A 57671-nucleotide genomic window follows, 5' to 3' on the forward strand; every position below is an offset into this window, starting at 1 on the left:
ACATCATCTTGTCTGTCTTCTAAACAGCGTGAGGCCTAAGCACTCACACTTATCGGTAATCTGTTTGTTAAAGAGCATTGCTGCGGAAGCAGCGAAGAACAGAACTATACAGAACCTCGTAATTCGTGTCAAATCTTGTTAGGATTTTTTTTACTTATTTTTGTAATCTTGTTGTTTGTAATGGAAATTTATATTTTTGAATTTTGTTTTAAAAATCACACACCGAAATTTCCCCACCTGATCCATCGCCCGAATTGCTAAAATGGCTTTTGTTTTTTCTTAATATAAGGCCGTCTGAAAATGAGCAAATCCGCCGTTTCCCCTATGATGCAGCAATATTTGGGCATTAAAGCCGATCATTCGGACAAGTTGGTTTTTTACCGCATGGGCGATTTTTACGAGTTGTTTTTTGACGACGCGGTGGAAGCAGCCAAGCTGCTGGACATTACTTTGACCACGCGCGGCCAGATGGACGGCGAGGCAATCAAGATGGCGGGTGTGCCTTATCACGCGGCCGAACAGTATTTGGCGCGATTGGTGAAGTTGGGGAAAAGTGTGGCGATTTGTGAGCAGGTGGGCGAAGTCGGCGCGGGCAAGGGGCCGGTGGAGCGCAAGGTGGTGCGGATTGTTACACCGGGAACCCTGACGGATTCGGCTTTGCTGGAAGATAAGGAAACAAACCGGATTGCGGCAGTTTGCATACGAAAAAAACGTTTGGGGATTGCTTGGGCATCGCTGCAAAGCGGCGAGTTTAAGGTCAGAATGACGACGCCGGACAAGTTGGCCGACGAGTTGGCACGTTTGCAGGCAGCAGAAATCCTTGTGCCGGATGATAAATCCGCTCTCAATATCGGTCTGCCACAAGCAAATGTTACGCGGCTGCATGATTGGCAGTTTGATGCAGACAGTGGTTTTGACTTGATTACACGCTATTTCGGCTGCCAGGACCTGCGCGGATTTGGTTTGGAAATGGATGATCATGCGCCCGCTATCGGAGCTGCCGGCGCACTGTTGAATTATATTAAGCTGACCCAGTCGCAACTGCCCCGCCATTTGGACGGCTTAAGTTTGGAAAGCGAACAGCAATATATCGGGATGGATGCGGCTACGCGGCGGAATTTGGAGATTACGCAGACTTTGGGCGGCAAGAAGTCGCCCACGTTGTTTTCGGTACTCGACCGCTGTGCCACACATATGGGCAGCCGCCTGCTGGCTTTATGGCTGCATCATCCTTTGCGCAACAGAAGCCATATCCGCGCACGGCAGCAGGCGGTGGCTGCTTTGTTTGGTAACAACGATGACATTACAGGCCGCCTGAAAGGCATTGCGGACATCGAACGGATTGCGGCACGGATTGCGGTCGGTTCGGCACGGCCGCGCGATTTGAGCGGTTTGCGCGACAGTCTGTTTGCTTTGGCACAGATTAAACTGCCTTCTTCGCCTTTACTGGATACGTTGCAAGGCATTTTTCCGGAAGGTGTGGCGGTGGCCGAACGATTGGCGGCGGCGGTTTTGCCCGAGCCTTCTGTTTGGCTTCGGGACGGCGGGGTAATCAATCACGGGTTTTCAGCCGAGTTGGACGAGTTGCGTCATATTCAAAATCACGGCGACGAGTTTTTACTGGCTTTGGAAGCGCGCGAACGGGAACGCACGGGTTTGTCCACTTTGAAGGTGGAGTTCAACCGCGTGCACGGTTTTTATATCGAGTTGTCCAAGGTTCAGGCGGAACAGGCGCCTGCCGATTACCAACGCCGCCAGACGCTGAAAAATGTCGAGCGTTTCATTACGCCCGAATTGAAGGTTTTTGAAGATAAGGTGCTGACGGCGCAGGAGCAGGCTTTGTCTTTAGAAAAAAAATTGTACGAAGGCCTGATACGCGAGTTGCAGGACACACTTCCGCTATTACAGAAGGCAGCCAAAGCCGCCGCAACATTAGATGTGTTGTGCTGTTTTGCCGCCACGGCGGAAGAGGCCAACTATGTCTACCCGGAATTTGCGGATTATCCGGTGATTGAGATTTCGGACGGACGGCATCCGGTTGTCGAACAGCAAGTGCAGCGTTTTACGGCCAATCATACGCGCTTGGACGACAAACACCGCCTGATGCTGCTCACGGGCCCGAATATGGGCGGCAAATCGACTTATATGCGGCAGGTCGCGCTGATTGTCCTGATGGCGCACACAGGCAGTTTTATTCCGGCTTCGGCGGCGAAAATCGGCCCTATCGATCAGATTTTCACCCGTATCGGGGCATCGGACGATTTGGCATCAAACCGTTCGACTTTTATGGTGGAAATGAGTGAGACGGCTTATATTTTGAATCACGCCACACCGCAGTCGCTGGTTTTGATGGACGAAGTGGGGCGTGGCACATCCACTTTCGACGGCTTGGCATTGGCACATGCAGTAGCGGAACATTTGCTGTTGAAAAACGGTTCGTTCGCTTTGTTTGCCACGCATTATTTTGAGCTGACTGCCCTGCCCGAACGTTACCCGGCAGCGGTAAACATGCATTTGAGCGCGTTGGAACAGGGGCAGGATATTGTTTTCCTGCACCACATCGAAGCGGGACCCGCCAGTAAGAGTTACGGCATCGCGGTGGCCAAACTCGCCGGACTGCCCGCACGGGCATTGAAGGCGGCACAAAAGTATTTAGAAAATTTGGAAAGTCAGGCCGCCGAACAAAGGCCGCAGTTGGATTTTTTCGGCTCCGCGCCTTTTGAACCGGACTTTGCCGATGATTCAGCACAAGACGACGAAAGGCCGTCTGAAAAATCATCCGCATTGTTTGCCGAGCTGGATAGTATCCACCCCGACGAGATATCCCCGCGCGAAGCCTTGGACGCACTGTATCATTTGAAGCAATTGGCGGATGGGGAAATTTAGTGTCAAGAAAAATTGTTGAAGATATAATCGCACCGTTGTTTTTAGACAAGGCCGTTTGAAATTTATTTGGATTTCAGACGGCCTGTCCTGTTAAACCGAATTAAAGGAACTTATGATGTCCGTTAAACCTTTGCTGCTTTGCCTGCTGTTGTCCGCCCCCGCCGCCTTCGCCGGCGGCCTGTCCTGCCGAGAAAGCCCGAAACCCACGGGCAATCCCGAAATCGACTCCATCGTTACCCGCTACGAATGCCGCTACGCCGGTTCGCTGAAACAGGCCTACGCCGCCTTTATGAAGCAAGGTTATGACGGCAAAGCGCCTTATCCGAAGACGATTCCCGCCGTCTTGCCGAAAAAAAGCCTGACACTGCGCGGGAGAAATACGGAAGACTGCGGCAATACGGTGAATGAGCAGCCCGAAACTTTGGAATGGTCGTTCAAGCTGCGTTATCAAAATGCTAACCGGGTCGATATGAAATACCGCAAAGTGGATTGCGGCTCGGGCGTTTCCTCCGATACGGAGTTTGTGAAAAGCGGTAAAAGGGTTTTAATCGTCCACAAGTATTACCATTCGTGAACGGGATGGCAGTTTGGAGCAGAAAAACAGGCCGTCTGAAATCCGAAACGGGTTTTCAGACGACCTTATTAACAACCCAACCAACAACAATCAAACATCATAAGTCGTCGAAGCCGTATCGCCTCCGGTACCCGTCCAATTGGTATGGAAAAATTCGCCGCGCGGTTTGTCGGTGCGTTCGTAAGTGTGCGCGCCAAAATAATCGCGTTGCGCCTGCAACAGATTGGCCGGCAGGCGTGCCGTGGTGTAGCCGTCTAAAAAAGTCAGCGCGGAAGTCATACAGGGCATGGGCAGGCCGCATTCGATGGCCTTGGCCGCCACTTTGCGCCAAGACGGCAGCGCGGTTTGCAGGATATTTTTGAAATAAGGGTCGCTGCCCAAGAAAACCAAATCAGGATCGGCTTCATAAGCGTCACGGATATTGCCCAAGAACGCGCTGCGGATGATGCAGCCTTCGCGCCAAAGCAGGGCAGTGTTGCCGTAGTTCAGTTCCCAGCCGTTGGCCTCGCCCGCTTCGCGTATCAGCATAAAGCCTTGGGCGTAAGAAATAATTTTGGATGCCAGCAAGGCCAGACGGAAGGCTTCCAGCCATTCTGCACGGTCGCCCGCCACTGTTTCAACGGTATGGCCGAACAATGCGGCGGCAGTTTCACGCTGCTGCTTAAAGGCGGAAACGCAGCGGGCGAAAACAGCTTCGGAAATCAAAGTCAGCGGAATGCCCAAATCCAAAGCGTTGATGCCCGTCCATTTGCCGGTGCCTTTTTGCCCTGCGGTATCGAGAATCTTGTCCACCAGCGGCAAGCCGTCTGAATCTTTATAGGCAAGGATGTCGGCAGTAATCTCAATCAGATAACTGTTCAGCTCGGTTTTATTCCATGCGGCAAAAGTCTGCTGCATTTCGTCGGCACTCATGCCCAAGCCGTCTTTCATAAACTGATAGGCTTCGCAGATCAGCTGCATATCGCCGTATTCGATGCCGTTGTGCACCATTTTGACAAAATGCCCCGCACCGTCGCGGCCGACCCAGTCGCAACAGGGCTCGCCTTGCGGGGTTTTGGCGGAAATGGCCTGCAAAATGGGTTTGACAAACGGCCAGGCTTCTTCGCTGCCGCCGGGCATAATCGACGGGCCGTTGCGCGCGCCTTCTTCGCCACCGGATACGCCCGCACCGATAAAGCGTATGCCTTTGGCGGCCAGTTCGTGCGTACGGCGGGTGGAATCGGGGAAATTCGCATTGCCGCCGTCGATGATGATGTCGCCTTCTTCAAGGTGTGGCAACAATTGGGCGATAAAGTCGTCCACTACTGTTCCAGCCCGAACCATCAACATGATTTTTCGTGGTTTTTCCAGTTTTTCCACCAAATCGGGAATGCTGTACGCACCGATGATATTCGTGTTTTTTGCCGCGCCGTTGAGAAAATCGTCCACTTTGGAAACGGTGCGGTTGTAGGCCACTACTTTGAAGCCTTTGTCGTTCATGTTGAGTATCAGGTTTTGTCCCATTACGGCCAAACCAATTACGCCGATGTCGCCTTTCATCAGGTATCCTTCAAAATTCGGTTTGAAAATGGCGTAACTTTACCCGATTGCTGCTGTTCCTGCTATGATTTTTGGTTGTTCGCTTTGATTTTTATACTGTTTTTATGAAGCTTTATAACAAAGTCCTATTTTTACGGTTTTGTTTGCCGTTATTTGTACGTTAATATGCCTTTATATAAACAGATTGTTTTGTTGAACCGTTAAATTTTCTGTGGATAAGCTGTTTTATATTTTCTCTTTCAAATAATTAGGCCGTCTGAAAAGCTGTCGGCAACCATCCTGTTTACGCAGAGATGATTGTGGGCTATTTTCAGACGGCCTCTGTTTTCTGTGGATAAACCGGATTTTTCCCCGTTTTTCATGCTGCTTGTCCGTTTATTTGGAAGAATGAGGGTGGAATCAGGCTGTCGTCGGGAAATTCCACCCACTGATAGGCGGTTTCGTCAGCCAATACTGCCCGCAACAGGGCATTATTGATGGCATGACCGGATTTGTAACCTTCAAACGCGCCGATAATCGGATGGCCGACGATATATAAATCGCCGATGGCATCAAGGATTTTATGGCGCACGAATTCGTCGGGATAGCGCAGCCCTTCGGGATTCAGCACGTCGTTGTCGTCGATAACGATGGCGTTGGACAGATTGCCGCCCAAACCCAAATTATGCGACCGCATCATTTCCACTTCCTGCATGAAACCGAAGGTGCGGGCACGGGCGATTTCGTCCACATACGATTGGCCGGTAAAGTCGATTTCGAAAGTCGGCGGGCTGCAATTGAATACGGGATGGTCGAATTCGATGGTCAGCGTTACCTTAAAGCCGTTGTGCGGAGTGAATTTCACCCATTTGCCGTCGGCCTTTACTTCCACCGGTTTGATGATTTTCAAGAAACGCTTTTGCGCCTTCTGATCGATAATGCCGGCATCTTGCAGAAGGTAGAGGAAAGGCAGGCTGGAGCCGTCCATAATCGGAATTTCCGGCGCACTGAGCTCGATTAAGACATTGTCCACGCCGTAGGCCGCAAGGGCGGACATGATGTGTTCGATGGTGCCGACCCGCACGCCTTGTTCGGTTACGATGGTGGACGAAAGACGGGTGTCGTTGATTAGATAGGGCGACAAACGGATGATTTCGCCTTGTTCGCCCGATAAATCGCTGCGGCGGAACATGATGCCTTCGTTTTCTTTTGCCGGATGCAGGGTCAATATCACCCGTTCGCCGGAATGCAGGCCGACGCCTGTCGCGCTGACCGATTTTGCCAAAGTTCTCTGCCGCATATCGCTTCCTTTCCAATCCTAATCATGCCACGTCATCATACGGTAAAAATACGATATCGGCAGCAGGTATTCCATAAATTTTCCCAATCTTTCAGACGGCCTCAGTCTGATGTGGACAACCGCTGCCGAAAAATATCCGCAATCTGGTTTTGTCCACAGATATGGAGGCCGTCTGAAAAAATATCCACAGTATTCAAAAAAGAAAAATTAGCGTTATCCACCTAGTTAAAATTAACATAATGATATGAAATAAATAAATAATTTTTGTTATCCACAATAAATTTCAGCATTCATCGATATCATCAATTTATATTTTCATATTATTTGGTATCTTTTTACGACAAATCGGCAAAAAATAACAGGTAATCTTAGGTAGTCCGTGCCGAATGTGATAAAACGGACCGGCGATATTTCTTTACATCAAAATATTGAAGACAAGGAGTGAGACATGGCTATTAAAGTGGCAATCAACGGTTTCGGACGCATCGGCAGACTGGCTTTGCGCGTTATCAGCGAAACACCGGGCATCGAAGTGGCGGCAATCAATGACCTGACACCGGCAGACATGCTGCTGCACCTGTTCAAATACGACAGCACACAAGGCAGATTTGGCGGAAAAGCGGAATTGAAAAACGGAAATATCGCGGTAAACGGCAAGGAAATCAAAGTATTTTCCAATCCAAATCCCGAAGAACTGCCGTGGGGCGAACTCGGCATAGACGTGGTTTTGGAATGCACAGGATTTTTTGCCAAAAAAGAAAAAGCGCAGGCCCATATCCGGGCGGGCGCGAAGAAGGTAATGATTTCAGCCCCAGGCGGCAATGATGTCAAAACCGTCGTTTTCGGCGTAAACCATCAGATTTTGGACGGCAGCGAAGAAGTGGTTTCCGCCGCTTCCTGTACCACCAACTGCCTGGCGCCGATGGCCGACGTATTGCAACGTGAATTCGGCGTGGTTCAGGGTTTTATGACCACCGTTCATGCCTACACCGGCGACCAGAATACTTTGGACGCGCCGCATCGGAAAAACGATTTCCGACGCGCCCGCGCCGCCGCTTTGAACATTGTGCCGAATACGACCGGTGCGGCCAAAGCCATCGGCCTGGTGATTCCGGAGCTGGCAGGCAAACTCGACGGCTCGGCGCAGCGCGTACCCGTCGCCACCGGCTCGCTGACTGAATTGGTTTCTGTCTTGTCGCGCGAAGTAACGGTTGAGGAAATCAATGCCGCGATGAAGGCTGCCGAAAGCGAAGCCTTTGCCTACACGGAAGATCCGATTGTATCTTCCGACGTTATCGGTTTGCAGGCCGGTTCGCTGTTCGATGCCACGCAAACCCGCGTTATCGGCAGCGGAAATAATCAGTTGGTGAAGACCGTATCGTGGTACGACAATGAAATGTCTTACACCTGCCAGCTTATCCGTACATTGGTTTATTGGGCGGGTTTGAACGCCTAATCCGGTGTCAGTGATTGTTTGGGCCGTCTGAAAAAGGTTTTCAGACGGCCTTTTGGTTTTCTGCGACAGGGATCAGGCTGTCTGAAAGACAAATACGGCAGGCAGTGTTTCGGGTACAATGCCGCCGACCTAAAAAACGGAGAATGCAATGAATCAAACCGAGCAACAGCCGAATGTGGACAACGAAGAAATCGACAAATTCAGCCGCCTGGCCGACAAATGGTGGGATAAAGAGAGCGAATTCAAGCCGCTGCACGACATTAACCCCATCCGTTTGGACTATATCGACCGCTTTGCCGGTTTGGCGGGCAAGAAAGTGCTGGATGTCGGCTGCGGCGGCGGCATCTTGAGCGAAAGCATGGCCGACCGAGGTGCGGCGGAGGTCTTGGGTATCGATTTGGCGGAAAAATCGCTGCAAACCGCCGAAAACCACGCAAAAATGAGGCAGTTGGACAATATTGCCTACCGCTGCGTCAGCGTGGAAGATTTGGCGACCGAAACCCCTCAGGCTTACGACGTCGTTACCTGCATGGAAATGATGGAGCATGTGCCCGATCCTGCCGCCATCATCCGCTCTTGCGCCCGGCTGGCCAAACCGGGCGGCATGGTGTTTTTTTCCACCATCAACCGTAACCCGAAATCTTATCTGCATGCCATTTTGGGGGCGGAATATATTTTGAAGCTGGTGCCCAAAGGTACGCACGACTGGCAGAAGTTCATCACGCCCGCCGAATTGGCGCGTATGTGCCGCCAAGCCGGGCTGGATATTGCCGACAGCAAGGGTTTGACTTACAACCCGCTGCTGAAACATTATTTGCTCAGCGATAAAGTAGATGTTAATTATATGGTTGCCTGCCGGTTGGCGTAGTTTGAAACCTTTTCTTCCGAATGGATTTGAGGCCGTCTGAAAATATCGTTTCAGACGGCCTCAAATTCAAATTGCTTCGATTGGTTTGATTTGAATGATGGCGGCGGTTTGCCCTTCAATCCTAAATTTTACTTCCCAGCCGGCAATTTCCATCACATAAATCCGTTCGGCGATGTCTTGATAGGCCGGGCGCGGGTCTTGGGCGACGGATTGTTCAATCAGGGTTTTCAGGCCGTCTGAAAGGCCGTCCGCCTCAGTCTGCCAAACAATATCCAGCAACGGAGGGGATTCGGTCGCAAAACCAGCAGCCGCGTCGGGGCGGGCTTCGACAAAGGGTATGTAAGGCTTGATGTCGATAACCGGCGTACCGTCCAGCAAATCTGCGCCGCTGCAGCGGATTTTCACGCCGCCGCTGCCGCATTCTATTCCTTCCAGTTTCAACAACGATAAGCCGAGATGGTTGGGACGATGCGGGCTGCGGGTGGCAAACACGCCCATTTTCCGTTTTCCGCCCAAACGCGGCGGCCGCACCATGGGCGACCAGCCTTCGCCGAGTACGCCGTGAAAGATAAAATGCAGCCAGATGTAGCCGAAACCTTCCAAACCGCGTATGGAATCGGCGGTAAATTCGGGCTTCAATTCGATGACAATTTCCGCCGACGGTACCAGCCCGGGCTGGCGGGCGATGCCGAATTTCTGCGTATAGGGCGAATGTACGCGGCCTATGGTTTCTATGGTATACCGCATTGTGGATAACTATGTTGGTAAGTTGTGCGGATTGTAGCACGGTGCGGCGGTGCTTTTGTTATAATGCCGCTCTGTTTGCGGCCGATGGGAAAATAGCGCCATGATTGTTTCGATTGATGTTGATGCACAGAAAACCTTTACCCCGCTTTGTCCGGCGGAGTTGCCCGTGAACGGCGGGGACGCTATTGCGGCGGAATTGAACGCGCAGGCCGAGTTGGCCGATTTGCGCGTGATGACCAAGGACGCGCACAGCCCAAATGCCCGCTGGCTTGTGGATAACCCTGTGGATATGTTGAAACCGACAGGTTTGGCAAACGCTGATTTGACGTGGGTTTCCCATGCGATTGTCGGTAGCGAAGGGTTTGATTTATTAAATGGCCTTCCTGATTATCATGGGTATGATTATTGCGTATGGAAGGGGGTAGATCCTGAATTGCACCCTTACGGCGCGTGTTATCACGATATCGAAGAAAGGTTGAGTACAGGCCTAATCGAATGGCTGACGGCAAAGGGTGCGGAAACAGTTCTGGTGGGCGGTTTGGCCACCGATTATTGTGTCAAACATACGGTATTGCAGCTTTGCCGCAGCGGAGATTGGCAGGTTATCGTGAATGCGGCAGCTTGCCGCGGCATTGCCGAAGAAACGGTTGAACAAGCTTGGCACGAAATGCAGGCAGCCGGAGCAATGGTATTGCCAAATGCTGAAAAGATAAAAGATTATTTTAAATCATCAGTTTAATTCTGTTTCACGTGAAACAGGCCAATGTGGTGCAAAAGGAATCTGGCGATAACGCAATGAAAGTATTATTGGTCCGCCTGTCGAGTATGGGCGATTTAATCCACACTTTGCCGGCGGTAAACGATTTATCCGTCTGCCGCCCCGATATCGAATTGCATTGGTTGTGTGAAGCAGGGTTTGCCGATATTGCGCAGCTGCATCCTTTTGTGAAAAAAATTCATACCCTAAGCTGGCGGCAATGGCGCAAACAGTTGGGTAAAAGGGAAACTTGGCAGGAAATAGGCCGTCTGAAAACCAATTTGCGGCAAGAAAAATTTGATTTGGTGTTGGACAGCCAAAGCCTGATAAAAAGTGCACTGCCGGCAAAAATGGTAGGTGCGCCGGTGTGGGGGTTGGACAAATACAGTGCGCGTGAAAGCTGGGCGGCCTGTTTGTACAACCGGGTGTTTCCTGTTCCTAAGGGCCGAGATGCCGTTTGGCGCAACCGCAGTTTGTTTGCCCAAGCATTCGGTTACAAATTGCCGGAAAAATTGATTTTCGGGGCGCAAATTCCCGAAAAAGGCCGTCTGAAAACCGAAAAACCGTATTATGTTGCCCTACATGCCACCAGTCGCGACAGCAAATTATGGCAGCCTCAATATTGGCGCGAGCTGATGCGGCTGATGCATGAACGAGACGGCGGTACGATATACCTGCCTTGGGGCAGTGAGAAGGAAAAAATCCGTGCCGAGAGCTTTTCAGACGGCCTGCCGTATGTTCGGGTGTGCGATAAAATGAATCTGATGCAGGCGGCAGAATTATTGCAGGATGCGGCCGGCGTGGTCGGTGTGGATACGGGGCTGCTGCATCTGGCCAATGCGTTCGATAAGCCTTTGGTCGGTATTTATACCGATACCGACCCCGAAAAAACCGGCGTGCAATCGTCGTCCAAAGCGGCCAATATCGGCGGCATCGGCCAAATGCCCGAGCCGCAAGCCGTTTTCAAATTACTGTTGCAGGGCATGGATGCGGAAAAACAGCCCGAACAAACAACCCAATAACATTAAGGAAAAGAAAATGAAAGCACTGGTTGCCGTAAAGCGCGTGGTAGATTACAACGTCAAAGTGCGGGTGAAGGCCGACGGTTCGGACGTAGACATCGGCAACGTCAAAATGTCGATGAACCCGTTTGACGAAATCGCGGTGGAAGAAGCCGTGCGCCTGAAAGAAGCGGGCAAAGTAAACGAAATTGTGGCCGTGTCGTTGGGTGGCAAAAAATGCGAAGACACCCTGCGTACCGCCTTGGCGATGGGTGCTGACCGCGCCGTCCATGTTGAAACCGAAGCCGCTTTAGAACCGCTGGCGGTGGCCAAACTGCTCAAAGCCGTGGCCGAAAAAGAACAGCCGCAAATCCTGCTGTTGGGTAAACAGGCGATAGACGACGACGCCAACCAGACCGCCCAAATGCTGGCCGCCCTGCTGAACGCGCCGCAAGGCACATTTGCCGGAAAATTGAAAATCGACGGCGGCGAAGCCGTGGTAACGCGCGAAATAGACGGCGGCATGGAAACCGTCGCCCTGAAACTGCCCGCCGTCGTCAGTGCGGATTTGCGCCTGAACGAACCGCGTTACGTCAAACTGCCGCAGATTATACAGGCCAAGAAAAAACCGTTGGAAAAATCCACGCCCGAAGAATTGGGCGTAAACACCGCCCCCCGCATGCAGGCCGTGCGCTATGACGAACCGAAGGTGCGGCAGGCCGGCGAAAAAGTCGGCAGCGTGGCCGAACTGGTGGAAAAACTCAAAGCCGCCAAAGCGATTTAAGGAGAAAATGATGAACGTATTAGTAATCGCCGAACACAATAATCAAACCTTGAATCCGGCCGTCCGCCATGCCGTTTCCGCCGCCGCCAAACTGGGTGGCGTACATCTGCTGGTGGCGGGAAATGGTGCGGCGGCCGTGGCGGAACAGGCGGCGAAAGTGGCCGGCGTGGAAAAAGTATTGCTGGCCGATGCGCCGCATTATGCCGAAGCATTGGCGGAAGAACTCGCGCCGTTGGCGGTGTCGCTGGCTGCCGATTACCGCTACATTGCCGCTGCCGCCGATGCCTTCGGCAAAAACCTGATGCCGCGCATTGCCGCTCTGTTGGACTACCCGCAGATATCGGACGTGGTTGAAATCATAGACGGCGACACCTTCGTGCGTCTGATTTACGCCGGAAACGCACTGGTTACATTGAAATGTACAGAGCCGAAATTGGTGCTGACTTTCCGCACCACCGCTTTTGATGCCGCCGCAGACGGCGGTTCGGCCGAAACCGTTTCTGCCGCACCTACGCCCGCGCAAAATATCAGCCGATTCGTCAGCCGCGAGCTGCCGCAATCAGAGCGTCCCGAACTGACGCAGGCGCGTGTGGTGGTGTCAGGTGGCAAGGGTTTGGGCAGCAAAGAAAATTTTGATGCCGTGCTGACCCCGTTGGCCGATGTTCTGGGTGCGGCAATAGGCGCGTCCCGTGCGGCCGTTGATGCCGAATACGCGCCTAACGACTATCAGGTCGGACAAACCGGCAAAGTAGTCGCACCCGAACTGTATATCGCGGTCGGCATATCCGGCGCAATTCAGCACATCGCCGGTATGCAGGACAGTAAAACAGTGGTCGCTATCAACAAAGACCCTGAAGCGGCAATTTTTAATGCGGCAGATTACGGCATAGTGGGCGATTTGTTCGACATCGTGCCGCAATTGACGGCCGCGCTGAAACAATAAGGCGTTTCACGTGAAACAGGCCGTCTGAACGGAAACATAAGCGCATCCTCTTTCATACGGCCTGTGCTTTTAAACTCATCATATCTCAAATATAAAATCCGATGCAGTTAAGACACAACTACGGTTGGAACGGTGTGAAAAAGACGTGCTTTATGTGCAATTTCAATATCCGTTTCAAAAAGATGGAAGGCTTGTTGTCGGCAGTGTGCAAAACGGTTTTCATTGCCAGGAAGGCCGTCTGAATATGGCTGATACTTTTCGTACCCTGTCCGCATCGGCTGAAGCTGAATTTAAAGATAAGGGCAGCCGTTTTATTGCCTACGCCTACCCGATACATACCACCGAAGATGTAAAAAAACTGCTAGATGATCAGCGACAGGCACATCATAAGGCACGGCATTGGTGTTATGCCTACCGCCTTGGTACAGACGGCCTGCAATTTCGCGCCAACGACGACGGCGAACCTTCCGGCAGCGCAGGACGGCCGATATTGGGGCAGATTGATTCTTTCGGTCTGACTGATGTATTGATTATTGTCGTGCGCTATTTCGGCGGTACACTGTTGGGTGTTCCGGGCTTGATACATGCTTACAAAACAGCTTCAGCCGAAGCCTTGAAAGCCGCTGTTGTCGTCGAAAAAAACATCGAAAAAATCGTATTTTTGCGCTGCAATTATCCAAATTTGAACGATGCCGTGAGGATTGCTAAACAGCATCAGGCTGAAATTATTGCACAAGATTTGCAACTCGACTGTCGTCTGACCGTGTGTATCCCGCAAGCCAATTATGAAAACTGTTTGGCTGCTTGGCGGCAGACGCGTGCGATTGATATCAATGAGCAAGGAAATGCGGAAGATGAATAATCACATCCAAAGGCCGTCTGAAACCGCCGCTGATAGTTTAAACCGCATCGAAATAGATACTCCGCTTGGTGAAATGACGGCCGTATTCAGCAGAAAAGGGCTGTGCCTGCTCGAATTTACCGACCAACAGACTTTGTCGCGTGAATTACAGGCCGTTATGAAACACCATAATGCGGAGAAATGTATTGAACAAAAGAACGCCGATACTGAAAACCTGTGCCGCCAATTGGCTGAATACTTTGCCGGTCGGCGGCAAAACTTCGACATACCGCTCGATTTAATCGGCACACCGTTTCAACAGCAGGTTTGGCATATCCTGCAAACCATACCTTATGGCGATACGTGCAGCTACAAACAGCAAGCCGAAGCTTTGGCTAATCCCAAAGCCGTTCGTGCGGTGGCTGCCGCCAACGGTGCAAACAAAATCTCCATCATTATTCCCTGCCATCGTGTTATCGGCAGCAATGGCAAGCTGACCGGCTATGCCGGAGGATTGCCGCGCAAACAGGCATTGTTGGATTTGGAAAGCCACCGTATCCCTCTGTTTTAAATTAAATATCTTACATAAATATTGGAAACAGCATGACAATCAAAACCCGTTTCGCCCCCAGCCCCACCGGCTACCTGCACATCGGCGGCGTGCGCACCGCCTTGTTTTCATGGGCGTTTGCCCGCCATCACAAAGGCGAGTTCCTATTGCGTATCGAAGACACCGACTTGGCGCGTTCCACCGCCGAATCCGTCAACGTCATCCTCGACGGCATGAAATGGGTCGGTCTCGATTACGACAACGCCGACAACGTTGTGTACCAAACCCGCCGTTTCGACCGCTATAAAGAAGTCATCGCCGAACTCTTGGAAAAAGGCGCCGCCTACTACTGCTATTGCAGCAAAGAAGAGCTGGAAGCCATGCGCGAGAAAGCCGAAAAAGAAGGCACGGCGACTTACGACCGCCGCTGGCGTCCCGAAGCAGGCAAAACCCTGCCCGAAATCCCTGCTGACGTGCAACCGGTCGTCCGCTTCAAAACGCCTTTGGACGGCGTGACCAAATGGACGGACTTGGTCAAAGGCGAAATCTCCATTCCCAACGAAGCACTCGACGACCTGATTATCGCCCGCGCCGACGGTACGCCGACTTACAACTTCTGCGTCGTCGTGGACGACTACGACATGGGTGTTACCCACGTTATCCGCGGCGACGACCATGTGAACAACACCCCGAAACAAATCAACATCTTAAAAGCCATCGGCGCTAACCTGCCCGAATACGGCCACCTGCCCATGATTCTCAACGAACAAGGCAAAAAAATCTCCAAACGCAGCGGCGATACCGTCGCCATCACCGATTTCGGCGCGATGGGCATCCTGCCCGAAGCCATGCTCAACTATCTGGCGCGTTTGGGCTGGGCGCACGGCGACGACGAGTTCTTCACGATGGAACAATTCATCGAATGGTTTGATTTGAAAGACGTTTCCCCGTCTCCAAGCCGTATGGACTTGAAGAAACTCTACTGGATCAACGGCGAACACATCAAAATCACCGCCAACGAAAAACTCGCCGAACTCGTCAAACCCCGCCTCGCCCTGCTCGACATTTACGACACGGCAAAACCCGCGTTGGAAGACGTGTTGGCATTGGTCAAAGACCGCGCCCAAGACCTGAACACGCTCGCCGACGAGTGCCTCTACTTCTACGTCAAACAAACGCCCGCCGAAGCGGACGTGCAGAAACACTGGGACGACGAAGCCGCCGCCCGTATGCTGCGTTTCGCCGAACGCCTCGAAGGGCTGGAAGACTGGAACGCCGAAGCCATACACGACCTGTTCAAACCCTTCTGCGACGAAGAAGGCATCAAAATGGGCAAACTCGGCATGCCCCTGCGCCTTGCCGTCTGCGGCACGGCGAAAACACCCAGCGTCGATGCCGTGTTGGCACTAATCGGCAAGGAAGAAGTGTTGAAACGGATACGTTCGTAAAATAGAAAGGCCGTCTGAAAAATTTCAGACGGCCTTTTTTAGTTTCGCAAGCACTATTCTTCGCTTTGATTTTTATCTTTTTTGCGCCATAGACCTTTAAATAGTGCGCCTACCGCAACCACTCCGACAAAAATCAGTTTGCCGAATTTGGCGAGCAATGCGCCGATAACGGCCAATAATCCCAGTTTCTTTGCCGCCAATCCGCCGACCAAAGCAGCCAATCCATATTCGGCCACTTTGTCAGTCGCGGCATTGAAATCGCTGTAACGCTTGCCTTCGTTGAATTCGATGTTGCCTAACAACTCCCGTGCTACGGGTTTGTATGCCTCTATACTTTTCAAATCGCTGACCATGGTCAGTTCGATATAACCCTCGCGGCCGAGCTGGAAGGTATTGTAATTGATGGATGGGTTCTGGTTAGGTTCGTTTTTGTGGTAAACGTCAATCGACCAAATGAGCCTGTGGTTGGCGGCATCATATTGCGGTTTTTCCACCCAGCCACGCGTTTCCAATTCGGGCAGGTTGCGGGCGGCACGTTCTTTGTTTTGTTCGGTTGTGCCTTCTTTCAATTGTTCAAGCATGGTTTCGACATCCCATTCCTTGGCATCATCGTCTTTGATGTAGCCGGAATTGGTAAAGGTCAGATCCACCAGCCAGGGAGTATCGCTTTCATCATTCTCTTGTTCCGGCAGAATCAACCCGTAACGGTTGGGGTCTGTACCGTTGCCGGCCTCCTCCATCATGGTGTTGGCGGCTTCTTTTTTGATAAAGACCATTTTAGCGGGTAGTTTCAGTTTTGCCTGGTTGCCCAAATCGATAACTGCCGGGCCGACAACCATTTGTTCGGCGAGGTCGGCGGGAAGTCCGGCATCTGCAGGAGCAGGATTGTTCTGTGAGGGTGTTCCTACAGCTGAAGCGGTATCAGGTTTGGCGGCAGATGCCGGCAGGGTTTGGATAGACAGCAAAGCGGCTAAAACGGCGCAGGCAAGGCGGTTGTTTTTCATGATAGAATTTCCCGTAAAATAAAATGGGTGAGTAAAAAATGGATGCGGTCGGCAGCAATACCATATGCTCCGATACGGTTTAAGGTGGAAGTTTACAATAGGCAAGCCAATAGTTACATGATTATATGATTGCAGTTTGGAAAAATATGGATAAAAAATTCAGTTGGCGGCAGTTTGCCGTTCAAAGGGTGCGGATATTGGCGGTTTTATCGATGATTGCGGTATTGGCGGGCAATATCGGCGCATCGTATTGGCAGGCTGAGTTGTTCAGCCATTTTGTGCCTTATTATGCCGCCGTTTTCGTGTTGGCAGTTTGTTTGGACAGTGGTTGGAAACGTTGGCTATGGCTGGGTGCGGCATCTGTGCTGTTGCTGTGGCTGGCACAGCCTTTCGAAGGGGAGAGGCCGTCTGAAACACATCACAGCCTGTTGTGGTACAACGTGAATCTCGATAATCCCAAGGCGGCCGAAGAATCGGCAAAGATTTTGGTTGCCGCGCCGGAAGTGCTGGCTTTGGCGGAAATCGATTTGGCCGACAGCGGATGGCAGGCTTTGCGCCGCAGTTATCCCTACGGTTGCGAATGGGAGTCGGACAGTCCGTTTGCCCTGGCAGTGTGGAGCAGGAAGCCCCTGGCCGGCTGTGAGGTAAGGTTTGTCGGCGATTATCCGTATATTCGTGCGGTAGCAGGCAATACTGCCGTATTTGCCCTTCATCCGCCGCCGCCCGTCAGTGCCGTACTGGCGGTGGAACGACGGGAATATTTGGCGCAGACGGCCGTATTCATCGGGAAGGAAGAAAATGTGCTGGTGGTTGGCGATCTGAACAGCAGCCCGTTTTCGCCACTGTTCCGCAGTTTTACCAAAACGGCGGGCATACGGGCGCAGACACGGTTTTGGACGCCAACCTGGCTGCCGTTCGGGCTAAACCTCGATCATGTTTTGGCAAAACGGCCGGTGCGTGTAGAACCTTTGCCTTGGCGGCATTCGGATCACCGCGCGCTGATGGTGCGTTGGTAGCATACAGTTTTTCAGACGGCCTCCTGTCCGGAAGCATCATAAAGGAACTGCCTTTTTAAAATGCGGGCAGCTCCTGATTTTTTCGTCTTCGCTTATTTCATCAAATGCGCATCAGCCTTGAAGGCTCCGGCACTGGCCGGTTTGCCTGTATAAAAGCGGGCAAATGTGCTGTTGATTTTGGTGTGGACGGGTTTGCCGTCGATAACGGCTTCCGCTTCCAAGCGCACGCCGCCGCCGCTGGTTTCTCCTTTGCCCATGTCCGGCAAATCCAATGCACTGATGTGCAGTTTGGTTTTTTCAATCTTTGCATCTTTTTCCATCAACTGTTTGCCTACCGGCCGGATTTTTTCTTCGGGAACGTGGGGGGCGGAGCCGCCGTCATCATCCACCACGCCGATATTGATCAGCTTCGCATTGGCCAAATCCATTTTGCCGCCGGTAACCGGAATGCCGAGATACAATTTAATACCCCTGTGGACATAGGCATTTTCCCGCCATTGGGTTTGACCCGGTTTCGGCGGTTTGGTTTCGGCGGCCATAGAATAGGTACGACCCATTACCATCAGTTTGTAGCCGGGTATTTTTTTCGCGCCAAAACCGTCGGTAATATCATCCACCAATTCGGGCGCACTTGCATTTTGATTGGCCAGGACACGGGCGGATGTTTCGGCCAAATAGGCCGGCTTGCCGTTGATGGTCAAGGTTTGTTCATGGCCGAAATCGGCGGCATAGGTACAGAAAGAAGCAGAAATACCTAAAGCCGCGCCGAGAATGACGGCATTACGTTTTTTCATATGGAACCTCATTATGTGGGGAAAATATAAAAATCAATGAATGTTTGCAGGCGGGGAGACCCCGAAGAAACGGTAAGATTATCTAACAAACGATAAATATTATCAAATTTATATAAAATATGGTCAAGCCGATATCGATACGGATTAACGGAATGGCTAGGTCCGATTTACGGTATCATACCGTCTGATGCAAATTTATCCGGCCGCATTTTCAGACGGCCTCGAAAGGAATAATTATGACCGACCGCAACGAAACCCTGTTCAACCGCGCCAAAGCCATCATCCCCGGTGGCGTGAATTCCCCCGTCCGCGCATTCGGCAGCGTCGGCGGCGTGCCGCGTTTCATCAAAAAAGCCGAAGGCGCGTATGTTTGGGACGAAAACGGCACGCGCTACACCGATTACGTCGGCTCGTGGGGGCCTGCGATTGTGGGGCACGCGCATCCCGAAGTCATCGAGGCTGTGCGCGAAGCGGCTTTGGGCGGATTGTCGTTCGGCGCGCCCACCGAAGGCGAAATCGTCATCGCCGAAAAAATCGCCGAACTCGTGCCCAGCGTCGAACAACTGCGGCTGGTCAGCTCCGGCACCGAAGCCACCATGTCGGCCATCCGCCTCGCGCGCGGCTTTACCGGCCGCGACAAAATCATCAAGTTCGAAGGCTGCTACCACGGCCATTCCGACAGCTTGCTGGTCAAAGCCGGCAGCGGCCTGCTCACCTTCGGCAACCCTTCTTCCGCCGGCGTGCCGGCCGATTTCACCAAGCACACGCTGGTGCTCGAATACAACAATACCGCCCAACTGGAAGAAACGTTTGAAAAAATCGGCGGCGAAATCGCCTGCGTCATTCTCGAACCCTTCGCGGGCAATATGAATCTGGTCAGGCCGTCTGAAAACTTCGTCCGCGCCCTGCGCTCCCTCACCGCCAAACACGGTGCGGTGTTGATTTACGACGAAGTGATGACCGGCTTCCGCGTTGCGCTCGGCGGCGCGCAGTCGCTGCATGGCATCACGCCCGACCTGACCACGATGGGCAAAGTCATCGGCGGCGGTATGCCGCTGGCGGCGTTCGGCGGGCGCAAAGACATCATGGCCTGCATCTCCCCGCTGGGCGGCGTGTATCAGGCGGGTACTTTGTCGGGCAACCCCGTGGCCGTGGCGGCCGGGCTGAAAACACTGGAAATCATCCGGCGCGAAGGCTTCTACGAAAACCTGACCGCGCGCACCGAACAGTTGGTTAAAGGCTTTCAGATGGCCGCCGCCAAAGCAGGCGTGGCGTTTACCGTCGACAGCGTGGGCGGCATGTTCGGCCTGTATTTCGCCGACCATGTGCCGCAAAATTATGCCGACATGGCGCGTTCGAATACCGACGGTTTCAAACATTTCTTCCACGGCATGTTGGAACGCGGCGTCGCCTTCGGCCCGTCGGCCTACGAAGCGGGCTTCGTCTCCGCCGCGCACACGCCCGAGCTGATAGACGAAACCGTGGCGGCGGCGGAAGCGGTGTTCGCCGCAATGGCCGGATAACGGATATTTTTGAATAAAGGCCGTCTGAAAACATTTACTTCATAGAAGCTGATGTTTTCAGACGGCCTTTTTGCATGTCCGGTTGAGGTGTTGCCTGCCCTGCCGCAGGCTTTATGCTGTAAAAAAACGGGTCGGAAGAATAGAGCGCACGCACGTTTGCCGTTTCCGCACCGGTTCGGCCGGGCATATTCGGTTCGGGTGCGGCAGGGCGTGTCGTGTGGGTCAACGGGGTCGAAAGGGGTTCGTAAGAAACCGTCTTCCACCTGAGAGGCTGTCTATCAGGCCGCCGGTGCGAAAAATCGGCTTTCCCGCGAAACCTGACGGTTTTTCAGACGGCCTCGGTGTTTCAGTCGGTTGCCCGCATCAGTTCGTCCAACATACGGACGGTGTTGTCCAGCCCCGCACCGATGCGGTACCAAGAGCCGGCATCGAGGAGAATGGTTTGGGCGGAATACCGGCCGAGTACGGGGTGTTTTTGCAGTTCGGCGCGGGTGGCGGATGCATCGGCATGCGGGTTGAGTATGGCGATGTAGTCGGGACGGGCGGCCAGCAGTTTTTCCAACCGCGCATTTTGTTCGGCCAGCCGTTTTTCTTCGGCTTCCCGTGCGGCCTTTTTCTGGCGCGAGGAAGCTTTTTCCGGCAGCGGCGCGGGTGGTCGGTCTTCGGAATGATGCGTCAAGTCCGCATTGTCGGGCGTGTACAGGCCGGAGAGGGTGTAGAAGAAGCCGAAGCGGTCGTCTTCGGATTGGGGGATGAAGCCGCCGTTTTCCATCAGCAGGAAGACGGCGGTTTTGCCTTCGGTGCGCTGTTTTAAGATGGCTCGTTTGTTGGATACGGCTTTCAATTTTTGTTCGGCGGCTTTGTTTTTGCCGAATATGTCGGCCAGCAGCATGGTGCGGGCGGCAAGGTCGGTAAGGTAGCTGTCGGTATCGGGTGTGAGGTCGAGGGAGGGGGCGATGGCGGCGGTATCTTTCAGACGGCCTGCCGTTGCGCCGCCGAGGATAATCAATTCGGGCGGTTCGGCGGCGAGTTTGGCAGGATCGGGTTGCCCGCCGTCGTTGTATGCGGCGGTTTGTACGCCCAGGCTTTCGAGAATGTCGAGCGCGGCAGGATCGTAAACGGCGATGCGGCTTGGATTTTTTGCGATGGTGATGGTCTGCTGTTTCCAAACGATGTCTTTGGCAGCAGCCGGAAGCGCGGCAAAAAGGACGGCGGCAAGGAGGCCGGAGAGGAGTTTTCGGGCAGGCATGGCAGACGTTTCCTGTTGTTTTTATCGGCCGGATGATAATGATTCGGCCGATAACTGTAAAGGAGGGCCGAGCTTCCGGGAATCAGACGAAGCCGATAACCAGCGAAGTCATGCTGACGGATTTGCCGATGATTTCGTCGTTGAAAAATTCGAGCGGTTCTTTTTCGCCACGTAATGCCAGGGCGTAGAGCAGTGGGTAGAAATTCTGCCGGTTGTGGAATGCCTGACGGATGGCGACGGGATATTGGGCTTCGTCCAGCAGGCGGTCGTAGCGGCGGCCGGTTATCCATTTGTTGACCAGTTCGTGCGCCAAATCCGCCCACGGGTAGGCATTGCCCGCGCGGTCGGGATGTTGCCAGTCTTGCAGCGGCAGATTGGAGACGATGTTGCCGGCGGCGACAATCAGCACGCCTTCTTTGCGCAGCGGGGCGAGTTTGGCCGCCAGGTCGAAGTGGCCTTGGGCATTCAGGCGGCGGTCGAGGCTCATTTGCACGACGGGGATGTCGGCGGCGGGGACGAGGCGTTTCAATACTGCCCACGCGCTGTAATCCAGGCCGCGTTGCGGGTCGGCGGCGGCTTGCTCTTCCCCCAACAGGGCGACGATGCGGGCGGCCAGTTCGGGGTTGCCTTCGGCGGGATAATTGATTCGGTAGAGTTCGTCGGGGAAGTCGTCGAAATCGTGCAGGGTAGACGGTTGTCCGGCAGATGTGACGCGCGTGCCTTCGGTCTGCCATTGGGAGGAGATGCAGAGGATGCTTTCGATTTCGCCGTCGTATTCGTCGAGCAGTTCGTCGCCGTAGTTTTGCCATTCTTCGGTGTAGGCGGAGTCGCGTATGGCATTGAGCGGGCTGCCGTGGCCGATGAACAATACGGGCAGTTTCATGATGGTTTCTCCGAAGAGCGGTGTGTCTTTGATGGTGGGTGCGGGTGGTCGGTCATCATATAGCCTGCATATAATTTGTGCAATAAAATTTAGTGGATTACGGTAGCATATTGATATCAAGCGATTTTATTTGGAGGCCAAAAAATAGATGCCCGATAGTGTGAGTACGATGCCCAGCACTTTTTGCACGGAAAATTGTTCGTGAAACAGCAGGATGCCCAGCGGTACCAACAACAAGGCGGCGGTACCGTTTACTGCCACGCCCGACCATTGCGGCGAGCCGCCGCTGCGGTAGGCCAAGAAAAAGCCGAGTTCGATTAATACCATGCCTGCGGCAACCAACCAAATGCGCCAATCGGTAACGGCGGAAGAGAGGCCGTCTGAAAGTTTCAGCGGGCCGAAAAACGGCGCGGCTGCCAGGGAAAGGATGAAGGCGAAGGCGTAATACAGGCTCAATGCTCGCATCGGGTTACCCTGAATGTCGGCGGATTTCAGGCCGAGGTGGTAGAGGCAGTTGCCGATGGCTGCCGTGAGCAGGCAGAAAAGCAGGGGTTTCATCCGAGGGTTCCTTCGTAGTTTGTGTGTTTGTATTTTTGTTTTGCCGTGGCGCGGTTTGAGATTTTCAGACGGCCTTTATGCCGGAATCAGGCCGCTTCCCAATAATCGATATAAAGTTGCAGTTCGATATTATCGCGCCATTCGTTGGCCACGGGGCGGTAGACGGTGCGGATGCGTTCGGGGATGTTTTCGCCGCACCGCCAGAACATGGCTTCAAATTCGTAGCCGTCTTTTTTCAGCAGGGCTTTTTTGTGTTTGCCTTCCGCGCCCATGCTTTGTTGGCGGACGACGCTGAATTCGTCGGTAAAGCTCGGCGGGGCGAATCCCTGCCCCCAGACGTGCGCGGACAGGTGTTGCGCGCGTTCTAACGTGATGTCGCCGGCGGGAAGGCTGCCGTCGGTAAGGTAGGTTTGGGTCAGGTCGTCTTCATCCAGCAGGCCGCGCACGGTTTCTTCGAAGGCCGTCTGAAAGCGGGCGACGTCGTTTCCGTGTATGGTCAGGCCGGCCGCCATCGCGTGTCCGCCGAATTTCAAAATCAGGTCGGGATGGCGTTTGGCCACCAAATCCAGCGCGTCGCGCAGGTGCAGCTTGGGGATGGAGCGTCCCGAACCGCGCACTTCGCCGTTGTCCGCCGGGGCGAAGACGATGGTTGGGCGGTGGAAACGGTCTTTCAGACGGCCTGCCACGATGCCGACTACGCCTTGGTGGAAGTCGTCGCGGTAAACCGTCAGCGTGGTCTGCCCGAACGGCAGTGTTTCGGGGAAGCCCGCCAGCGCGTCGTTGAGCATGGATTGTTCGATTTCGCGCCGTTCGATGTTGAGGTCGTTCAACTGTGCCGCCAGCGTTTGTGCCGCCGCGTCGTTGTCGGCCAAAAGGCAGGCGATGCCGACGGACATATCGTCCAGCCGTCCGGCGGCATTGATGCGCGGGCCCAGCGCAAAACCCATGTCGAAAGGCTGGGCCTTGCGCCAGTCGCGCCGTGCCGCGTCAAACAGGGCGCGGATGCCCGGGCGCATCTTGCCCGCCCTCATCCGTTTCAGTCCCTGCGATACCAAGATTCTGTTGTTGTGGTCGAGCGGCACCACGTCGGCCACCGTGCCTAAAGCCACCAAATCCAGCAGGTCGGCAAGGTTCGGTTCGGTGAGGCCGTCTGAAAAACGGCCGCGTCGGCGCATTTCGGCGCGCAAGGCGGTGAGGACGTAAAAAATCACGCCCACGCCCGCCAGGTTTTTGCTCGGGAAACCGCAGCCTTGTTGGTTGGGATTGACGATGATGCAGTCGGGCGTTTCTTCGGCGGGCAGGTGGTGGTCGGTAACGATGACTTCCAAGCCCAACGCCGCAGCCCGCGCCACGCCCGCCATGCTGGCGATGCCGTTGTCCACCGTCAGCAGCAGGTGCGCGCCGGCCGCCGCCGCGGCTTCGGCAATTTCGGGTGTCAGCCCGTAGCCGTTTTCAAAGCGGTTCGGCACCATAAAATCCGCCCGCGCCCCCATGGCCTGCAAGCCTTTGATGCCGACGGCGCAGGCAGTTGCGCCGTCGGCGTCGTAGTCGGCAACAATCAGGATGTTTTCCTGTTTTTCGATTGCGTCGGCCAATCGGACGGCTGCGGTTTCGCAGTTTTTCAGCAGCGTATAAGGCAGCAGGGCGGAAAGCTTGTCCAGCAACTCGTTCGGCCCGGCTACGTCGCGGGCGGCGCACAGGCGGGCGATCAGCGGGTCGGCACCGGCGGCAATCAGGGTTTGGCAGGTTTGGGGATTCACGGGACGGACTTGGATTTTGGCGGACATGGGGCGGTTTCGGACGGCGGAAAAAGGACGGATTATATAGCGGAATAAAACGGGCGGGGCTGTTTGGCGGCGTTTGTCGGCGGTTTGAGGGTGTTTTTGATGAAAGGCCGTCTGAAAAATATATTTCAGACGGCCTTTTTGTTATTGGGCGGAGGCTGGGTATTCGTATTCGAATATATAGCTCCGTAAATTCCGGTTATTTCGCTGCGGTTTCGTGCTTTACAAATTGTTGATTGCCTGCAGCCGATGCGCCACGAAATCCTTGGCCGTTTCTATTTGGGACGGAACGGTTGGGTTTTCCCCGAAATATGAGATTTTTGGCAGCGGGCTGAGGAAGCCGTCGATGTCTTGCGGGGTGAGGAAGCGGCCGTGCAGGTCGAAGCCGACGTTTAAGGCGCGGCCCGGGATTTTGGCCAGACGGTCGTGCAAATGGCCGTACAGGTGATACCAGCCTCTGTGGCAGCCGTCCCATTCGTTAATCGGGTAGTGGAACAGAATCAGTGTGTTGTCTATCTCGTCCAATTTCAGTTTCAGGTAGGTGCGGGCGGATGACAGCAGCGGATGGCCGTCGTGTTTGACGGTTTCAAACAGGTATTTGTTGTGGCGGCGGATGATGTCGTCGTGGTTGCCGTAAATCAGGTGGTGTTTGCCGTTGAGGCGCGATAGGACGGCTGCAATTTTTTTGATGTCGTGGGCGAAAGATAAATCGCCCAAGTTGTATATGTCATCATCGGGGGAAACGGTGTTGTTCCATGTTTCGATCAGGTATTCGTCCATGTCGGCGATGTTGTCGAACGGACGGAACTGCGGGCAGAATTTGGCGATGTTTTTGTGCGAAAAATGTAGGTCGGATGTGAAAAAGATTTTGCTCATGTTGCGTTTCCTGTGATTTTTCGATGCGGTTTATGGTGCGGTAGTGTTGTCATTGGGCTTGAAGCGTATTGCAAGCGGGCGTATGCTGGGTTTGTTTATTATGTGGTTAAGGAGTATGTATGCGTTTGGTTATTGCCGCGCCGGCCAACGGCGCACTATTAAAAGACGCGCTCAAAGCGCATTTGCAAAACGACCCGCGCGTTAGCGGTTTGGTTGATTTATCTTCGCCGGACGGAACGTATCCGCAGCTTTCGTTTGCGGCGGCGCAGGAAGTGGCGGCGGGACGTGCCGACCGCGCGCTGTTGATTTGCGGTACGGGCGTGGGTACGGCGATTGCCGCCAACAAGGTACGCGGCATACGGGCGGCGACGGCGCATGATTTGCTCACCCTTCGCGGTTCGGTTGAGAACTATGATGCGCAGGTGTTGTGCATGGGGCAGAACGTGATTGCCGCGCCTGCCGCTTGGGCGTTGGTGGATATTTGGTTGGATTTGCGCCACGACACAAGCAGCGGTTATGCGCCTAAGGTTGGCGAAATCGAGGCATTCGAGTGCGGCGCGTGAGTGTTTGTTTTTTGTTATTTTAAACCGACGGCCTTGTTGCATTTTACTGCCAAGGCCGTCTGAAAATATTTAAACGCTTATTTGCCGTTTTTGCCATAATATCCGCCGCCGTCATCTTATCACAAGCGTCTGGCGTTTTTCAGACGGCCTTACAGTTGCCGCAAGAATGCTTGGATGAACGCAATCTTATCCAGTTCAGGCATAGCGTTGAACGCTTCGCGATGGTCGTGGATGTGGTCGATAAGCGGATAAAACTCTTCATCGACGTGGCGTTTGTCGAGCTTGCGTCCGATGTTGCCTTCGTTGCTTCGTCCCAGAAACTTGGAAATCAGGTAATACGGCGATTTGAGTTTGAACAGCATTTCGCCATTTTGCGCATCAAATACCATAAAGCCTTCGTGTTCCACGTTTTTCAGACGACCTTTCAGCTCACAGAACGTAATGTTTTTCAGCGTTTCGGGGCGGCGGATACCGTATTGTTTGCCGATTTCGTCCAATTCGGCTTCGCTAAACTGACGGCCTGTTGCCACGTCGATGCAGCCGATTAAGGTTTCGCCCAATTCTTCACGGATGATGTGTACGTCTTTCGCGTCTGTGATTTCAAACAAAAAAGTGTGGTTCGGATAAGCGCGGAACAGGGTTTCGTATTGCGTGCAGTGTGCGGCGGTCATGTCTGCAAACGCGCTGTCGAGCGAACCGGTGGTCGAATACAGCACTTTGCCGTCAAACGCCGCGCCTTTGGACGGGTGGTCGTCTGAAAGCGAGACGAAAGTGCAGCAGCCGAGGAAGCCGTTTACTTTTACCACCGCATCCACCAATCTTTCGCCGCCGATTCGAATCGGATAACGGCTGCCTTTGGCAATACGTTCCGAATAATTGAACACTTTTTTAAACGGGCGCACGATGATGCGGTTGTGCGTGTCAATAATCAAGCCGCGCATTTCCAGCAGTGCGTCGTCGAAGCGGTTGTCGTAGAACACGCTGCGGGCGTATTTCAACACGCGCAATTCGGGGTAACGCTTGGATATTTTGGCGGTAAAGTTGCGGCCGCCGTGTTGCAGATAATTTTCGGTGACGAAGGTTTGCTGTGCTTCATCAAACGACAAGGGTTGCCGCTCGAAAGCCTGCATTTGCTTGATTTTTTCCAACTGTTCCGCGTTGGCGGGCTGCATGGCTTCGACGTGGATTTCGTTTGCCACACGGTTTTGGTTCAGCTTGATATACGCCGCCAATACGTCATGCTCTTTCACGCCGTGCAGGTTGGGATAGAAATTGTGCATACGGTAGATTTCTGTTTCAAAACCGCTTTTTTTCGCCAGATCCAACAAATGGCGGCAACGCGAAGCCTTTTGGTTGGTGTTGGAATGGATGATCAAAATGTTGCGGTTCGGATTTTGTCGTCCGATTTTTAAGGTTTCGGTCATCAAGGCATTACCGCGTTTCTGCGCCTTATCCAACGCCTCGCCCGACCAGCAGTACACGCCGTTTTCGTCAGTCATGAGCAAGTCGTTTTCAATACGGACGATTTCCGCATCCGGATACTGCACTTTAAATTCGGCGGCTTTTTGTTCGGCGAAAGTCGATTTTCCCGAACCTTGATGACCGCGGATTAAGATGAATTTTTGCATTTTGTTTCCTTAATTCTTTTTCTCAGCTTGCCCTGAATAAATAGGCCGTCTGAAAAATATTCCTACCCTATTTTCAGACGGCCTTTAGCTTCAGTTCACCGCCGCCAGCTCGGTTTTCTCAATCTCTTCCACCCAGAAATCCGTGCCCATACCTTGCTCGGCGAACGAGCCGATGAGCGTGAACACTTGGTCGGAGAAGCCGCCGATGTTCAAGATGTCGCGGCGGTTTTGCGCCTGTGCGGTGGTGTAGGGCTGGATGTCCAGGCAGACGAGTTTGGCTTCGGGGCAGCGTTGTTTCAGGATGTCCCATTCCTTCATCAGGCCGGTTTTGCCGCCCCATTGTCCGCGGTCTGCCCAGCTTTCGTTGTCGGACACGATGACGACCAAATCCACATCGGCTTTTTCGCGGTTCAGCATGGCGAGTGGTGCGCTGCATGCCGTTCCGCCGCCGCCGATATTGGCGAGTTTTTGGGCGTTGGTCATGATGCTGTCGCGCGGGTTGAGCGGCACGTTTACCGTGATTTGTTCAAACGGTATCACGCGGGCTTGCGGGTTGGTGCGCAACATGGCGGCGGACACGAGCGCGGCGATGTCGATACAGCGGGTTTTGCTGGTCGCGCTGCCGCGATAGCCGGTGGCCGGGCTGTGCATGGAGCCGGAAACGTCCGGACAAACCACGACTTTGCCTCGGATGGCCGGTACGTTTTGTACGGCGGTTTCCATTGCGTCTTGCAGCGCGTCGCGGATTTCAGACGGCATCTTTTCGGATGTTGCCTGATACGCGGTCAGCAATTGGTAAGGCAGGACGCGGGCGCGGGCAATGGCGGTTTGGTCGCGCAGTTTTTCTGCCACCATTTTGATGTTTTTGCTTTTCGCAAACACATCGTGGCGCAGGAAAGTGTTCAGGTTTTGGCGAACCTGCTGCCATGAGCCGTTGCGGGCGATTTGCGCCCAGTCGCCGCTATTCAATTCCAAGGCAGTGAGCATTTGGAAAGGAACGTCGGGCAATGCGCCTTGGCGGCTTTGTTTGTAGTCTTCAAAGGCGCGGGTGATGGGCGGCAATGCTTCGCGGTCGTACGGTTTGCCGATAAGCCACGCAAACCAGGCGGCACGCCATGCTTCACGCGGTTTGGGATGCACCATTTTGACCACATCCGCCAGCGACGGAGCATTGCCGATAGCGGCGTTCAACAGTTGTTTTTCGGTGGCGGTCAAAAGCCAAGTCTGCATCAGTTTTTTCGGACGGTTGCCGAAAGATTTTCTGCCGACTGCGCCGCTGCGGATGATTTGCGCGAAGTTGCGCAACATTTTACCGTTGTCCGCCACTTGGTCGAACACGCGGGCAAGCATGTTCACGTCTTTTTGCGCCAACACGGCAAGCAACAGCGCGGGCATGTCTTTCATGAAACCTTTTTGACGGGCGTACACGGCGGTTTTGGCGATAAACTCGGCATCCAGATTTTTTGCCAATTCCAATACTTGCTCAAGCTGGTCTTGCGCATCGGCGTAGTAAGTGCTGTTCAGGCAGCCGGTGGCGGCAAGCTGGGCGAGCTGTTGTTTGGGTGTCAGCGTGTAGGCGATGCCGCCTGCTTCGTTGCGGGTGTTGGCGGCGGTCAAACGGGTTTTAACGGATTGGAACAAGGTGGTGTTAGCCATTTTTCATTTCCTTTCTTGTTGTTGGTTTCAGGTAGCCTGAAGAACTGTTCAGACGGCCTCGAATGGGTGGCGGCGCGGCGGCTAGTATTTGAAGGGATACGGTTTTTTTAACGTGGAAGGTTAATGTAATCCCTTCAGGCATCCGCCTGCCGCCGTAAAAAGGGGGTACGGCAGGCAGCTAGGTGTTGGAGAAATTCTCTTCCGATGCTCTACCCCTGAGCTATCCTGCCATAGAAGTTTGTTGGCGGCAGGGCGGGACTCGAACCCGCGACCTTCGGACGTGGAATGTAATTCCTCCGGCATCTGTCTGCCGTACCGGAAAAAGGGTGGGCGGCTAGGCTGTGGTAGGATTCCTGCTTCGTATTATTAGTACGACGATTGTTCATTGAATGTAATCCTGCCGGCATCCGCCCGTAAAACTTGTAAATATTGGTTTTAACTTCATTGAAGCTGTGCTTTCAGACGGCCTTTCGCTTTCAATCATGCAGCGGATACATGCCTGCCGCACATAGGCTTTGCGGTCGTCTGAAAGACGCAGTACAAGCATGCTTCCATAGCCGAACACAAACTCTGCCTCTTTGCCCTGCGCCGTTCCGAGAATCTCGACTTGGCGGAAGGTGCGGCCGTCTGAAAGTGCGATGTCGTAACGGCAGCCTTCCTTTATCAAACTGCATTCCGCTTCGGGAAAAGTCTGTTTCCGCCAAGCCTGCTCGCGTTTGCGGCTGCGGCTGTTTTGGAAGGACAGATAAATCATGGTCGAAAAAACGATGACGCCGATGATTTGCCAAGTGTTCATAACAAACATCCTGTTTCAGGCTACCTGAAAATATTTAAAGGGGCGGCACGGCAAACAACGAGTTTTTGGGAAACGTTTAACCGCTCTACCAGACTGAGCTACCCGCCGAAAGCGGGGCAGGACTCGAACCTGCGACCAATGTAGTTTCCAAGGCATTTGTTTTTCCATGCCGCGAAAAAAGGTGGGCGGCTAGATTGGCAGGATTTCGCCGTTTCCGGCGGCGGGAATCGAACCCGCGGTTTCCAAACAATGTAATCCTGCCGGCATCCGCCCGTAGAGGGCACTTTGGCAACTAGAGGTGGAGAAATTGTTACGCGCTCTATCCCCTGAGCTACTCTGCCATCGTTGGCGGCAGAGGCGGGATTCGAACCCGCGACCTCGAGCTTCGTAGGCTGTAATTCCTCCGGCATTTGCCGGTGCCTGAAAACCATATTGCAATAGCTGTGCCAAGAATGAGGGAAATGGCAAAAATTATTTTTAATTGATTGAAAATAAAAAGAAGATATTTTCAGGTAGCCTTTTGCTGCGGAAGGGGTAGAATGCTAAAAAATATCTTAAAAGATAGAAAAATAGAAAAATGAATAGTAGAAAAAATGTCGCTATCAGCTTTCTCGGTACGGTATTGGACAGCGGTTTCGGTCAAGGGCGTTGGCAGAAGTGGCGGCCGAATGTCGCCATGAATCAGCGTCATGATTTCCATCTTGACCGCATGGAGCTGTTTTATGCAGAGAAATACCGCGATCTGGCGGATCATGTAAAAGCCGATATTCAGCAGGTGTCTCCGCACACCGCCGTCAATCTCGTGCCCATGGAGCTGGAAAACCCGTGGGATTTTTCTGAGGTTTACACCAAGCTGCACGATTGGGCGGCGGGCTATACATTTGATACTGAAGAAGAAACCTATCTCACCCACATCACCACGGGTACGCACGTTGCACAAATCTGCCTGTTTTTATTGGTGGAATCGCGTCAAATCCCAGGTGTGCTGTTGCAGACTGCGCCGCCGAAAAATCAAAGGCGCAGTATGGGGAAAGGCGATGTCGGCGGTTATGAAATCATCGATTTGGATTTGGCGCGTTACGACGTGCTGGCCGAACGCCTTGCCGCCGTGCGCGATGACGCGGTGCGCTATCTGAAAAGCGGCATCTCCACCCAAAACGCCGCCTTCAACCGCATGATTGCCGAAATCGAACAAGTCGCGCTGCATTCCCCGTCGCCGATTCTGCTCTCCGGCCCTACCGGCGCGGGCAAATCGATGCTGGCACGCAGGATTTTTGAATTGAAAAAGGCGCGCCATCTGATTAAAGGCGAGTTTGTCGATGTGAACTGCGCCACCTTGCGCGGCGACGGCGCGGCTTCCGCCTTGTTCGGCCACAAAAAAGGCGCGTTTACCGGCGCGGCGGAAAAGCGCGAAGGCTATTTGAAAACCGCCGACGGCGGCGTGTTGTTTTTGGACGAAATCGGCGAATTGGGCTTGGACGAACAGGCCATGTTACTCAAAGCCATTGAAGAAAAACATTTTTATCCCGTCGGCAGTGACAAGGAAGTGCAAAGCAGTTTCCAGCTGATTGCCGGTACCAACCGCGACCTGCGGCGGGAAATCCGCGCCGGACGCTTCCGCGAAGACTTGTTCGCCCGTATCAATATCTGGAATTATCCGCTGCCCGCACTTGCCGACCGCCGCGAAGACATCGAGCCGAACATCGAACACCAGCTCGCACTCGCTTCGCAGGAACTCGGCCGTGCCACCCGTTTCAATAAAGAAGCCCTGTCTGCCTACCTTGCCTTCGCCCATTCAAGCGAAGCCCGATGGCGCGGCAATTTCCGCGACCTTGCCGCCAGCATCATGCGCCTTGCGACACTTGCCCCGCAGGGCAGGATACAGACCGAATTGGTTGAGGCCGAAATAGGCCGTCTGAAATGGCTGTGGGCGGACGAAACGGATGCGGACGATGCGGCCAACCCTTTTGCAAACCGGCTTTCAGACGGCCTCCCCGCCAAAATCAATGCCGAAACCCTCGACCTGTTCGACCGCGTCCAACTGCAACACGTCATCGCCGAATGCCGCCGCCACCCCAATATGGCCGCCGCGGGGCGCGCCCTGTTTAACGTATCGCGGCTGGAGCGCGCCACCGCCAATGACAGCGACAGGCTGCGCAAATACCTGCAACGCTTCGGGCTGACTTGGGCGGATATACGCTGAAAACCCGACTGGCCGCACCGCAAAAGGCCGTCTGAAAACCACCCCGCCCCTTTTCAGACGGCCTTTGCTTTCACAAACAGCCGAAACAGCGTAGAATCCGCCGTTTACACCATTCCTATCGGGCAGATTCAACTGCCTGTTTTTTATCAGGGAAACCAAATGAGCGAACAAAACAATCCGCAAACCGAGCCGCAGTTGGACGAAAACCAAATCATCGCCCTGCGCCGCGAAAAACTGCACAACATCCGCCAAACGCGCAACGCCTACCCCAACGACTTCAAACGCGACAGCTTTGCCGCCGATTTGCAGGCAAAATACGGCGAAATCAGTAAAGAAGAACTCGACCCGCAAGCCGTTCCCGTCAAAATTGCCGGCCGCATGATGCTCAAACGCCAAATGGGCAAGGCGAGCTTCGCCACCATCCAAGACGTGACCGGTCAAATCCAGCTTTATCTGAACAACAAAGGCGTGAGTCAGGAAGTTTTGGACGATTTCAACCATTGGGACTTGGGCGACATCGTCGGCGCGGAAGGTACTTTGTTCAAAACCAACCACGGCGAATTGACCGTGCGCGTGTCCGACATCCGCCTGCTGTCCAAATCCCTGCGCCCGCTGCCCGACAAACACAAAGGCTTGAGCGATCAGGAAACCAAATACCGCCAACGCTACGTTGATTTGATTGCCAACGAAGAATCGCGCAATACCTTCATCAAACGCAGCAAAATCATCCAATCCGTGCGCAATTTCATGGTGAACGAGCATTATCTCGAAGTCGAAACCCCGATGATGCACCCGATTCCCGGCGGCGCGACGGCAAAACCGTTCGTGACCCACCACAACGCCTTGGACATTCCGCTCTACCTGCGCATCGCCCCCGAGCTGTATCTGAAACGCCTGGTGGTCGGCGGTTTGGAGCGCGTGTTTGAAATCAACCGCAGCTTCCGCAACGAAGGTATGTCCGTGCGCCACAACCCTGAATTCACCATGATTGAATTCTACGAAGCCTTCTCCGACTACGAACGCATGATGCAGATGGCGGAAGACATCATCCGCAACGCATCGCGCACGGTCAACGGCACGGCGAAAATCAGCTACAACGGCAAAGAAGTCGATTTGGAAAGCCCGTTCGAACGCCTGACCATTCTCGAAGCCATCAAAAAATACAATCCGCACTACACCGACGAGCAGTTAAACGATGAAGAATGGCTGAAAAAAGAAATCGTCAAACACGGCGAAAGCCTGCCGCCGTCCCCCGGCATCGGCAGCCTGCAACTTGCCCTGTTTGAAGGTTGTGCCGAGGGCAAACTGTGGAACCCGACCTTCATCGTCGATTACCCGGTCGAAGTTTCCCCGTTGGCACGCGCTTCGGATACGAAACAAGGTCTGACCGAGCGTTTCGAATTGTTCGTTGTCGGCCGCGAACTGGCAAACGGCTATTCCGAGTTGAACGACCCCGAAGACCAAGCCGAACGCTTCAAAGCGCAAGTGGCGCAAAAAGATGCGGGCGACGACGAAGCCATGCACTACGATGCCGACTACATCCGTGCCATGGAATTCGGTCTGCCGCCGACAGGCGGTTGCGGCATCGGCATCGACCGCCTGGTGATGCTGCTGACCGATTCGCAAACCATCCGCGACGTGATTTTGTTCCCGCAAATGCGTCCCGAATAAGGCAGGGTTGAATGATGGAAAGGCCGTCTGAAAGCGGGGTTCTCCGTTTTCAGACGGCCTTTTTGTTCTTTACGGCTGATTTTCGTTGTCTATCACCAAACCGAAACCAGCGTATCCGTTTGACGGGGGTTGGGCGGTAAAGCAAGACGGATAGGGCTGCTTAAGCGGCCGTTGCTGCGGCGGGCCGTCTGAAAACTGTTCAGACGGCCTTTCCCGATCGGAAACGCCGCTTTTCCCATACCGCGCTTTTTCCGCTGTGCCTTTTCCCGTAAAATCCGCCTTTTCCAACAAATGCTTTCAGACGGCCTTTGTCTTGCTATCGGCCGTCTGAAAACTTATCGAAGCACAATAAAATGATTAACAAGATTTTCAACTGGTTTGAAAGCCGGGTCGAAGCGTATCCCGAAGCCGCGCCGCTGTCGCCGAAAAAAGGGCTGCTGCCGTTTGTTTGGTCGGGCATGGACGGCGTGCGCAAATGGATTGCCGTGCTGGCGGTGATGACGGCGGGCATCGGCATCATGGAAGCCCTGCTGTTTCAGTTTATGGGCAAGGTGGTGGACTGGCTGGGCAGATACACGCCCGAAACGCTGTTTGCCGAAAAAGGTTGGGCTTTGGCGGGCATGGCCTTGATGATGCTGTTTTCCATCTGCTGGATATTCATCGCGTCCAACGTGCGCCTGCAAACCCTGCAAGGCGTGTTCCCCATGCGCCTGCGCTGGAATTTCCACCGCCTGATGCTGGGGCAGTCGCTGGGTTTTTATCAGGACGAATTTGCCGGGCGCGTATCGGCCAAAGTGATGCAGACCGCGCTGGCTTTGCGCGACGTGGTGATGACCCTGGCCGACATGGTAACTTATGTGCTGGTGTACTTCATCACGTCGGGCGTGATACTGACGACGCTCGACGGCTGGCTGCTGCTGCCGTTTATCGGCTGGATAATCGGCTTTGCCGCCGTGATGCGCTTTTTGATTCCCAAATTGGGCAGAACCGCCGCCGCGCAGGCCGATGCCCGCTCGCTGATGACCGGCCGCATCACCGATGCCTATTCCAACATCACCACCGTCAAACTTTTCTCCCACGGCGCGCGCGAAGCGGCTTATGCCAAGCAGTCGATGGAAGAATTCATGGTAACCGTTCATGCCCAGATGCGTCTGGCCACCATGCTGCACACCTGCAGTTTTCTGGTGAACACGTCGCTCACGCTGAGCACCGCCGCGCTGGGCATCTGGCTGTGGCATCAGGGGCAGGTCGGCGTGGGCGCGGTGGCCACCGCCACGGCCATGGCGTTGCGCGTGAATGGCCTGTCGCAATACATCATGTGGGAATCGGCACGGTTGTTTGAAAACATCGGCACCGTCAGCGACGGCATGGCCACCCTGTCCAAACCGCAAACCATCTTGGACAAACCGAACGCGCCGCCGCTGAAAGTGGTACGCGGCGAAATTAAATTCGACAAAGTGGATTTTTCCTACGAAGCGGGCAAACCGCTGCTGCAGGATTTCAACCTGACCATCCGCCCGGGCGAAAAAATCGGCTTAATCGGCCGCAGCGGCGCGGGCAAGTCCACCATCGTCAATCTGCTCCTGCGTTTTTACGAACCGCAAAACGGTACGATTTCAATAGACGGCCAAAACGTCGGCGACGTTACCCAGGAAAGCCTGCGCGCCCAAATCGGATTGGTGACGCAGGATACCAGCCTGCTGCACCGCTCCGTGCGCGACAACATCGTCTACGGCCGCCCGAATGCGACGGACGAAGAAATGATGCAGGCCGCCGAACGCGCCGAAGCCGCCGACTTCATCCCCAACCTTTCCGATGCCAAAGGGCGGCGCGGCTACGACGCGCACGTCGGCGAACGCGGCGTGAAACTCTCCGGCGGCCAACGCCAGCGAATTGCCATCGCCCGCGTCATGCTGAAAGACGCGCCGATTCTGTTGCTCGACGAAGCCACCAGCGCGCTGGATTCCGAAGTGGAAGCGGCGATTCAGGAAAGCCTCGACAAAATGATGGACGGCAAAACCGTGATTGCCATCGCCCACCGCCTGTCCACCATCGCCGCCATGGACAGACTCATCGTTTTGGACAAAGGCCACATCGTCGAACAAGGCACCCATGCCGAACTTCTGGCGCAAAACGGACTGTATGCCAAACTGTGGTCGCGCCAAAGCGGCGGCTTTTTGAGCGAACACAAAGGCGAAGCCTGAGCAAACGGGCAAAAGGCCGTCTGAAAAGGGCAAAAGCCGTTTTTCAGACGGCCTTTCCCGTTGCCAATGGCGGCAAAATATGCCATAACCGCAGCGATTATGATGCAAAGCGGGGAAACGGCATGATTACTGAACAAGAACGCCATTACTGGCTGCGGCTGGCACTGATGCCGCACATCGGCGCGGAAACCTTCCTGCAGCTTATCCGCCATTTCGGCACGGCCACCGCCGCGTGGCAGGCGGATGCCGCAGCCGTACGGCAGGTACTGGTGCGCAAAGCCGCGCAGGAAGCATGGGCAAACCGGCGCGGAGAAGCCGAACAGGCCGCCGAAGCCGCCGAAAAATGGTCGGAACAGGAAAACTGCCGCCTGCTGCTGTTGTGCGACGAAGACTTCCCCGCCATGCTGTCCGAAGGCATCACCCCGCCGCCGATGCTGTTCGTGCGCGGCAACATCGAATTGCTGCACCGCCCGTCCGTGGCCATAGTTGGCAGCCGCCACGCCACCCCGCAGGCACTGCGCATCGCCCACGACTTCGGCCGCAGCCTGTCCGAGCGCGGGATTCCCGTCGTTTCGGGCATGGCCGCCGGCATCGATGCGGCCGCCCATCGCGGCGCATTGGCGGCCGGCGGCGGCACCGTGGCCTTTTGGGGGACGGGCATAGACCGCATCTACCCGTCGTCCAACCGCGATCTGGCTTATGAACTCGGCGAAAAAGGCGCAATCGTATCCGAATTCCCGCTCGGCACCCGCCCGCTGGCGGGCAACTTCCCGCGCCGCAACCGCCTGATAGCCGCACTTTCTCAGGCCGTTCTGGTGGTGGAAGCCGCCTTGGAATCGGGTTCCCTGATAACCGCGCGGCTGGCGGGCGAAATGGGGCGCGAGGTGCTGGCCGTTCCCGGCTCGATAGACAACCCGCACAGCAAAGGCTGCCACAAGCTGATTAAAGAAGGCGCGAAACTGACCGAATCGCTGGAAGACATCCTGCAGGAATGCCCGCAACTGTTGCCAGAAAGTGCCGCTTCATCATATTCTATATATAAGGAAACGCTCGTACGGCGGAAAATTTCCGCCAGCCCTGCGGCAGAAACGGACGACAGGCGGGAAGAAGTCGTTGAAAACAAAGAATACAGGCCGTCTGAAACCCCGCTTCCCCCGGCGACGGCCTCAAACGATGCCGCCGCCCTGCTTGAGAAAATGGGCTACGGCCCCATACATCCCGACACTTTGGCCGAACAGCTGGACAAAAACGCGGCCGACATTTACGCCGCCCTGTTGGAATTGGAACTGGGCGGACTCGTTGCCGCGATGCCGGGCGGGCGTTACCAACGCATCGGATAAACAGGCCGTCTGAAAACGCGGCCGGACAAGGAATAAAAAATGGTGGAATTGATAGCCTTCTTAATCGAACACTTCCAAGACTTCGACTCCTGCCCTTCGGGCGGCGATTTGGGGCACGTTTTGGAAGAAGTGGGCTTCGACGAGGCCGACATACACAAACTGCTGATGCTGATCGACGTATTGAACGAAGCATCGCAATGGGAAGTTGCCGAACAAAGCGGCACCGCCATGCGCGTTTATTGGACAGAGGAAAGCGACAGGCTGCCGATGGAAGTTCGCGGCCTGCTGCACTACCTCGAACAGGCCGGCGCGCTGGATGCCGGACAACGCGAGTTCGTCATCAACGCCCTGATGTTCATGCCCGCCGAAGACATTACCGTCGATATGGCCAAAGTGATGAGCCTGCTGGTGTTGTGGGCGCAGAAATCCGAACTGCCCGTATTGGTGGGCGACGACCTGATGGCCGCGCTGCACGGCGAAGCCACCATGCATTGAGGCCGTCTGAAAACGGCCACCGCGCTACGGCGCAACACGAAATCCAAACACATTTCATAACTTTCAGACGGCCTCCCGATACGGCAGAGGCCGTCTGAAACATAAAATCCAATACATTAAAAGAGAACAAACAATGGCGAAAAACCTCTTAATCGTCGAATCACCGTCTAAAGCCAAAACCCTGAAAAAATACCTTGGCAGCGATTTCGAAATTCTGGCCTCCTACGGCCACGTCCGCGACCTCGTCCCCAAAAACGGAGCCGTCGATCCCGAACACGACTTCGCCATGAAATACGAGCTGATCAAACGTAACGCCAAACACGTCGATGCGATTGTCGCCAGAGCCAAAGAAGCCGAAAACATCTACCTCGCAACCGACCCGGATAGGGAAGGCGAAGCGATTTCCTGGCATCTTTTTGAAATCCTCAAATCCAAACGCGGCCTGAAAAACATCAAGCCGCAGCGTGTCGTGTTCCACGAAATCACCAAAAACGCCGTGCTCTACGCCGTCGCCAACCCGCGAGAAATCGAAATGGACTTGGTGGATGCGCAACAAGCCCGCCGCGCTTTGGACTATTTGGTCGGTTTCAACCTCTCGCCATTGTTGTGGAAAAAAATCCGCCGCGGTTTGAGCGCGGGCCGTGTGCAAAGTCCCGCCCTGCGTCTGATTTGCGAACGCGAAAACGAAATACGCGCGTTTGAAGCGCAGGAATATTGGACGGTGCATCTCGACAGCCACAAAGGCCGCAGCAAGTTCACCGCCAAACTCGCCCAATACAACGGCGCGAAACTCGAACAATTCGACCTGCCGAACGAAGCCGCGCAAGCCGACGTGTTGAAAGAACTCGAAGGCAAAGAGGCCGTCGTTACCGCCATCGAAAAGAAAAAGCGCAGCCGCAACCCAGCCGCGCCGTTCACCACATCCACCATGCAGCAGGATGCCGTGCGCAAACTCGGTTTCACCACAGACCGCACCATGCGTACCGCCCAGCAGCTTTACGAAGGTATAGACGTAGGGCAGGGCGCCATCGGTCTGATTACCTATATGCGTACCGACAGCGTGAATTTGGCCGATGAAGCGTTAACCGAAATCCGCCATTACATCGAAAACAAAATCGGCAAAGAATATCTGCCGAGTGTCGCCAAACAATACAAAACCAAATCCAAAAACGCCCAAGAAGCCCACGAGGCCATCCGTCCGACTTCCGTGTACCGCACGCCCGAAAGCGTCAAACCCTTCCTGAGCGCAGACCAGTTCAAACTCTATCAAATGATTTGGCAGCGTACCGTCGCCTGTCAGATGACGCCCGCCAAATTCGACCAAACCACCGTCGATATTACCGTCGGCAAAGGCGTATTCCGCGTAACCGGACAAGTGCAAACCTTCGCAGGCTTCCTCAGCGTTTACGAAGAAAGCAGCGACGACGAAGAGAGCGAAGACAGCAAAAAACTGCCCGAAATGAGCGAAGGCGACAAATTGCCCGTGGACAAACTTTACGGCGAACAACACTTTACCACTCCGCCGCCACGCTACAACGAAGCCACGCTGGTTAAGGCCCTCGAAGAATACGGTATCGGCCGCCCTTCAACCTACGCCAGTATCATTTCCACGCTCAAAGACCGTGAATACGTTACCCTTGAGCAAAAACGCTTCATGCCCACCGATACGGGCGACATCGTCAACAAATTCCTGACCGAACACTTCGCCCAATACGTCGATTACCACTTCACCGCCAAACTCGAAGACCAGCTCGACGAAATTGCCGACGGCAAACGCCGCTGGATTCCCGTGATGGACAAATTCTGGAAACCGTTCATCAAGCAAGTGGAAGAAAAAGAAGGCATCGAACGCGCCAAATTCACCACGCAGGAACTCGACGAAACCTGCCCCAAATGCGGCGAACACAAACTGCAAATTAAGTTCGGCAAAATGGGCCGCTTCGTTGCCTGCGCCGGCTATCCCGAGTGCAGCTACACGCGCAACGTCAATGAAACCGCCGAAGAAGCCGCCGAGCGCATCGCCAAAGCCGAAGCCGAGCAAGCAGAACTCGACGGACGCGAGTGCCCCAAATGCGGCGGACGGCTGGTGTACAAATACAGCCGCACAGGCAGCAAATTCATCGGCTGCGCCAACTACCCCAAATGCAAACACGTCGAGCCGCTGGAAAAACCCAAAGATACCGGCGTCCAATGCCCGCAATGCAAAAAAGGCAACCTCGTCGAGCGCAAATCCCGCTACGGCAAACTGTTTTACAGTTGCAGCACCTATCCCGACTGCAACTACGCCACTTGGAACCCGCCTGTCGCCGAAGAATGCCCGAACTGCCATTGGCCGGTTTTAACCATCAAAACCACCAAACGCTGGGGCGTGGAAAAAGTCTGCCCGCAAAAAGAATGCGGCTGGAAAGAACAGATTGAACCGCCTGCACCGAAAGAGTGAAGGTAGGTTGGTTTAAAATAGGAGAGTGCCGTCTGAAAAATTTTCAGACGGCACTCTCATAAACAGAAAAGCCTTACTTATTCGATTGAAACTTCCTGCAAACTTCTACATTAATCCGTATAAAGTTCTGCCAAGATATTTGTTCAGATAAATGGGCGCGGTAATAATCCTCCACACGGCAAACCAAAGGGCGAGTTGCATAGATGGAACACAACATTGTATTTTCATCAAAATGCCGACATATACCGTCTCCGCGATCCAGCCATGCGGTTTGTTCGCTTAGACTGACCCTTTGACAACACAAACCGCAGGCGGAACAAGGAAAGGGTTCGGAAGTCAAAACTCAATCACCTTCACATCATCGTTTTTCAGCGACAAAATCAGCTTATCGACCTGTTGTAGCGGAGAATCTTTGGCAATATTCACAATGCCGTTTATTGCCGTATCAATAACATTGATATTGCCTGCTTCAATCCCTTTGTCCAGTGCATCGAATAGACCGTCAATCATCTCGCGGCGTTCCCGAAACGTATTTTCCAAATACAGCCGTAAAATTTCCTGCTGGTTTTTCAACTCCTTCAAACGGACATCTTTCCATGCACCGATTGCCTCACGTTTGGTTTTCTCTTGGGCTGCGATCTTTTTGTATTCGTTGTGTGCTTCCAAAATGCGGGTAAACGAGCCTGTTGCCGCTTCTAAAGGAATAGCTGCGGGGACTTTCATCGGAACAACTTTGTCGAGAATTTGGATTTTACTCATGCTTCTGCCCCAAGTTCGATATTCAAATAACCTTCGCATTGATGACGGATATTGGGGACAGGCGAACCGTCATCCTCCATAATAGGCGTATTCATCAGGTTTTTGATGGCTTTGCCGATGACCAGCATGGCGTGGAAATTAGGATCATCGCTGCTGTTTACACGAACCTGCTCAAAATGCTCTACCATTTTAAGCAAAGTATATTTTATTTCTTTTGCATTATCTTGCAGCCCTTTGAGCCCTTCGGCGATCAAATCCATTTCGGCAACGGCTTCATCGATTTGGGCTTCATATTTTCGTGCTTCCGTCAGAGCTTCTTCCGCTTTGCTGGCCAGCATAAATCCGCCGACTGCCAAAGCTGGGCCTGCAACGATACCGCCCAAAGCAACCATTCCGCCTGCCATTCCGAAACCGCCTGCGGATAATGCACCTCCGCCAAGCCAGGCAAGGGTTGCATTGGTGGCGGCAGCACCGGACAGAGTAGAGATGGCGGTACCTGTGGAAGCGGTTGCAATCAAAGGAACTGCACCATATGCTCCAAAACCGGCCAATGCCCCAGTAATGGCGCTGCTGCCGAAATTAGTGCTTAGTTCCAATGATGTTTGCACCATTGTTTCCATTTCTTTCAGTTCTGCAACGTCAAATGTACTGTTAAAGCCGGAAAGTTCGCTTTTGGCATGTTTATTGTTAGTGCTGTGTAATATTTGTATGATATGGTTGATTTGATTTTTAAAAATCTCTACCTTTAACCGTCCCAACTCTTCAAAGCCATTGTTGGTTTCGTCTTTGGTTTCATCTAATTCCTCCTGCCTTTTCTTGTAACGGCGTTCTGCCCGTTCGCCTATTTCCTTGGCTTTGTTAATATCGCTGATTGCTCCTGCTCCTTTAACAACGCCTGTTGCGGCAAGGGCAGCAGCTGCGCCCCAAAGTAAAATTGGAATGGCCATATTTAATTTACTCTCTTTAAAATTTATTAAAATATAGTAAAAATTTCGATATTTGATAAAATCTTGGGGATTGTATTCAGAATAAAATTTCCTCTCCAGCAAACTAAAGTATAAAATCTATCCTAATAATTCAACTATCTATACAGAAAGTTCAGCCTATGGAAACCTATGAAAAAATTCGCCTGATGCGAGAATTGAATAAATGGTCGCAGGAGGATATGGCGGAAAAGCTGGCGATGTCTGCCGGCGGATACGCAAAGATCGAACGGGGTGAGACGCAGTTGAGTATTCCGAGATTGGAGCAGCTGGCAGCCATCTTCGAAGTCGATATGTGGGATTTGTTGAAGTCTGGCAGTAATGGGATGGTTTTGCAGATTAATGATGTGGATAGCAATAATGGGGAGTTTGCTATTTATGCTTCGAGCGATATGGCCATGAAAGTTGAATTGTTGAAGCAGGAGTTGAAACATTGTCGGGAAATGTTGTTGCAGAAGGATAAGGAAATCGAGTTGTTGAGACAGCTGGCTGCTGCTATGCAAAAGTAAAATAAAAGGCCGTCTGAAACTTTTCAGACGGCATTGTTGTATGAAGGCAAACAAGGCTGAAGTTGGAAAGCGGTTTCGCTATATAATAAGGTCGTCTGAAATTTGGTATCTGTAAAAAAATCATGGCAGGTCACAAACATCCCAAATATAACAATCAAGTACGTATCATCGGCGGGCAATGCAGGGGGCGAAAACTGGTTTTTGCAGATGCGGACGGTCTGCGTCCGACGCCTGACAGTGTCCGCGAAAAACTTTTCAATTGGCTCGGTCAGGATTTGACCGGTATGAATGTGTTGGATTTGTTTGCCGGCAGCGGTGCGTTAGGTTTTGAGGCTGCTTCGCGCAATGCTGCCGAAGTAGCTATGGTGGAAATAAATAGAAATACGTTTCAGAATTTGCAAAAACATATCCGCCAATTTGGATGGCAAGAAAAAATAACGTTGCATCAGCAATCAGCTGCCGTTTTTTTACAGACGACGAATAGATCATTTGATGTCGTGTTTCTTGATCCTCCGTTCAACTGGGCGCAGTGGCAGGATTTGTTCCCTCTGCTGAAGGAATGTCTCAAAGAAAACGCTTTTGTCTATATCGAAGCAGGCTCTTTGCCCGAATATCCGGATTGGTTGGAACACTACCGGGATGGACGATCCGGCTTAAGCCGTTTCGTATTGCTTCGGAAGGTAAGCGTTTAAAAAATGATAACTATTCATAAATATAAAGAAAACAATCGTCTAGAGAAGTTGTGCTATAATCCGCGCCCGATAATTTTAACCATACCGCATCTGAGAAGGACTTTGAATTATGGCCCTCTTTATTACGGACGACTGCATCAATTGTGATGTCTGTGAACCGGAATGTCCAAACGACGCAATTTCCCAAGGTGAGGAAATCTACGAAATCAACCCCAATTTGTGCACACAATGCGTTGGTCACTATGATGAGCCGCAATGCCAACAGGTATGCCCTGTCGATTGCATATTGATTGATGAGGAACATCCTGAAACACATGATGAGTTGTATGCAAAATACATCCGCATTGTAGAAGAAAAATAAAATTATAAAACAATTGGTTGTGTTGAAATTTATCTTTTTAATCGTATTTTGTTTGACAAGGTTTTTAGGTTTGAGTAAGATGCTCAATCTCTTTGGTGGGATTCCCGAGCGGTCAAAGGGGGCAGACTGTAAATCTGTTGCGAAAGCTTCGAAGGTTCGAATCCTTCTCCCACCACCAAATTCCAATGTGTTGGAGCATTGATGCAGTAAGTCTGCGGGTGTAGCTCAATGGTAGAGCAGAAGCCTTCCAAGCTTACGGTGAGGGTTCGATTCCCTTCACCCGCTCCAATAATCTTGGCCCATGTAGCTCAGGGGTAGAGCACTCCCTTGGTAAGGGAGAGGCCGGCAGTTCAAATCTGCCCATGGGCACCAAATACCCGTTTATTTAGTAATTTGAGATAGGAAATTTGCCATGGCAAAGGAAAAATTTGAACGTAGCAAACCGCACGTAAACGTTGGCACCATCGGTCACGTTGACCATGGTAAAACCACCCTGACTGCTGCTTTGACTACTATTTTGGCTAAAAAATTCGGTGGTGCTGCAAAAGCTTACGACCAAATCGACAACGCTCCCGAAGAAAAAGCCCGCGGTATTACCATTAATACCTCACACGTAGAATACGAAACCGAAACCCGCCACTACGCACACGTAGACTGCCCGGGTCACGCCGACTACGTTAAAAACATGATTACCGGTGCTGCACAAATGGACGGCGCAATCTTGGTATGTTCTGCTGCCGATGGTCCTATGCCGCAAACCCGCGAACACATCCTGTTGGCCCGCCAAGTAGGCGTACCTTACATCATCGTGTTCATGAACAAATGCGACATGGTTGACGATGCCGAGCTGTTGGAACTGGTTGAAATGGAAATCCGTGACTTGCTGTCAAGCTACGACTTCCCAGGCGACGACTGCCCGATCGTACAAGGTTCTGCACTGAAAGCCTTGGAAGGCGATGCCGCTTACGAAGAAAAAATCTTCGAACTGGCTGCCGCATTGGACAGCTACATCCCAACTCCCGAGCGTGCAGTGGACAAACCGTTCCTGTTGCCTATCGAAGACGTATTCTCCATCTCCGGTCGCGGTACAGTAGTAACCGGCCGTGTAGAGCGCGGTGTCATCCACGTTGGTGACGAGATCGAAATCGTAGGCCTGAAAGAAACCCAAAAAACTACTTGTACCGGTGTTGAAATGTTCCGCAAACTGCTGGACGAAGGTCAGGCCGGTGACAACGTAGGCGTATTGCTGCGCGGTACTAAACGTGAAGAAGTGGAACGCGGTCAAGTATTGGCTAAACCGGGTACCATCACTCCGCACACCAAATTTAAAGCAGAAGTATACGTATTGAGCAAAGAAGAGGGTGGTCGTCATACTCCGTTCTTCGCTAACTACCGTCCACAATTCTATTTCCGTACTACCGACGTAACCGGCGCGGTTACTTTGGAAGAAGGTGTAGAAATGGTTATGCCTGGTGAGAATGTAGCCATCACTGTAGAACTGATTGCACCGATCGCTATGGAAGAAGGTCTGCGCTTTGCGATTCGCGAAGGTGGTCGTACCGTAGGTGCGGGCGTAGTTTCTTCTATCATCGCTTAACTTTTAGAGGCCAATAGCTCAATTGGTAGAGTATCGGTCTCCAAAACCGAGGGTTGGGGGTTCGAGACCCTCTTGGCCTGCCAAATCTAAAACTAACCGGCCTTGTGTCGGTTAGTTTTTTCTTTATGGGTAAAATGTAATGTCTGAACAAAAGCCTGAAAATGGATTTACTTCAAGTAAAATACTAAATAAGGAGTTAAATGATAAGGTCCAGAATGTTAAAAAGTCCATTGTAAGTACATTGTTTAAAATTATTATTGCATTGGCGATTATTGTTTTTTCAATTTGGTTTACAAATTCAAAATATTTATTTGGTAGTTCTGAAATTTTAAGGACTGCTATTTTGTCAACTTCAGTATTTGTTGCCGGCATTGTCTTAATATGGGGTAATTTTGCTCGTCTACTAATATATTTTAAAAATTCCGTTGTAGAACTAAAAAAAGTAGTTTGGCCTGATAAAGCTTATGCGACGAAGATGACAATTTTTGTTTTAATATTTGTTACAATATTGACAATTTTTATTTATTTGGCTGATTTTTTAATTTCTTGGGTATTGTTTGATCTATTGATGAAGAAGGGTTAGTTATGTCTAAAAAATGGTATGTAGTTCAGGCTTACTCTGGTTTTGAAAAAAATGTACAAAAGGCACTTAAGGATAGAATTGAAAGAGAGGGGATGGGTGCATCTTTTGGAAAGATATTAGTACCAACAGAAGAGGTTGTGGATATCAAAAATGGGCGGCGCACAGTAAGTGAGCGGAAATTTTTTCCTGGTTATGTTTTGGTAGAGATGGAAATGTCGGATGATTCTTGGCATCTAGTGAGAAGTACACCTAGAGTGTCAGGATTTGTTGGTGGGGAGGCTAATCGGCCTTTGCCGATTTCCCAAAGGGAGGTTGATTCCATTCTAGCTCAAATACAGATAGGGGGAGATAAGCCTAAGCCGCGCGTAGAGTTTGAAGTCGGCCAACAGGTGCGGGTAACCGAAGGGCCATTTGCTGACTTTAATGGTATTGTTAGCGAAGTTAATTATGAAAGAAGTAAGCTTCGTGTCTCAGTACAAATCTTTGGTAGGGAAACCCCTGTTGAGCTTGATTTTGGGCAAGTTGAAAAAAATTAGGATTATTCTGGCATTATGCAGCTGAAATTTTGGCAATACAATATGTAAAAAGATGCCTAGCTAATGATTAAGTTATTTCTAAGTTTTGATTTTTTGTATTTTTTAGAGTAGAATACTGCGTTTTTGGGAAGCGGAAATGGTTCCGCGCTATACCCGTTTTTAGGAGTCCTATAAGTGGCAAAGAAAATTATCGGCTACATCAAACTGCAAATTCCTGCAGGTAAAGCCAATCCATCTCCCCCAGTTGGTCCTGCTTTGGGTCAGCGTGGTTTGAATATTATGGAATTCTGTAAAGCATTTAATGCTGCAACTCAAGGCATGGAGCCTGGTTTGCCGATTCCAGTTGTCATTACTGCATTTGCGGATAAATCATTCACTTTTGTGATGAAAACTCCTCCAGCCTCTATTCTGTTGAAAAAAGCTGCTGGTCTGCAAAAAGGTAGTTCTAATCCTCTGACAAATAAAGTGGGTAAATTGACCCGTGCTCAGTTGGAAGAAATTGCTAAAACTAAAGAACCAGATTTGACTGCTGCTGACTTAGATGCTGCCGTTCGTACTATTGCTGGTTCTGCTCGCTCAATGGGCTTGGATGTGGAGGGTGTTGTATAATGGCTAGAGTATCTAAACGCTTGAAAGCTTTGCGCTCTTCTGTTGAAGCCAATAAATTATATGCAATTGATGAAGCAATTGCTTTGGTAAAAAAAGCAGCGACTGCTAAATTTGACGAGTCTGTTGATGTATCTTTCAACTTGGGTGTTGATCCGCGTAAATCTGACCAAGTTATCCGTGGTTCAGTTGTTCTGCCTAAAGGTACTGGTAAAACAACTCGCGTAGCAGTATTTACTCAAGGTGCAAATGCTGATGCAGCTAAAGAAGCTGGTGCTGATGTTGTCGGCTTTGAAGATTTAGCTGCTGAGATCAAGGCAGGCAATCTGAACTTTGATGTCGTTATTGCTTCTCCTGATGCAATGCGCATCGTTGGTCAGCTGGGTACTATCTTGGGTCCGCGTGGTTTGATGCCAAACCCTAAAGTGGGTACTGTTACTCCTAATGTAGCTGAAGCAGTTAAAAATGCAAAAGCTGGTCAGGTGCAATATCGTACAGATAAAGCAGGTATCGTTCATGCAACTATCGGTCGTGCTTCATTCGCTGAGGCTGATTTGAAAGAGAACTTTGATGCATTGCTGGACGCTATCGTTAAAGCTAAACCTGCTGCCGCTAAAGGTCAGTACCTGAAAAAAGTTGCTGTATCCAGCACTATGGGTTTAGGTGTTCGCGTTGATACATCAAGCGTGAATAACTAATCTAAGAAATTTTCAAGCAACTCTATTTTTGAGTTGCTTGAATTTGGGCTACTTAGAATTAAGTAGATGTCCAAGACCGTAGGGATCGCAAGATTTAATCGTAACTGCCCTACGCAGACGGTAGTCCTGAAACACATTGCAAGATTGCTTGTAAGATGTCTTTTTAGGTTACCGCGCTGGTGGGATATCATTCCGATATCCTGTTTATAAACAGTGGGAGGTAGACCTTGAGTCTCAATATTGAAACCAAGAAAGTAGCCGTAGAGGAAATCAGCGCAGCAATTGCTAACGCTCAGACTCTCGTAGTTGCTGAATATCGCGGTATCAGTGTTTCCAGTATGACTGAGCTTCGTGCAAATGCGCGTAAAGAAGGCGTTTACTTGCGCGTTCTGAAAAACACATTGGCTCGTCGTGCAGTAGAGGGTACTTCATTCGCAGCTTTGGCTGATCAAATGGTTGGTCCATTGGTTTATGCTGCTTCTGAAGATGCTGTTGCTGCTGCTAAAGTGTTGCACCAATTCGCGAAAAAAGATGACAAGATTGTAGTTAAAGCCGGTTCTTACAATGGTGAAGTAATGAATGCTGCTCAGGTTGCTGAGTTGGCTTCTATTCCGAGCCGCGAAGAGCTGTTGTCCAAACTGTTGTTCGTTATGCAAGCTCCTGTATCAGGCTTTGCGCGCGGTTTGGCTGCTTTGGCAGAGAAAAAAGCAGGCGAAGAAGCCGCTTAATCAATTTTGTTTCTGTTAATCAATTATTTTTTAATACAATATTTGGAGTATAAATAGCATGGCTATTACTAAAGAAGACATTTTGGAAGCAGTTGGTTCTTTGACCGTAATGGAATTGAACGACTTGGTTAAAGCTTTTGAAGAAAAATTCGGTGTTTCTGCTGCTGCAGTTGCAGTTGCGGGTCCTGCTGGTGCTGGTGCTGCTGCCGCTGAAGAAAAAACTGAATTTGACGTAGTATTGGCTTCTGCCGGTGACCAAAAAGTTGGCGTGATTAAAGTAGTTCGCGCAATTACTGGTCTGGGTCTGAAAGAAGCTAAAGACATCGTTGATGGTGCACCTAAAACTCTTAAAGAAGGTGTTTCTAAAGCTGAAGCTGAAGACATCCAAAAACAATTGGAAGAAGCCGGCGCTAAAGTCGAAATCAAATAAAATTTTTATATGTAAAGGGCTGGCAGCTTGGCTGCCAGCCTTATTGCATTTACTGAATAGGTTAAATATTTACCTAAATTTTCATAGATGTGATTTTTATGTGAAAATTTAGGTAAATTAACAGCCTTGTGTTGTATTTCTCATTTGAGACGAAATAAACCGCATTGCGTTGATATTAAGTAGTTTCAACTAATTGGAGTGTTTTTGGGATGGCTTATTCTTTTACAGAGAAAAAACGTATTCGTAAAAGTTTTGCGAAGCGTGACAATGTTCTTGATGTTCCTTTCTTGCTGGCGACGCAATTAGACTCGTATGCTAAATTTTTACAGCAGGGTGCTTCCTATGATGAGCGTATGGATGAGGGACTTCAGGCTGCATTTAATTCAATTTTCCCTATTGTTAGTCATAATGGCTATGCTCGTCTGGAGTTTGTTCATTATATTTTGGGAGAGCCTCTTTTTGATATCCCTGAATGCCAGTTGCGGGGAATAACATATGCAGCCCCTCTGCGTGCACGTATCCGGTTGGTTATTCTGGATAAAGAATCATCGAAACAAGATGTAATTAAAGAGGTGCGGGAAAATGAGGTGTATATGGGAGAAATTCCTTTAATGACACCTAGTGGATCTTTTGTTATCAATGGTACGGAGCGTGTCATTGTTTCTCAACTACATCGCTCTCCTGGCGTATTTTTTGAACATGATCGCGGTAAGACACATTCGTCCGGCAAGTTGTTATTTTCTGCGCGGGTTATTCCTTACCGTGGTTCCTGGTTGGATTTTGAATTTGATCCGAAGGATCTATTGTATTTCCGTATCGACCGCCGCCGTAAAATGCCTGTAACTATTCTGTTAAAAGCTTTAGGTTATAACGATGAGCAGATCTTAGATACATTTTATGATAAAGAAACGTTTTATTTCTTAAAAGATGGCGTTGAAACGAGTTTAATTGCAGGCCGTCTGAAAGGTGAAACAGCCAAGTTTGATATCGTCGATAAAGAGGGTAATGTATTAGTTGCCGCTGGCAAGCGTATTACTGCAAAGAATATTCGCGATATTGAAAAATCTGGTTTGGAAAGGTTGCGCGTTGATCCAGAGAGTTTAGTGGGCCGAACTTTAGCAAAAGATGTCATCTCTGCCGATACAGGTGAGGTCTTGGCGATTGCAAATAGTGAAATTACGGAAGAATTGTTGGCGCAGTTTGATATCAATGACGTACAAGAAATTCAAACACTATATATAAATGATTTGGATCAAGGTGGCTATATTTCGGCAACCTTACGTACCGATGAAACTGCTGATCAGCATGCTGCTAGGGTTGCTATTTACAGAATGATGCGTCCTGGGGAACCTCCCACTGAAGAAGCAGTGGAGCTATTGTTTAACAGACTGTTTTTTAACGAAGACAGTTATGATTTGTCGCGTGTCGGCAGAATGAAATTTAATACTCGCACCTATGAACAAAAATTGACCTCTGAGCAAAAGGCTTCATGGTATGGCAGATTATTGAACGAGACATTTGCCGGTGCTGCAGAAAAAGGTGGTTTTGTTTTGGGTGTGGAGGATATTGTTGCCTCTATCGCCACATTGGTGGAATTGCGCAATGGTCATGGGGAAGTAGACGATATCGACCATTTGGGCAACCGCCGTGTTCGTTCTGTTGGTGAATTGGCAGAAAATCAATTCCGTAGCGGATTATCACGTGTCGAACGTGCGGTTAAAGAGCGGTTGAATCAGGCCGAGTCGGAAAATTTAATGCCGACAGACTTAATCAATGCCAAACCTGTTTCTGCGGCAATTAAAGAATTTTTCGGATCCAGCCAACTGTCGCAGTTTATGGATCAGACTAATCCGTTGTCGGAAATTACCCATAAACGTCGTGTTTCAGCATTGGGACCGGGTGGTTTGACGCGTGAACGTGCCGGTTTCGAAGTGCGCGACGTACATCCGACTCATTATGGTCGTGTTTGTCCGATTGAGACGCCTGAGGGTCCGAATATCGGTCTGATTAACTCGTTATCAGTCTATGCCCGCACCAATGATTACGGTTTCCTTGAAACTCCATATCGTCGAGTGGTAGATGGTAAAGTAACTGACGATATTGAATATTTGTCTGCAATTGAAGAAGGCCGCTTCGTTATTGCTCAGGCGAATGCCGCATTAGATGAAGAAGGTCATTTGGTAGATGATTTGGTCACTTGCCGTGAGAAAGGCGAGACCATCATGGCTACAACAGATCGGGTTCAATATATGGATGTGGCAACCGGCCAGGCAGTATCGGTTGCAGCCTCTTTGATTCCATTCTTGGAGCATGATGATGCGAACCGTGCTTTGATGGGTGCCAACATGCAGCGTCAAGCGGTGCCTTGTCTGCGTGCTGAAAAACCGATGGTCGGTACCGGTATCGAACGTGCCGTTGCGGTCGATAGTGCCACTGCCATTGTGGCGCGTCGCGGCGGTGTGGTTGAATATGTTGATGCTAATCGTGTGGTAGTGCGCGTCCATGACGACGAAGCAGTTGCCGGCGAAGTAGGCGTGGATATTTACAATTTGGTGAAATTCACCCGTTCCAATCAATCCACAAATATCAACCAACGTCCGGCTGTGAAAGCGGGAGACGTATTGCAACGTGGCGATCTGGTGGCAGACGGCGCATCTACCGACTTAGGTGAGTTGGCTTTGGGTCAGAACATGGTTATCGCCTTTATGCCGTGGAACGGATACAACTATGAAGACTCGATTTTGATTTCGGAAAAGGTGGCTGCAGACGACCGTTATACCTCGATTCATATTGAAGAGTTGAATGTCGTTGCCCGCGACACCAAGCTGGGTGCGGAAGATATTACCCGTGATATTCCGAACTTGTCCGAGCGTATGCAAAGCCGTTTGGACGAATCCGGTATCGTTTATATCGGTGCGGAAGTGGAAGCCGGCGACGTGTTAGTGGGTAAAGTAACGCCTAAGGGTGAAACCCAGCTGACTCCCGAAGAGAAATTGCTGCGCGCCATTTTTGGTGAAAAAGCATCCGACGTGAAAGATACTTCGCTGCGTATGCCTACCGGTATGAGCGGTACAGTCATCGACGTTCAAGTCTTTACCCGAGAAGGTATCCAGCGGGACAAGCGTGCCCAAGCGATTATTGATGCCGAACTGAAACGTTACCGTTTGGACTTGAATGACCAACTGAGAATTTTCGATAACGATGCATTTGACCGTATCGAACGCATGATAGTCGGTCAAAAAGCCAATGGCGGGCCGATGAAATTGGCTAAAGGCAGTAAGATTACCGCCGAATATCTGGCAGGTTTGCCCAGCAAACACGATTGGTTTGATGTACGTGTTGCCGATGAAAACATTGCTAAGCAGTTGGAATTGATTAAAGGTAGCTTACAGGACAAACGTGAAGAAGCGGAAACCCTGTTTGAAATCAAGAAGAAAAAAATGACTCAGGGCGACGAATTGCAACCCGGCGTACAAAAAATGGTGAAAGTATTTATTGCCATCAAACGCCGTCTGCAAGCCGGCGACAAAATGGCCGGCCGCCACGGTAACAAAGGTGTGGTATCCCGCATTCTGCCGGTAGAAGATATGCCTTACATGGCAGACGGTCGTCCGGTAGATATCGTGTTGAACCCGCTGGGCGTACCTTCCCGTATGAACATCGGCCAGATTTTGGAGGTTCACTTGGGATGGGCAGCCAAAGGCATCGGTGAGCGTATCGGCCGTATGCTTGATGAGCAGCGCAAAACAAGCGAAATCCGCAAATTCCTGGATACCATGTACAACGGTGATTTGGGCGGGCCGGATATGCATAAGGAAGATTTGTCGCAACTGAGTGATGAAGAAATCTTGGTATTGGCGCAAAATCTGCGTAACGGTGCTACTTTTGCCTCTCCCGTATTTGACGGTGCGCATGAGACTGAAATCAAAGCCTTCCTTGATTTGGCCTATCCAAGCGATGACCCCGAAGTACAAAAATTGGGCTTTAACGACACCAAAACCCAAATCACCCTGTATGACGGCCGTTCCGGCGAACCTTTTGACCGTAAAGTAACTGTCGGCGTGATGCATTATTTGAAACTGCACCACTTGGTGGATGAAAAAATGCATGCCCGTTCGACCGGTCCGTATTCGCTGGTTACCCAACAGCCGCTTGGCGGTAAGGCCCAGTTCGGCGGACAACGTTTCGGTGAGATGGAGGTTTGGGCTTTGGAGGCCTACGGTGCAGCCTATACCTTGCAGGAAATGCTGACCGTTAAGTCGGACGATGTAAACGGACGAACCAAAATGTACGAAAACATCGTTAAAGGCGAACACAAAATTGATGCCGGCATGCCTGAATCATTCAATGTATTGGTCAAAGAAATCCGTTCTTTGGGCTTGGATATCGACTTGGAACGCCATTAATGTTCCGTTTCAGACGGCCTCTGCCACGTGAGGCCGTCTGAAAAGCCGACATTTGTGCCGGCATCCATATTCAGCCGAAACCCGAAAAGATAAAGGTACGATCGGAAAGTCAAGCCGTGCAGTTGCCGGATAAGCCGTTTTCAGACGGCCTGCCTTATTTCCGATACCGTATGCCCCAGCCAAAGCGGACGAAATGTCCCAAGGAGCAAAAATGAAAGCATTGTTAGACCTGTTTAATCCCCTGCAAACCGCAGGAATAGAAGAAGAATTCGATGCCATCAAAATCGGCATCGCCTCTCCTGAAACCATCCGTTCGTGGTCTTATGGAGAAGTGAAAAAGCCCGAAACCATCAACTACCGCACTTTCAAACCCGAGCGCGACGGCTTGTTCTGCGCCAAAATCTTCGGACCGGTTAAAGACTACGAATGTTTGTGCGGAAAATACAAACGTTTGAAATTCAAAGGTGTAACCTGTGAAAAATGCGGCGTGGAAGTAACCCTGTCCAAAGTGCGCCGCGAACGCATGGGCCATATCGAACTGGCCGCACCTGTAGCACACATTTGGTTCTTGAAGTCCCTGCCGTCCCGCTTGGGTATGGTGTTGGATATGACCTTGCGCGACATCGAACGCGTATTGTATTTCGAAGCTTTTGTCGTTACCGACCCCGGTATGACTCCGTTGCAACGCCGCCAATTGCTGAGTGAAGAAGATTATTATCAGAAATTGGATGAATATGGTGATGATTTCGACGCAAAAATGGGTGCGGAAGGTATCCGCGATCTGTTGGCGAAGTTAGATATTGCGAAAGAAGTCGAAATCCTGCGTCAGGAATTGGAAAGCACCGGTTCGGACACCAAAATCAAAAAAATCGCCAAACGCTTGAAAGTATTGGAAGCGTTCCAACGCAGCGGCATGAAGCTGGAGTGGATGATTATGGACGTGCTGCCGGTATTGCCACCCGATTTGCGCCCGTTGGTGCCGCTGGACGGCGGCCGTTTCGCCACTTCCGATTTGAACGATTTGTACCGCCGCGTCATCAACCGTAACAACCGTCTGAAACGCCTGCTGGAACTGCACGCTCCCGACATCATCGTCCGCAACGAAAAACGTATGTTGCAAGAAGCGGTTGACTCACTGTTGGATAACGGCCGTCGCGGTAAAGCCATGACCGGCGCCAACAAGCGTCCGCTAAAATCATTGGCAGACATGATTAAAGGTAAGGGTGGTCGTTTCCGTCAAAACCTGTTGGGTAAACGTGTGGACTACTCAGGTCGTTCCGTGATTACCGTTGGTCCGTACTTGCGCCTGCACCAATGCGGTTTGCCGAAAAAAATGGCCTTGGAGCTGTTCAAGCCGTTTATTTTCCATAAGCTGGAACTGCGCGGCGAGGCATCCACCGTGAAAGCGGCCAAAAAACTGGTCGAACAAGAAGTGCCGGTAGTATGGGATATTTTGGATGAGGTTATCCGCGAACATCCGATTATGCTGAACCGTGCGCCGACCTTGCACCGTTTGGGCATTCAAGCGTTTGAACCCATCCTGATCGAAGGCAAAGCCATTCAGCTGCATCCGTTGGTATGTGCCGCGTTCAACGCCGACTTTGACGGTGACCAAATGGCGGTACACGTTCCGTTGAGCTTGGAAGCCCAAATGGAAGCCCGTACCTTGATGCTGGCTTCGAACAACGTATTGTCTCCTGCCAACGGCGAGCCGATTATCGTACCGTCTCAGGACATCGTATTGGGTCTGTATTACATGACCCGCGACAAAATCAACGGCTTGGGCGAAGGCAGCCTGTTTGCTGATGTTAAAGAAGTACACCGTGCCTACCACACCAAACAAGTTGAATTGGGTACGAAAATTACCGTGCGTCTGCGCGAATGGGTGAAAAATGAAGCGGGTGAATTCGAACCTGTCGTTACCCGTTACGAAACCACCGTCGGCCGTGCATTGTTGAGCGAAATCCTGCCGAAGGGCCTGCCGTTCGAATACATCAACAAGGCACTGAAGAAAAAAGAAATTTCCAAGCTGATTAACGCATCGTTCCGCCTATGCGGTTTGCGCGATACGGTTATTTTCGCCGACCACTTGATGTATACCGGTTTCGGATTTGCAGCCAAAGGCGGTATTTCCATCTGTGTGGACGACATGGAAATACCGAAAGAGAAGCCGGAATTGTTGGCCGAAGCGCAAGCCGAAGTGAAAGAAATCGAAAACCAATACCGTCAAGGCTTGGTCACCAACGGCGAACGTTACAACAAAGTGGTCGATATTTGGGGTCGTGCCGGCGATAAAATCGCTAAAGCGATGATGGACAACCTGTCTAAGCAGAAAGTCATCGACCGTGACGGCAACGAAGTGGAGCAAGAGTCGTTTAACTCCATCTACATGATGGCCGACTCCGGTGCCCGTGGTTCTGCGGCGCAGATTAAACAGCTCTCCGGTATGCGCGGCTTGATGGCAAAACCTGACGGCTCGATTATCGAAACTCCGATTACGTCCAACTTCCGCGAAGGCCTGTCTGTATTGCAATACTTTATTGCGACCCACGGTGCGCGTAAGGGTTTGGCCGATACCGCTTTGAAAACCGCCAACTCCGGTTACCTGACCCGCCGTTTGGTGGACGTTACCCAAGATTTGGTGGTGGTTGAGGACGATTGCGGCACTTCAGACGGCTTCATCATGAAAGCCGTGGTACAAGGCGGCGATGTGATTGAAGCATTGCGCGACCGTATTTTGGGTCGTGTGGCCGCACAAGATATCGTTGATCCTTCTACCAACGAAACACTGGTGGAAGCCGGAACCTTGCTGACCGAACAACTGGTGGACATCATCGACAACTCCGGCGTGGATGAAGTGAAAGTCCGCACCCCGATTACCTGTAAAACCCGTTACGGCCTGTGTTCGAAATGTTACGGCCGTGACTTGGCTCGCGGTAAATTGGTCAATGCGGGCGAAGCCGTCGGTGTCATTGCGGCGCAATCGATCGGTGAGCCAGGTACCCAGCTGACCATGCGTACCTTCCACATCGGTGGTGCGGCTTCCCGTGCGGCGGCAGCGAGCCACGTGGAAGCGAAATCCAACGGTACGGTGCGCTTTAACAGCCAAATGCGTTATGTGGCAAACAATAAGGGCGAACTGATCGTTATCGGACGCTCTTCTGAAGTCGTGATTCACGACGAAATCGGCCGCGAACGCGAACGCCACAAAGTACCTTACGGTGCCACTTTGCTGGTACAGGACGGTTCGACCATCAAAGCAGGCATCACCCTTGCTACTTGGGATCCGCATACCCGTCCGATGATTACCGAGCATGCCGGCCTTGTGAAGTTTGAAAACGTGGAAGAAGGTGTAACCGTTGCCAAACAAACCGACGAAATCACCGGCTTGTCCACTTTGGTGGTGATTGACGGCAAACGCCGCTCTTCCAGCACCAGCAAACTGCTGCGTCCGACGGTAAAACTGCTCGACGAAAACGGAGAAGAAGTCAAAATCCCGGGCACGGAAACCCCCGTTTCCATGGCCTTCCCGGTTGGCGCGGTGATTACCGTACGCGAAGGACAGGAAATCGGCAAAGGCGACGTATTGGCGCGTATCCCGCAGGCTTCGTCCAAAACACGCGACATTACCGGCGGTCTGCCGCGCGTGGCCGAATTGTTTGAAGCCCGTATCCCGAAAGATGCCGGCATGCTGGCCGAAGTAACGGGTACCGTATCGTTCGGTAAAGAAACCAAAGGCAAACAACGCCTCATCATTACCGATGTGGACGGCATAGTCTACGAAACCCTGATTTCCAAAGAGAAACAGATTCTGGTGCATGACGGCCAAGTCGTAAACCGCGGCGAAACCATCGTAGACGGTTCGGTTGATCCGCACGACATCCTGCGGTTGAAAGGCATCGAAGAACTGGCGCGCTATATTGTTCAAGAGGTGCAGGAAGTTTACCGACTGCAAGGCGTGAAGATTTCCGACAAACACATCGAAGTCATCATCCGTCAGATGTTGCGCCGCGTGAACATTGTCGATCCGGGCGAAACCCGCTTCATCACCGGCGAACAGGTAGAACGCGCCGAAGTGATGGCGGTTAATGAGAAAGCATTGGCCGACGGCAAAGAACCGGCGCGCTTTGAAAATATCCTGCTGGGTATTACCAAAGCCTCTTTGTCTACCGACAGCTTCATCTCTGCCGCGTCCTTCCAGGAAACCACGCGCGTCCTGACCGAAGCCGCGATTATGGGCAAACAGGACGACTTGCGCGGCCTGAAAGAGAACGTCATCGTCGGTCGTCTGATTCCGGCCGGTACAGGCTTGACTTACCACCGCACGCGCCGCCGCCAATGGGCGGAGCAGCAGGCTGCGCAAGCGGGAGAAACGGTTGCCGCTGCTCCGGTTGAAACGTCTGCCGACGAACAGCCGCAGGCATAAG

Annotated in this window: 49 protein-coding genes and 5 tRNA genes; 36 read left to right on the forward strand and 18 right to left on the reverse strand. The window is 51.9% G+C overall.

Annotated features, from left to right (window positions below; genetic code table 11):
* The first annotated feature begins 300 nt into the window (after nucleotides 1-300).
* Both mutS and ACTHSL_RS03575 read left to right on the forward strand, forming a co-directional pair.
* Nucleotides 301-2886, forward strand: a complete 2586-nt coding sequence (gene mutS, locus ACTHSL_RS03570; RefSeq protein ID WP_440380365.1) for a DNA mismatch repair protein MutS — start codon at nucleotides 301-303, stop codon at nucleotides 2884-2886.
* 112 nt (nucleotides 2887-2998) lie between these two features.
* Nucleotides 2999-3460 (forward strand): phage tail protein, encoded by a 462-nt coding sequence (locus tag ACTHSL_RS03575; RefSeq protein ID WP_440380366.1) that lies wholly within the window; start codon nucleotides 2999-3001, stop codon nucleotides 3458-3460.
* A 90-nt stretch (nucleotides 3461-3550) separates the two neighbouring features.
* On the opposite strand, the gene gnd is transcribed toward ACTHSL_RS03575, so the two are convergent.
* Nucleotides 3551-4999 carry a decarboxylating NADP(+)-dependent phosphogluconate dehydrogenase gene (gene gnd / locus ACTHSL_RS03580; RefSeq protein WP_440380367.1) on the reverse strand — a complete coding sequence of 483 codons (1449 nt, stop codon included), beginning with the start codon at nucleotides 4997-4999 and terminating at the stop codon, nucleotides 3551-3553.
* A gap of 358 nt (nucleotides 5000-5357) precedes the next feature.
* Complete coding sequence (gene lpxC, locus ACTHSL_RS03585; protein WP_440380368.1) at nucleotides 5358-6278, reverse strand: UDP-3-O-acyl-N-acetylglucosamine deacetylase; 921 nt, start codon at nucleotides 6276-6278, stop codon at nucleotides 5358-5360.
* 448 nt (nucleotides 6279-6726) lie between these two features.
* Here lpxC and gap point away from each other — a divergent pair, with 448 nt between their 5' ends.
* Entirely contained in the window at nucleotides 6727-7734 is a 1008-nt protein-coding gene (gene gap, locus ACTHSL_RS03590) for a type I glyceraldehyde-3-phosphate dehydrogenase (protein ID WP_440380369.1), read from the forward strand.
* Nucleotides 7735-7882: 148 nt separating this feature from the next.
* Entirely contained in the window at nucleotides 7883-8602 is a 720-nt protein-coding gene (gene ubiG, locus ACTHSL_RS03595; RefSeq protein WP_440380370.1) for a bifunctional 2-polyprenyl-6-hydroxyphenol methylase/3-demethylubiquinol 3-O-methyltransferase UbiG, read from the forward strand.
* A 66-nt stretch (nucleotides 8603-8668) separates the two neighbouring features.
* Here the strand turns inward: ubiG and tsaA are convergent, their stop codons facing one another.
* Nucleotides 8669-9349, reverse strand: a complete 681-nt coding sequence (gene tsaA / locus ACTHSL_RS03600) for a tRNA (N6-threonylcarbamoyladenosine(37)-N6)-methyltransferase TrmO (protein WP_440380371.1) — start codon at nucleotides 9347-9349, stop codon at nucleotides 8669-8671.
* 100 nt (nucleotides 9350-9449) lie between these two features.
* Here tsaA and ACTHSL_RS03605 point away from each other — a divergent pair, with 100 nt between their 5' ends.
* The 7 genes from ACTHSL_RS03605 to gltX all read left to right on the forward strand — a co-directional run bounded on the left by ACTHSL_RS03605 (nucleotide 9450) and on the right by gltX (nucleotide 15673).
* A complete protein-coding gene (locus ACTHSL_RS03605; RefSeq protein WP_440380372.1) occupies nucleotides 9450-10088 on the forward strand; it encodes a nicotinamidase in 639 nt (212 codons plus the stop codon).
* A 56-nt stretch (nucleotides 10089-10144) separates the two neighbouring features.
* On the forward strand, nucleotides 10145-11128 hold the full coding sequence (gene waaC / locus ACTHSL_RS03610) for a lipopolysaccharide heptosyltransferase I (RefSeq protein WP_440380373.1): 984 nt from the start codon (nucleotides 10145-10147) through the stop codon (nucleotides 11126-11128).
* A 16-nt stretch (nucleotides 11129-11144) separates the two neighbouring features.
* Complete coding sequence (locus tag ACTHSL_RS03615; RefSeq protein ID WP_440380374.1) at nucleotides 11145-11891, forward strand: electron transfer flavoprotein subunit beta/FixA family protein; 747 nt, start codon at nucleotides 11145-11147, stop codon at nucleotides 11889-11891.
* Between the two features lie 10 nt (nucleotides 11892-11901).
* Nucleotides 11902-12834: an electron transfer flavoprotein subunit alpha/FixB family protein gene (locus tag ACTHSL_RS03620; protein ID WP_440380400.1), complete on the forward strand. Its 933-nt coding sequence runs from the start codon at nucleotides 11902-11904 to the stop codon at nucleotides 12832-12834.
* A 244-nt stretch (nucleotides 12835-13078) separates the two neighbouring features.
* Nucleotides 13079-13696 carry an IMPACT family protein gene (locus ACTHSL_RS03625; RefSeq protein ID WP_440380375.1) on the forward strand — a complete coding sequence of 206 codons (618 nt, stop codon included), beginning with the start codon at nucleotides 13079-13081 and terminating at the stop codon, nucleotides 13694-13696.
* Nucleotides 13689-14246, forward strand: a complete 558-nt coding sequence (locus tag ACTHSL_RS03630) for a methylated-DNA--[protein]-cysteine S-methyltransferase (protein WP_440380376.1) — start codon at nucleotides 13689-13691, stop codon at nucleotides 14244-14246. The genes ACTHSL_RS03625 and ACTHSL_RS03630 overlap by 8 nt, the downstream gene beginning before the upstream one ends.
* Nucleotides 14247-14278: 32 nt before the next feature.
* Nucleotides 14279-15673, forward strand: a complete 1395-nt coding sequence (gene gltX / locus ACTHSL_RS03635; RefSeq protein ID WP_440380377.1) for a glutamate--tRNA ligase — start codon at nucleotides 14279-14281, stop codon at nucleotides 15671-15673.
* A gap of 53 nt (nucleotides 15674-15726) precedes the next feature.
* On the opposite strand, the gene ACTHSL_RS03640 is transcribed toward gltX, so the two are convergent.
* Nucleotides 15727-16680 (reverse strand): DUF2167 domain-containing protein, encoded by a 954-nt coding sequence (locus tag ACTHSL_RS03640; protein WP_440380401.1) that lies wholly within the window; start codon nucleotides 16678-16680, stop codon nucleotides 15727-15729.
* A 143-nt stretch (nucleotides 16681-16823) separates the two neighbouring features.
* Here ACTHSL_RS03640 and ACTHSL_RS03645 point away from each other — a divergent pair, with 143 nt between their 5' ends.
* Nucleotides 16824-17693 (forward strand): endonuclease/exonuclease/phosphatase family protein, encoded by an 870-nt coding sequence (locus ACTHSL_RS03645; RefSeq protein WP_440380378.1) that lies wholly within the window; start codon nucleotides 16824-16826, stop codon nucleotides 17691-17693.
* Between the two features lie 92 nt (nucleotides 17694-17785).
* On the opposite strand, the gene ACTHSL_RS03650 is transcribed toward ACTHSL_RS03645, so the two are convergent.
* The gene (locus tag ACTHSL_RS03650; protein ID WP_440380379.1) at nucleotides 17786-18487 is read right to left on the reverse strand and encodes a hypothetical protein; all 702 of its coding nucleotides are present in this window, start codon (nucleotides 18485-18487) and stop codon (nucleotides 17786-17788) included.
* A 236-nt stretch (nucleotides 18488-18723) separates the two neighbouring features.
* On the opposite strand from ACTHSL_RS03650, the gene hemL reads away from it, so the two are divergent.
* Nucleotides 18724-20010, forward strand: a complete 1287-nt coding sequence (hemL, locus tag ACTHSL_RS03655) for a glutamate-1-semialdehyde 2,1-aminomutase (protein WP_440380380.1) — start codon at nucleotides 18724-18726, stop codon at nucleotides 20008-20010.
* A 34-nt stretch (nucleotides 20011-20044) separates the two neighbouring features.
* On the opposite strand, the gene ACTHSL_RS03660 is transcribed toward hemL, so the two are convergent.
* The 6 genes from ACTHSL_RS03660 to ACTHSL_RS03685 all read right to left on the reverse strand — a co-directional run bounded on the left by ACTHSL_RS03660 (nucleotide 20045) and on the right by ACTHSL_RS03685 (nucleotide 25360).
* Nucleotides 20045-20197, reverse strand: a complete 153-nt coding sequence (locus ACTHSL_RS03660) for a hypothetical protein (RefSeq protein ID WP_440380381.1) — start codon at nucleotides 20195-20197, stop codon at nucleotides 20045-20047.
* 159 nt (nucleotides 20198-20356) lie between these two features.
* Nucleotides 20357-21259 carry a hypothetical protein gene (locus ACTHSL_RS03665; RefSeq protein ID WP_440380382.1) on the reverse strand — a complete coding sequence of 301 codons (903 nt, stop codon included), beginning with the start codon at nucleotides 21257-21259 and terminating at the stop codon, nucleotides 20357-20359.
* An 82-nt stretch (nucleotides 21260-21341) separates the two neighbouring features.
* On the reverse strand, nucleotides 21342-22142 hold the full coding sequence (locus tag ACTHSL_RS03670; protein ID WP_440380383.1) for a dioxygenase family protein: 801 nt from the start codon (nucleotides 22140-22142) through the stop codon (nucleotides 21342-21344).
* Nucleotides 22143-22268: 126 nt separating this feature from the next.
* Nucleotides 22269-22700 (reverse strand): hypothetical protein, encoded by a 432-nt coding sequence (locus ACTHSL_RS03675; protein ID WP_107854812.1) that lies wholly within the window; start codon nucleotides 22698-22700, stop codon nucleotides 22269-22271.
* Nucleotides 22701-22786: 86 nt separating this feature from the next.
* Entirely contained in the window at nucleotides 22787-24487 is a 1701-nt protein-coding gene (gene recJ / locus ACTHSL_RS03680) for a single-stranded-DNA-specific exonuclease RecJ (RefSeq protein ID WP_440380384.1), read from the reverse strand.
* Nucleotides 24488-24706: 219 nt separating this feature from the next.
* A complete protein-coding gene (locus ACTHSL_RS03685) occupies nucleotides 24707-25360 on the reverse strand; it encodes a phosphoesterase (protein WP_440380385.1) in 654 nt (217 codons plus the stop codon).
* A gap of 119 nt (nucleotides 25361-25479) precedes the next feature.
* On the opposite strand from ACTHSL_RS03685, the gene ACTHSL_RS03690 reads away from it, so the two are divergent.
* Complete coding sequence (locus ACTHSL_RS03690; protein ID WP_440380386.1) at nucleotides 25480-25923, forward strand: RpiB/LacA/LacB family sugar-phosphate isomerase; 444 nt, start codon at nucleotides 25480-25482, stop codon at nucleotides 25921-25923.
* 149 nt (nucleotides 25924-26072) lie between these two features.
* Here the strand turns inward: ACTHSL_RS03690 and ACTHSL_RS03695 are convergent, their stop codons facing one another.
* The 4 genes from ACTHSL_RS03695 to ACTHSL_RS03710 all read right to left on the reverse strand — a co-directional run bounded on the left by ACTHSL_RS03695 (nucleotide 26073) and on the right by ACTHSL_RS03710 (nucleotide 30003).
* Nucleotides 26073-27551, reverse strand: a complete 1479-nt coding sequence (locus tag ACTHSL_RS03695; protein ID WP_440380387.1) for an RNA ligase — start codon at nucleotides 27549-27551, stop codon at nucleotides 26073-26075.
* A 90-nt stretch (nucleotides 27552-27641) separates the two neighbouring features.
* Entirely contained in the window at nucleotides 27642-29207 is a 1566-nt protein-coding gene (locus ACTHSL_RS03700) for a vWA domain-containing protein (RefSeq protein WP_440380388.1), read from the reverse strand.
* A gap of 242 nt (nucleotides 29208-29449) precedes the next feature.
* Nucleotides 29450-29519 (reverse strand) — tRNA-Gly (locus tag ACTHSL_RS03705).
* Nucleotides 29520-29589: 70 nt separating this feature from the next.
* Complete coding sequence (locus ACTHSL_RS03710) at nucleotides 29590-30003, reverse strand: hypothetical protein (RefSeq protein ID WP_440380389.1); 414 nt, start codon at nucleotides 30001-30003, stop codon at nucleotides 29590-29592.
* A 577-nt stretch (nucleotides 30004-30580) separates the two neighbouring features.
* Between ACTHSL_RS03710 and rtcR the strand changes: the two genes are divergently transcribed.
* The 6 genes from rtcR to topA all read left to right on the forward strand — a co-directional run bounded on the left by rtcR (nucleotide 30581) and on the right by topA (nucleotide 40356).
* Entirely contained in the window at nucleotides 30581-32206 is a 1626-nt protein-coding gene (gene rtcR / locus ACTHSL_RS03715; protein WP_440380390.1) for an RNA repair transcriptional activator RtcR, read from the forward strand.
* Nucleotides 32207-32365: 159 nt separating this feature from the next.
* Nucleotides 32366-33877 carry a lysine--tRNA ligase gene (lysS, locus tag ACTHSL_RS03720; RefSeq protein WP_440380391.1) on the forward strand — a complete coding sequence of 504 codons (1512 nt, stop codon included), beginning with the start codon at nucleotides 32366-32368 and terminating at the stop codon, nucleotides 33875-33877.
* Between the two features lie 353 nt (nucleotides 33878-34230).
* Nucleotides 34231-36081 (forward strand): ABC transporter ATP-binding protein, encoded by a 1851-nt coding sequence (locus ACTHSL_RS03725; protein WP_440380392.1) that lies wholly within the window; start codon nucleotides 34231-34233, stop codon nucleotides 36079-36081.
* Between the two features lie 122 nt (nucleotides 36082-36203).
* Nucleotides 36204-37421: a DNA-processing protein DprA gene (gene dprA, locus ACTHSL_RS03730; RefSeq protein ID WP_440380393.1), complete on the forward strand. Its 1218-nt coding sequence runs from the start codon at nucleotides 36204-36206 to the stop codon at nucleotides 37419-37421.
* Between the two features lie 39 nt (nucleotides 37422-37460).
* Entirely contained in the window at nucleotides 37461-37916 is a 456-nt protein-coding gene (locus ACTHSL_RS03735) for a DUF494 domain-containing protein (RefSeq protein ID WP_003775243.1), read from the forward strand.
* A 133-nt stretch (nucleotides 37917-38049) separates the two neighbouring features.
* Complete coding sequence (gene topA / locus ACTHSL_RS03740; protein ID WP_440380394.1) at nucleotides 38050-40356, forward strand: type I DNA topoisomerase; 2307 nt, start codon at nucleotides 38050-38052, stop codon at nucleotides 40354-40356.
* A gap of 73 nt (nucleotides 40357-40429) precedes the next feature.
* Here the strand turns inward: topA and ACTHSL_RS03745 are convergent, their stop codons facing one another.
* The 3 genes from ACTHSL_RS03745 to ACTHSL_RS03755 are packed head-to-tail and all read right to left on the reverse strand — an operon-like array spanning nucleotide 40430 to nucleotide 42164.
* Complete coding sequence (locus ACTHSL_RS03745; protein ID WP_440380395.1) at nucleotides 40430-40696, reverse strand: YkgJ family cysteine cluster protein; 267 nt, start codon at nucleotides 40694-40696, stop codon at nucleotides 40430-40432.
* A complete protein-coding gene (locus ACTHSL_RS03750) occupies nucleotides 40693-41115 on the reverse strand; it encodes a hypothetical protein (RefSeq protein WP_070452527.1) in 423 nt (140 codons plus the stop codon). Before ACTHSL_RS03750 ends, ACTHSL_RS03745 begins: the two co-directional genes overlap by 4 nt.
* Complete coding sequence (locus ACTHSL_RS03755; protein WP_239482400.1) at nucleotides 41112-42164, reverse strand: hypothetical protein; 1053 nt, start codon at nucleotides 42162-42164, stop codon at nucleotides 41112-41114. The genes ACTHSL_RS03750 and ACTHSL_RS03755 overlap by 4 nt, the downstream gene beginning before the upstream one ends.
* 56 nt (nucleotides 42165-42220) lie before the next feature.
* On the opposite strand from ACTHSL_RS03755, the gene ACTHSL_RS03760 reads away from it, so the two are divergent.
* The 16 genes from ACTHSL_RS03760 (at nucleotide 42221) to rpoC (ending at nucleotide 57670) form a co-directional block, all read left to right on the forward strand.
* On the forward strand, nucleotides 42221-42607 hold the full coding sequence (locus tag ACTHSL_RS03760; protein ID WP_070452521.1) for a helix-turn-helix domain-containing protein: 387 nt from the start codon (nucleotides 42221-42223) through the stop codon (nucleotides 42605-42607).
* A 122-nt stretch (nucleotides 42608-42729) separates the two neighbouring features.
* Entirely contained in the window at nucleotides 42730-43299 is a 570-nt protein-coding gene (gene rsmD, locus ACTHSL_RS03765) for a 16S rRNA (guanine(966)-N(2))-methyltransferase RsmD (RefSeq protein ID WP_440380396.1), read from the forward strand.
* A 109-nt stretch (nucleotides 43300-43408) separates the two neighbouring features.
* Nucleotides 43409-43660, forward strand: a complete 252-nt coding sequence (locus tag ACTHSL_RS03770; RefSeq protein ID WP_049249225.1) for a YfhL family 4Fe-4S dicluster ferredoxin — start codon at nucleotides 43409-43411, stop codon at nucleotides 43658-43660.
* Nucleotides 43661-43754: 94 nt separating this feature from the next.
* A tRNA-Tyr gene (locus ACTHSL_RS03775) sits at nucleotides 43755-43838 on the forward strand.
* Between the two features lie 36 nt (nucleotides 43839-43874).
* A tRNA-Gly gene (locus tag ACTHSL_RS03780) sits at nucleotides 43875-43948 on the forward strand.
* A 9-nt stretch (nucleotides 43949-43957) separates the two neighbouring features.
* A tRNA-Thr gene (locus tag ACTHSL_RS03785) sits at nucleotides 43958-44032 on the forward strand.
* 40 nt (nucleotides 44033-44072) lie between these two features.
* The gene (tuf, locus tag ACTHSL_RS03790; RefSeq protein WP_003742643.1) at nucleotides 44073-45257 is read left to right on the forward strand and encodes an elongation factor Tu; all 1185 of its coding nucleotides are present in this window, start codon (nucleotides 44073-44075) and stop codon (nucleotides 45255-45257) included.
* Between the two features lie 7 nt (nucleotides 45258-45264).
* Nucleotides 45265-45340 (forward strand) — tRNA-Trp (locus tag ACTHSL_RS03795).
* 56 nt (nucleotides 45341-45396) lie between these two features.
* Nucleotides 45397-45840 carry a preprotein translocase subunit SecE gene (secE, locus tag ACTHSL_RS03800; RefSeq protein ID WP_107993273.1) on the forward strand — a complete coding sequence of 148 codons (444 nt, stop codon included), beginning with the start codon at nucleotides 45397-45399 and terminating at the stop codon, nucleotides 45838-45840.
* A gap of 2 nt (nucleotides 45841-45842) precedes the next feature.
* Nucleotides 45843-46376, forward strand: a complete 534-nt coding sequence (nusG, locus tag ACTHSL_RS03805) for a transcription termination/antitermination protein NusG (protein WP_070452829.1) — start codon at nucleotides 45843-45845, stop codon at nucleotides 46374-46376.
* 174 nt (nucleotides 46377-46550) lie between these two features.
* Nucleotides 46551-46985: a 50S ribosomal protein L11 gene (gene rplK, locus ACTHSL_RS03810; protein WP_002220151.1), complete on the forward strand. Its 435-nt coding sequence runs from the start codon at nucleotides 46551-46553 to the stop codon at nucleotides 46983-46985.
* The gene (rplA, locus tag ACTHSL_RS03815) at nucleotides 46985-47680 is read left to right on the forward strand and encodes a 50S ribosomal protein L1 (RefSeq protein ID WP_107886310.1); all 696 of its coding nucleotides are present in this window, start codon (nucleotides 46985-46987) and stop codon (nucleotides 47678-47680) included. The genes rplK and rplA overlap by 1 nt, the downstream gene beginning before the upstream one ends.
* A 227-nt stretch (nucleotides 47681-47907) precedes the next feature.
* Nucleotides 47908-48408 (forward strand): 50S ribosomal protein L10, encoded by a 501-nt coding sequence (rplJ, locus tag ACTHSL_RS03820; protein WP_003760504.1) that lies wholly within the window; start codon nucleotides 47908-47910, stop codon nucleotides 48406-48408.
* Between the two features lie 58 nt (nucleotides 48409-48466).
* Nucleotides 48467-48838, forward strand: a complete 372-nt coding sequence (rplL, locus tag ACTHSL_RS03825; protein WP_003677916.1) for a 50S ribosomal protein L7/L12 — start codon at nucleotides 48467-48469, stop codon at nucleotides 48836-48838.
* Between the two features lie 209 nt (nucleotides 48839-49047).
* Nucleotides 49048-53244, forward strand: coding sequence for a DNA-directed RNA polymerase subunit beta (rpoB, locus tag ACTHSL_RS03830; RefSeq protein ID WP_440380397.1), 4197 nt, complete (start codon nucleotides 49048-49050; stop codon nucleotides 53242-53244).
* A 211-nt stretch (nucleotides 53245-53455) separates the two neighbouring features.
* A complete protein-coding gene (gene rpoC / locus ACTHSL_RS03835; RefSeq protein WP_440380398.1) occupies nucleotides 53456-57670 on the forward strand; it encodes a DNA-directed RNA polymerase subunit beta' in 4215 nt (1404 codons plus the stop codon).
* Nucleotide 57671 lies beyond the last annotated feature (1 nt).

It is taken from the genome of Neisseria sp. P0008.S010 (genome assembly GCF_051962715.1).
Taxonomy (GTDB): Bacteria; Pseudomonadota; Gammaproteobacteria; order Burkholderiales; family Neisseriaceae; genus Neisseria; species Neisseria elongata.

Coding starts and splice junctions, on each gene's coding strand:
- lysS (WP_440380391.1), top strand. CDS start 32,366: ATGAGCGAACAAAACAATCCGCAAACCGAGCCGCAGTTGGACGAAAAC.
- ACTHSL_RS03660 (WP_440380381.1), bottom strand. CDS start 20,197: ATGCCCGGCCGAACCGGTGCGGAAACGGCAAACGTGCGTGCGCTCTAT.
- gnd (WP_440380367.1), bottom strand. CDS start 4,999: ATGAAAGGCGACATCGGCGTAATTGGTTTGGCCGTAATGGGACAAAAC.
- topA (WP_440380394.1), top strand. CDS start 38,050: ATGGCGAAAAACCTCTTAATCGTCGAATCACCGTCTAAAGCCAAAACC.
- rsmD (WP_440380396.1), top strand. CDS start 42,730: ATGGCAGGTCACAAACATCCCAAATATAACAATCAAGTACGTATCATC.
- waaC (WP_440380373.1), top strand. CDS start 10,145: ATGAAAGTATTATTGGTCCGCCTGTCGAGTATGGGCGATTTAATCCAC.
- ACTHSL_RS03620 (WP_440380400.1), top strand. CDS start 11,902: ATGAACGTATTAGTAATCGCCGAACACAATAATCAAACCTTGAATCCG.
- ACTHSL_RS03665 (WP_440380382.1), bottom strand. CDS start 21,259: ATGCCTGCCCGAAAACTCCTCTCCGGCCTCCTTGCCGCCGTCCTTTTT.
- dprA (WP_440380393.1), top strand. CDS start 36,204: ATGATTACTGAACAAGAACGCCATTACTGGCTGCGGCTGGCACTGATG.
- mutS (WP_440380365.1), top strand. CDS start 301: ATGAGCAAATCCGCCGTTTCCCCTATGATGCAGCAATATTTGGGCATT.
- ACTHSL_RS03670 (WP_440380383.1), bottom strand. CDS start 22,142: ATGAAACTGCCCGTATTGTTCATCGGCCACGGCAGCCCGCTCAATGCC.
- tsaA (WP_440380371.1), bottom strand. CDS start 9,349: ATGCGGTATACCATAGAAACCATAGGCCGCGTACATTCGCCCTATACG.
- ACTHSL_RS03700 (WP_440380388.1), bottom strand. CDS start 29,207: ATGGCTAACACCACCTTGTTCCAATCCGTTAAAACCCGTTTGACCGCC.
- gap (WP_440380369.1), top strand. CDS start 6,727: ATGGCTATTAAAGTGGCAATCAACGGTTTCGGACGCATCGGCAGACTG.
- ubiG (WP_440380370.1), top strand. CDS start 7,883: ATGAATCAAACCGAGCAACAGCCGAATGTGGACAACGAAGAAATCGAC.
- ACTHSL_RS03725 (WP_440380392.1), top strand. CDS start 34,231: ATGATTAACAAGATTTTCAACTGGTTTGAAAGCCGGGTCGAAGCGTAT.
- tuf (WP_003742643.1), top strand. CDS start 44,073: ATGGCAAAGGAAAAATTTGAACGTAGCAAACCGCACGTAAACGTTGGC.
- hemL (WP_440380380.1), top strand. CDS start 18,724: ATGACCGACCGCAACGAAACCCTGTTCAACCGCGCCAAAGCCATCATC.
- lpxC (WP_440380368.1), bottom strand. CDS start 6,278: ATGCGGCAGAGAACTTTGGCAAAATCGGTCAGCGCGACAGGCGTCGGC.
- rplL (WP_003677916.1), top strand. CDS start 48,467: ATGGCTATTACTAAAGAAGACATTTTGGAAGCAGTTGGTTCTTTGACC.
- ACTHSL_RS03615 (WP_440380374.1), top strand. CDS start 11,145: ATGAAAGCACTGGTTGCCGTAAAGCGCGTGGTAGATTACAACGTCAAA.
- rpoC (WP_440380398.1), top strand. CDS start 53,456: ATGAAAGCATTGTTAGACCTGTTTAATCCCCTGCAAACCGCAGGAATA.
- rtcR (WP_440380390.1), top strand. CDS start 30,581: ATGAATAGTAGAAAAAATGTCGCTATCAGCTTTCTCGGTACGGTATTG.
- recJ (WP_440380384.1), bottom strand. CDS start 24,487: ATGTCCGCCAAAATCCAAGTCCGTCCCGTGAATCCCCAAACCTGCCAA.
- rpoB (WP_440380397.1), top strand. CDS start 49,048: ATGGCTTATTCTTTTACAGAGAAAAAACGTATTCGTAAAAGTTTTGCG.
- ACTHSL_RS03630 (WP_440380376.1), top strand. CDS start 13,689: ATGAATAATCACATCCAAAGGCCGTCTGAAACCGCCGCTGATAGTTTA.
- ACTHSL_RS03575 (WP_440380366.1), top strand. CDS start 2,999: ATGATGTCCGTTAAACCTTTGCTGCTTTGCCTGCTGTTGTCCGCCCCC.
- ACTHSL_RS03675 (WP_107854812.1), bottom strand. CDS start 22,700: ATGAAACCCCTGCTTTTCTGCCTGCTCACGGCAGCCATCGGCAACTGC.
- ACTHSL_RS03690 (WP_440380386.1), top strand. CDS start 25,480: ATGCGTTTGGTTATTGCCGCGCCGGCCAACGGCGCACTATTAAAAGAC.
- ACTHSL_RS03735 (WP_003775243.1), top strand. CDS start 37,461: ATGGTGGAATTGATAGCCTTCTTAATCGAACACTTCCAAGACTTCGAC.
- rplA (WP_107886310.1), top strand. CDS start 46,985: ATGGCTAGAGTATCTAAACGCTTGAAAGCTTTGCGCTCTTCTGTTGAA.
- ACTHSL_RS03625 (WP_440380375.1), top strand. CDS start 13,079: ATGGCTGATACTTTTCGTACCCTGTCCGCATCGGCTGAAGCTGAATTT.
- gltX (WP_440380377.1), top strand. CDS start 14,279: ATGACAATCAAAACCCGTTTCGCCCCCAGCCCCACCGGCTACCTGCAC.
- ACTHSL_RS03645 (WP_440380378.1), top strand. CDS start 16,824: ATGGATAAAAAATTCAGTTGGCGGCAGTTTGCCGTTCAAAGGGTGCGG.
- ACTHSL_RS03605 (WP_440380372.1), top strand. CDS start 9,450: ATGATTGTTTCGATTGATGTTGATGCACAGAAAACCTTTACCCCGCTT.
- nusG (WP_070452829.1), top strand. CDS start 45,843: ATGTCTAAAAAATGGTATGTAGTTCAGGCTTACTCTGGTTTTGAAAAA.
- ACTHSL_RS03650 (WP_440380379.1), bottom strand. CDS start 18,487: ATGAAAAAACGTAATGCCGTCATTCTCGGCGCGGCTTTAGGTATTTCT.
- ACTHSL_RS03685 (WP_440380385.1), bottom strand. CDS start 25,360: ATGAGCAAAATCTTTTTCACATCCGACCTACATTTTTCGCACAAAAAC.
- secE (WP_107993273.1), top strand. CDS start 45,397: ATGTCTGAACAAAAGCCTGAAAATGGATTTACTTCAAGTAAAATACTA.
- ACTHSL_RS03695 (WP_440380387.1), bottom strand. CDS start 27,551: ATGCAAAAATTCATCTTAATCCGCGGTCATCAAGGTTCGGGAAAATCG.
- ACTHSL_RS03710 (WP_440380389.1), bottom strand. CDS start 30,003: ATGAACACTTGGCAAATCATCGGCGTCATCGTTTTTTCGACCATGATT.
- ACTHSL_RS03750 (WP_070452527.1), bottom strand. CDS start 41,115: ATGAGTAAAATCCAAATTCTCGACAAAGTTGTTCCGATGAAAGTCCCC.
- ACTHSL_RS03770 (WP_049249225.1), top strand. CDS start 43,409: ATGGCCCTCTTTATTACGGACGACTGCATCAATTGTGATGTCTGTGAA.
- ACTHSL_RS03760 (WP_070452521.1), top strand. CDS start 42,221: ATGGAAACCTATGAAAAAATTCGCCTGATGCGAGAATTGAATAAATGG.